Genomic DNA, 50076 nt, shown 5'->3' on the forward strand with positions numbered 1-50076 from the left:
CTCTCCACCGAACCGGTCGAAAACTTTGAATCACATCCAGAAATCGCTTGGAATCGCTTTCGGGCATCCCGTAGCCCGCAAGGGGGAGGGTCGCCTCACGAGGAGCGAAGCGAAACGTGAGGCGGGGCGGGGTGATCTCTCCACGAGCACTGGTATCCGTGGCTTCACCCCACCCCGCTCGCCCGCTTCGCGCGCGAGCGACCCTCCCCCTCCAGGGGAGGGTGGGCGTCGTGCCCCACACTCCGTGATCGCGAGGCGCCCTCGCGCCGACGCTCGTGGCATATTTCAGCTGATGATTTCGAACGGCATCTGCGGATACACCTCCGCAATCTCGCGGCGCGTTTCGCGTCCGAGCTTTGCGATATCATCACCCTCGATAGAGAGAGGACCCGTAGGGCGGATTAGCGAAGCGTAATCCGCCACCCCTCGGCACGAAGACAACTTGAACGGCTTAACGCTCCCCGAACGTTCCGCTCACAGCGACATCACCGGCCCAGTCTGCGGGAAACACTCCTGCCTGCACATCCCGATGAAACGAAGAATGCTGCCAGTCCGCCACGCGACTCATGAGGCGATGCTTCACCGGATTGATGTAACAATACTCTACGTGACGCGAATAGTCGTCTTCATCACGGATCAGGTGCTCCGAGAACCGACGCTGCCAGATCCCGCGTTCCTGCCGCGCGACACGAGTGGGGCTGAGATTCTCTGTCCTTGGAAGCGCCCGCGCGAAGCGGCTCTTGATCAGACGCCAGCGCATCGAGAAGTCGGCGTCATCGGGCGGCAAGGTCCAGATCGCATGAAGATCCGGCATGACGACGAAGGCATCGATCTCGAAAGGAAATCGTCGTTTCGCGGCAGCGACCGCGGAGCGCAGTAGGTCGACGTGATCGATCAGCAAAGTCTGACGCCGATCGAGCAAATTCACCGTGAAGAACCAACACCCGCCCGGAACGAATGCGCGTCGATAGTTGGGCATCGATTGAGTCTCGAGTCGAGACGATCAACGTAAGCCTACTCTCGGCGGATGTATGAGTTCAAGATCTGCGGCGGATTACGGCTTCGCCTAATCCGCCCTACGCTCAAACCCGCACAGCGGATTAGCGCAGCGTAATCCGCCAATCAGCCCTACGCCTTGCACGACCCGTCCGCTTCGGCCAACATCCCCCAAGACACCAAGGACAACAACAAGAACCCCGCCCGAGCCCTGCCCTCCATGCTCAACGCCATCGAACGCCCCGCCGGACCGCCGCCCGGCCTCGGCCAGATCACCAGCGATTTGGGCCCACTCTACGCCTCACACGGCTTCATCGGCTGGCTGTTCGCGATCACCGGGCCGGTCGCGATCATCCTGTCGGTCGGTGCCAATGGCGCGCTGTCGCAAGGCGAGATCGCGTCGTGGATCTTCGGCGTGTTCTTCATCAACGGCCTGATCACGCTTGCGCTGTCGTGGCGCTATCGCGAGCCGTTGGTGCTGTTCTGGACCATTCCGGGCACCGTCCTGGTCGGCCAGTCGCTGACGCATCTCAGCTTTCCGCAGGTGGTCGGTGCATTCTACGGCACCGCGCTGTTGATGCTGGTGCTCGGGCTCACCGGCTGGGTCAAGCGCGCGATGCAACTGGTGCCGATGCCGATCGTGATGGGCATGGTCGCCGGCGTATTCCTGCGCTTCGGCCTCGATCTCGTCCGCGCCGTGTTCGCCGACTTCGCCATCGCCGGGCCGATGGTCGTCGCCTGGCTCTTGCTGACCGCGCTGCCAGCGCTCGGCCGGCGCTGCCCGCCGATCATCGGCGCGCTCGTCATTGGCACGCTCGCAGCCATCCTGTTCGGCAAATACGACCAGAGCGCGTCGCTGCAGATCGCGCTGATCCGGCCCGTGATCCAGACGCCGTCCTGGTCGCTGGCGGCCATGATCGAGCTGATCGTGCCGCTCGCGGTCACCGTGCTGGTGGTACAGAACGGCCAAGGCTTTGCGGTGCTGACCGCCGCCGGCCACACGCCCCCGGTCAATGTGGTGACCGTGGCCTGCGGCATCGGCTCGGCGCTCGCGGCTGTCGTGGGCGGCGTGTCGACCTGCCTGACCGGACCGACCAACGCCATCGTCGTCTCCGGCGGCGAGCGCAAACGTCACTATTCCGCGGCGATGGTCGTGGGCGTGCTTGCGCTCGGCTTCGGCCTGCTGGCGCCGACCTTCACCACGCTGCTGCTGATCGCGCCCAAATCATTGATCACCGCGCTGGCCGGCCTCGCCATGCTGCGCGTGCTGCAGACGGCGTTCGTGACCGCGTTCAGAACGAACTTCTCCCTCGGCGCCCTGATCGCCTTCCTCGTCACCGTCGCCGACGTGCCACTGCTCAACATCGGCGCCGCATTCTGGGGGCTCGTCGCTGGCTTTGCACTGTCGTGGCTGCTGGAGCGGGCGGATTTCACAGCCGCATCGGGCGCATAACGGATTGCCGCATCGCACCACGCGCTGTCGTCGCATCCCCAGTCGAACGGGCACCATGCTGTTGCAGCGCCGCTGGATCGCGCTACACTTCACGACCAAACAAGAAGTCTTCTGGGAGGATACCAATGACCGCGATCACGCGTCGCAACATGCTTGCGGGCACGGCAGCAGCGGGCGCGCTGGCGCTCACCGGCCAGCCGGCCTGGTCTGAGCCGCAGTGGAAGAAATATGCCGGTACCAAGCTCGAGGTGATCCTCGCCAAGGGGCCGCGCGGCGACAATCTGCAGAAGAACATCAAGGAATTCACCGCGCTGACCGGCATCGAGGTGGAATCCGAGCAGATCCCGGAGCAGCAGCAGCGACAGAAGGTCGTGATCGAACTGTCGTCGGGCAAGCCGAGCTTCGACGTCGTCCATCTCAGCTATCACGTGCAGAAGCGGCAGTTCGAGAAGGCCGGCTGGCTCGCCGACATCACCGACTTCATGAAGGATCCGAACCTCACGGCGCCGGACCTCGTGCAGAGCGATTTCTCCGCCGCCGGGCTGACTTACGCCAGCAACGACAAGGGCCGGATGTTCTCGCTGCCATGGTCGGTGGACTACTTCATCCTCTACTACAACAAGGAGCTGTTCGCGAAGAAGGGCGTCGAAGTGCCGAAGACGCTCGACGAGATGGTCACGGCGGCGCAGAAGCTGACCGATGCCAAGGACGGCACGTTCGGCTTCGTCGGCCGCGGCCTGCGCAACGCCAACATGACCCTGTGGACGAACTTCTTCCTCAACTATGGCGGCGAGTTCCTGGACGCCAAGGGCAACATCCTGACCGACGGCCCCGAAGCGATCGAGGCCACCAAGCTGTATCAGAAGCTGCTGACCACCTGCGCGCCGCCCGGCGTGGCCGGCTTCAACTGGATGGAGTCGATGGCCTCGTTCACGCAAGGCCGCTCGGCGATGTGGATCGACGGCGTCGGCTGGGCGCCGCCGCTGGAGGACGCCAATGCCTCGCGCGTGGTCGGCAAGGTCGGCTACACCGTGGTGCCCGCCGGACCGAAGGGACAGTACTCGGCGACCTATGGCGACGGCATCGGCATTGCGGCTGCGAGCAAGAACAAGGAAGCCGCCTGGCTGCTGTGCCAGTGGCTTGTGTCGAAGCCGCAAGGCGCCCGCCTGGTGCAAGCCGGCGGCGGCGTGCCGTTCCGCAACTCGGTGCTCAACGATCCCGGAGTCCAGGGCGGCGTGAAGATGCCGAAGGAGTGGCTGCAGTCGGCGATCGACTCCGGCAAGATCTCTAAGCTCGGCCTGCCCGTGATCATCCCGGTCGCCGAATTCCGCGATCTCGTCGGTGCTGCGTTGACCGCCACGCTGTCGGGCGCCGATCCCGCGACTGAGCTGAAGAAGGCGCACGAGCAGTTCCGCCCGATCCTGGAGCGCAGCGAGAAAGCGTGAGCACGATCGTCGAACAGGCCGGCGCGGCAGCGGACGCCGCTGCGCCGGAACGTGCGTTGCGGCCGCCGTCGTACTGGCCGTTCGTGGTGCCGGCGCTGGTCACCGTGCTCGCGGTGATCATCTTTCCCTGGCTGTTCACGATCTGGATGAGCTTCCAGGAGTGGAAGGTCGGCTCACCCACGACCTTCGTCGGGCTGTCGAACTACCTGCGGCTGCCGGCAGATCCACGCTTTGTCGAGTCGGTCGGACACACGCTGTCCTACACCGCGCTGTCGGTGCTGCTGCCGCTGGTGCTCGGCACCTTCGCCGCGGTCGTCTTCCACGCCCGCTTTCCCGGGCGCGGGCTGCTGCGCGCCCTCTTCATCATGCCGATGATGGCGACGCCCGTCGCGATCGCGCTGGTGTGGACCATGATGTTCCACCCGCAGCTCGGCATCCTGAACTATCTTCTGTCGCTGGTGGGCCTGCCGCCACAGCTCTGGGTGTTTCATCCGGGCACGGTGATCCCCTCGCTGGTGCTGGTCGAGACCTGGCAGTGGACGCCGCTGGTCATGCTGATCGTGCTCGGCGGCATCGCCTCGCTGCCGACCGAACCGTATGAGAGCGCGCAGATCGACGGCGCCAGCACCTGGCAGATGTTCCGCTACATCACGCTGCCCTTGATCATGCCGTTCCTGTTCATCGCCGCGATGATCCGCGCCATCGACGCCATCAAGAGCTTCGACATCATCTTCGCGATCACCCAGGGCGGGCCGGGCTCGGCGTCGGAGACCATCAACCTCTATCTCTACAGCGTCGCCTTCGTCTATTACGACCTCGGCTATGCCTCGGCGATCGCGGTGGTGTTCTTCGCGCTGATCATCGCGCTGACTGCGCTCTTGCTGGTGCTGCGCCGGCGAGCACAGTGGAATGCGCTGGGGAGCGACACATGAGCGCGCAGACCATCCTCGGCCGGCTCGGCCTCGCGCTCGGCGTCTTCCTCATCGTCTCCCCGGCGATCCTGTTCTTCCTCTGGATGATCTCGCTGTCGGTGAAGTTCGAGGTCGACAACGCCGCGTATCCGCCGGTGTTCTGGCCGGAGCATTTCGCCTGGAAGAACTACGGCGACGTGCTGTCGTCCAACCGCTTCTTCACCTATTTCAAGAACAGCCTGCTGGTGACCGGCGGCGCGACTTTTCTCGCCATGCTGGTCGGCGTGCCCGCCGGCTACGGTATCGCACGGATGGCCGCGCATAAATCGGCGATCGTGATCCTGATCGCGCGCATCACGCCCGGCCTGTCGTACCTCATTCCGCTGTTCCTCTTGTTTCAGTGGCTCGGCCTGCTCGGCACGCTGTGGCCGCAGATCATCATCCATCTCGTCGTCACCGTGCCGATCGTGATCTGGATCATGATCGGCTATTTCGAGACCACGCCGATCGAACTCGAGGAAGCCGCGCGCATCGACGGCGCAACGCGCTGGCAGGTTTTCCGCCACGTGGCATTGCCGGTGGCGAAGCCCGGCCTCGCGGTCGCCTTCATCCTCGCGGTGATCTTCTCCTGGAATAATTTCGTGTTCGGCATCGTGCTGGCCGGACGCGAGACCCGCACCTTGCCGGTCGCGGTCTACAACATGATCTCGTTCGATCAGCTCTCGTGGGGGCCGCTCGCGGCGGCGGCGCTGATCGTGACCCTGCCGGTGCTGCTGCTGACCGTGTTCGCACAGCGGCAGATCGTGGCCGGCCTGACGGCGGGTGCGGTCAAGGGGGGCTGACGGGTATAATGCATACCAAAGAGAACCTGCGGCGGAATGCCGAACTTGCCTTGGTCAGGCCATAGTCTACCACTTGGTTACCTGCGTGGAACCGGGATTCGCCCCGCCCCTGAAGCGCGGCGATGGCCGCGTTGATGGCTTCATCTCGTCTCTGCGCCGGCTTCGTTCCAGCCGAATACCACTGCGCCGCACGATCGACCGGCTCCGGATTTGCGCTCCGTCCGGTCCGTCTTGCAACCTGTCACCGGCTGAACGCCCGACCGACGAAAGCTGCATGACGTCCGATCGCGACGCCTCCGCGCCAGACCGATTGACTTCCCTGTTGCAGACCGAGCTGCTCGACTCGCCGCCGGAGCCGGGCTTCGACCGCGTCACGCGCCTGACCACGCGGCTGTTGCAGGCCCCAGCGGCGATCATCGCGCTGGTCGATCGCGACCGGCAGTTCTTCAAGAGCTCGGTCGGCCTGTGCGAGCCATGGGCGTCGCTGCGCGAGACGCCGCTCAGCCACTCCTTCTGCCAGCACGTCGTGACCTCGGCGCAGCCGCTGGTGATCAGCGACGCCAACGAGCATCCGCTGGTGAAGGACAATCTCGCGGTACCAGTTCTCGGCGTGATCGCCTATCTCGGCGTTCCCCTGCGGCTGCCGAGCGGCGAGGTGATCGGCGCGCTCTGCGCCATCGATCACGAGCCGCGGCCGTGGAGCGACGACGACATCGCCCAGCTCACCGAGCTCAGCGAGATCGTGATGGACGAGATCGCACTGCGCACCGAGAATGCGCGGCGGCGCACGGTCGAGCAGCACCATCGCGTGCTCGTCCATGAGCTCAATCACCGTGTCAAGAACACGCTGGCGCTGGTCGACAGCGTCATCGCGCTGAGCATCCGCGCCGATTCGGCGCTGGCCGAGTTCGGCGAGGTGCTGCGCGGGCGCATAGCGGCGCTGACGCGCAGCCACGCGCTGGCGCTGGATCGCGGCCGCGAAGCGATCGCGCTCAATGAGCTGGTGTGCGCCGAGCTGGCGCCGTTGCAGTCCGACCGGATCGCCGTCGACGGCCCCGCCCTGCAGCTCGCGCCGGGCATCGCGCTGTATCTGTCGATGGGCTTGCACGAGCTCGTCACCAACGCGGTGAAGTATGGCGCGCTGTCGAACGATGCGGGGCGGGTGACGCTGGGCTGGACCCATGCCGACGGACGGCTCAAGCTGTTCTGGCAGGAGAACGGCGGGCCGGATGTCTCCCCGCCCGCACGCAACGGCTTCGGTTCGCTGCTGTTCGAGCGCATTCTCGGCGCCGCGCTGAAGGGCGAGGTCACGCGCGACTTCGCGCCGGACGGGCTCAGGGTCTCGTTCGACCTGCCGCTCGCGCCGTGACGGAATTCAGCCGCGCTGGCCGCGACGCCGCACCTGAGTGACCTCGGCCAGAATCGACATCGCGATCTCCTCCGGCGTGATGGCGCCGAGATCGAGGCCCGCCGGGGCCTTGACCTTGTCGAGCAGCGCGGCGTCGATGCCGTCCTTGATCAGCTTGTCGCGCAGGCTGTCCATCTTGCGGCGGCTGCCGACGAAGGCGTGGTAGGCCGCATCGCAGGCGAGTGCGGCGCGCAAGGCCGCCTCGTCGCCCTTGCCTTGCGTCGACACCACGACGAAGCGGCTGCTCCCGGCCGGTTGATCCAGCGCGAAGCCATCGATCAGCACATCGGCCTCTGGTGTCGTGACGAGATCGGACGCCGGCGCCGCCAGCGTCACGTGATAGCCGAGCGGCCGCGCCTGCGCGGCGAGCGACAGCGCCACCGGGCTCGCGCCTAAGATCACCAGCGAGGGATACGGCAGCACCGGCTCGACGAAGATGTCCATCGTACCCTTGCTCGGGCACATGTTGGAAGCGAAGCGCACGCCCTCTTTCATCTCACCCGGCTTGACGCCGAGCTCGGCGAGCAGGTCGTCCGGCTGCACCGACACCATGCGCGGAATGCCGTCGGCGAGCGCCTCGCGCGCCGCCTTGAGCACCGCGCCGCGGGCGCAGCCGCCGCCGATCCAGCCCGCGACGATGGCGCCATCCGGTCGGATGATCGCCTTGGCACCGGCCTTTGCCGCGGTCACCGACACCGTGCGCACGACGGTGGCGAGCACGAAGCTTTCGTCGGCAGCTTTCAATTGGGCGGCGAGATCGAGCAGTTCGGAGGAGGTGGTCATGGGTGCCCCCTCTGACGCACGTTCGAGGCAATCTGCAGCAGCACTGAAGGTCTGTTCCCTCCCCCCTCGTGGGGGAAGGAGCCGACCGCCGATGCCGAGGCAGTCTGCGTCAACAACACTTCAGAGCGGCTCACCCTCGTCATCTCACAACCTCGCCAGATACGGCTCGAGCGCCGCGAGCGAGCCCAGCGTATGCGCGGGCGCGTAGAGATCGACATGCGGCAGCGCCGCCTTGATGCCGCGGGCTTCCGGCGCGTAGCCGTGCCAGCCGAGCATCGGATTGAGCCAGACGATACGGCGGCAACGGCGTCGCAGTTGCGCCATCTCGCGGCCGAGCAAGGCTGGATCACCGGTGTCGTAGCCGTCGGAGACGATCATCACGCAGGTGCGCGAATGGATGACGCGCGGCGCGTGCCAGCGATTGAAGGTCGCTAGGCTTTCGCCGATCCTGGTGCCGCCGCCGGCGCCCTGCGCCATCATCGACAGCCGATCCAGCGCCCGCGCGGCATCCCTCTCCTTCATCGCATCGGAGACGTGAGCCAGCCGGGTGTGAAACAGGAACGCTTCGGCCTCGCGGAAGGCGTCGAGCACGCCGTGGATGAAGCGAACAAACACCGACGTATAGGGGCTCATCGAGCCGGAGGCGTCGAGCAGCACCACCAGCCGGAGCGGCTTGGGCTTGCGGCGGCGATGCACCAGCGCGATCGGCACGCCGCCATGGCTGATGTTGCGGTGGATGGTGCGGCGCAGGTCGAGCCGCTCGCCCTTGCGCCGCAACTGATCGCGGCGCGTCAGCCGTGTCCGCATCGCCTGGGCGAGCCGCGCCGCCGCCTCATGCGCCAGCGCGACCTGGTCGGGATCTGCGAGCTTGCGGAAGTCGGTATCGCTGATGGACTCCACGCGCGAGGCACCTTCGCGGACGCCCTCGCCGCCCGCCTCGCGTGGGGTTTCGTCAGAGGGAATCTGATCGGTCGGGCCGTGATGCCCCTGCCGAGCAGCATTCGCATCCTGCAGACTCTTCAGGGACGGGCTGTTCGCCGATTGCGGCGACCCTGCCGTCAGAACGCGCGAGCGCACGCGCTTGCCGAGCCAGAACGCGTCGAACAGGCCGTCGAAGCGATCCCACTCGCTCTTGCGCGCCGAAAACAGGTGCTTGAAGGCGGAGCGCAACAGGCCGGGCCTGTCGGCATAGCCTGCGGTCATCACGGCCGCCGCATCCTGCCCCTCCGACAGGCCGACCGCAAAGCCGTTGTCGCGCAGCGTCTTGAGAAATGCGCTGAGGCGTCCCGCGACCAGCCGCGCCACCGCGTCCATGTCCTCATGATCAGGCGTGGCGCCACAGCAGCTCATGCGACCTTCCCCAACAATCGCGCGGCGACCTCGCGGGTAATGCGGGAGCGGTCCTCATGCGTCTTGAGCAGACACATCAAGGTGTCATGCACGACCTCCGGCTGGTCCTCGAGGTCGCGCACATCGAGCCCGACCAGTGCGGCTGCCCAGTCCAGCGTCTCGGCCACACCCGGCACCTTGCGCAGCTCTTCTTTTCGCAGGCCCTCGACCAGGCGCGCGATCTGCAGCGCAAGCGACGCCGACGCGCCATCGATCCGCGCCAGGATGATGCGGGCCTCGCGATCGACATCGGGATAGTCGACGTAGTGATACAGACAGCGCCGGCGCAGCGCGTCCGACAGCTCGCGGGTGCCGTTCGAGGTCAGCACCACGTGCGGGATGCTGATGGCTTTGATGGTGCCGAGCTCGGGAATCGATATCTGGAAGTCCGACAGGAGCTCCAGCAGGAACGCCTCGAATTCGTCGTCGGCGCGGTCGATCTCGTCGATCAGCAGCACCGGCGGCGTGGCGCGGCGGATCGCCGCAAGCAGTGGCCGCTCCAGCAGATACTTCTCGGAGAAGATCTGGTCCTCGATGGTCTCCGGCTGGCCGCGATGCGCCTCGATCGCGAACAGCTGGCGCTGGTAGTTCCACTCGTACAGCGCGGAGCTCTGGTCAAGACCCTCATAGCATTGCAGCCGGATCAGCTCGGTGCCGTGCACGCAGGCGAGCGCCTTGGCGACCTCGGTCTTGCCGACCCCGGCCTCGCCTTCCAGCAGCAACGGCCGCTTGAGCAACTGCATCAGTGAGAGCGCCGTCGCCAACTCGCCATCGGCGATGTAGCCGCAGGCGGCGAGGGATTGGGCGATGTGGTCGCGGGTCTTCATGTCAAGTTCGACTGCTGCGTCATCGGAGGTGAACTCCCCTCCCCCTTGTGGGGAGGGGTTGGGGGTGGGGGTCTCCACGCACACTGCCCGTGGGGTACCCCCCTCCCTAGCCCTCCCCCACAAGGGGGGAGGGAACGCGCGCGCGCGGCGAACGCCAACGCCTTCAATATTACGACCCCAATACGCCCAGGTTCTTCGCCGCCTGCCAGTTGCGCCAATAGTCATGCGGCATCTGGATGTGCGTCGAGCCTAAGAACGAGAACGCGTCATTGACCGCGTTGGAGAACGCCGGCACGCCGCCGACATTGGGGCTTTCGCCGACGCCCTTGGCGCCGATCGGGTGATGCGGCGAGGGCGTCACCGTGAAGTCGGTCTCCCAATGCGGCGTCTCGACCGCGGTCGGCATGAAGAAGTCCATGAACGAGCCGGTCACGACATTGCCCTCGGAATCGTAGCGGATCTCCTGGCCCATCGCGATCGCGAAGGCTTCGGTGAGGCCGCCATGAATCTGGCCCTCGATGATCATCGGGTTGATGCGGGTGCCGCAATCATCCAGCGCATAGAAGCGCCGGACCTTGTACACGCCGGTGTCGACGTCGATGTCCATCACGCAGAGATAGGCGCCGAACGGATAGGTCATGTTGGGTGGATCGTAGTAGCTCACCGCCTCCAGCCCCGGCTCCATGCCGGGCGGCACTGAGTTGTAGGCCGCCCAGCAGATGTCCTTCATCGACATCACCTTCTCGGGCAGGCCCTTGACCCGGAAGCCGTCGATGTCCCATTCGAGATCGTCCTCGTGCACCTCGAGCTTGTAGGCCGCGATCATCTGCGCCTTGGCCTTGATCTTGCGCGCGGCCATGGCGATGGCTGCCCCTGCGACGGGCGTCGAGCGCGAGCCGTAGGTGCCGAGACCATAGGGCGCCGTGTCGGTGTTGCCCTCCTCGACCATGATGTTGTCGGCGGGAATGCCGATCTCGCTGGCGATGATCTGGGCCCAGGTGGTCTCGTGCCCCTGGCCCTGGCTCTTGGTGCCCATCCGCGCGATGCCGGCGCCGGTCGGATGCAGCCGGATCTCGCAGGAATCGAACATCGCGATCCCCAGGATGTCGCAGTTCTTCGACGGTCCGGCGCCGACGATCTCGGTGAAGAAGGAGACGCCGATGCCCATGATCTCGCGGGTCTCGCCGAGCTGGAAGGCGGCGCGCTTCTCGGCCTGCTCCTTGCGCAAGGCCGCGTAGTCCACGGCCTCCATCATCTTGCGCATGGCGGTGTGGTAGTCGCCGGAGTCATATTCCCAACCGAGCGCCGAGTGATAAGGAAACTGCTCCGGCCTGACGAAGTTCTTCAGGCGCAGCTCGGCCGGATCCATGCCGAGTTTCTGCGCCAGAATGTCCATCGCGCGCTCGATGCAATAGGCCGCCTCGGTGACGCGGAACGAGCAGCGATAGGCGACGCCGCCCGGCGCCTTGTTGGTGTAGACGCCGTCGACGACGCAATGCGCGACCGGGAAGTCATAGGAGCCGGTGACGATGTTGAAGAAGCCGGCCGGCCATTTCGACGGGTCGGCGCAGGCATCGAAGCCGCCATGGTCGGCCAGCACGTGGACGCGCAGGCCGGTGACCTTGCCATCCTTGGTCGCCGCGATCTCAGTGGTCATGTGGTAGTCGCGCGCGAACGCGGTCGCGGTCAGGTTCTCGATGCGGTCCTCGACCCATTTGACCGGCTTGCCGGTGACGATGGAGGCCACCGCGGCGCAGATGTAGCCAGGATAGGCGCCGACCTTGTTGCCGAAGCCGCCGCCGATGTCGGGCGCGATGACATGGATCTTCTGCTCCGGGATCTTCGCGATCAGCGACACCACGGTGCGGATGACATGCGGCGCCTGGAAGGTGCCCCAGATCGTCAGCTCGCCCTTGATCTTGTCGAACGAGCAGACGCACTGGCAGGTCTCCAGCGGCGATGGATGGGTGCGGTGATAGGAGATCATCTCCTTGATCGTGACGTCGGCCTTCTTGAACGCGGCGTCGGTGAGCTCCTTGTCGCCGACGCTCCACTCGAAGATGTGGTTGTGGTGCTTGCGCGGGCCGTGCGCGCCCGAGGTCTTGCCGACGAGGTCCTCGCGCAGCACGGGCGCATCTGAATCCATCGCCTTGAACGGATCGACCAGCACCGGCAGCGCCTCGTACTCGACCACGACCTTGTTGACGCCGTCATCGGCGGCGTAGCGGTCGGTGGCGACGACAAAGGCGACCTCTTGGTTCTGGAACAGAACCTTGCCGTCGGCGAGCACCATCTGCACGTCGCCGGCCAAGGTCGGCATCCAGGCGAGGTTGACGGTCTTCAAGGTCTCGGCGGTGATGACCGCGAGCACGCCGGGCACTTTCAGCGCCTCCTCGGTGTGGATCGCCTTCACCCGCGCATGCGCATGCGGCGAGCGCACGAAGTCGCCGTGCAGCATGCCCGGCAGCTTGACGTCATCGACGTAGTTGCCCTTGCCTTGGGTAAAGCGGATGTCCTCGACGCGCTTGCGCCGGCAGCCCATGCCTTCGAGCGCGGCTTCGCGTTGTTCCCGCGTGGGAGTCATGTCGTTCATTCCGCGGCCTCCTGGAATTCAACGCCGTTGATCTTGGCGGCGGCGTATTGGATCGCCTTGACGATGTTCTGATAGCCGGTGCAGCGGCAGATGTTGCCGGAGATGCCGGCGCGGATCTCGGTCTCCGTCGGCGACGGATTTTCCTTCAGCAGCCGATGCGCGCGGATGATCATGCCGGGCGTGCAAAAGCCGCATTGCAGGCCGTGCATCATGCGAAAGCCTTCCTGCAGCGCCGACAGCGATCCGTCGGCGTTGGCCATGCCTTCGATCGTGGTGATCTCGGAGCCGTTGGCCTGCACCGCGAGCATGGTGCAGCTCTTCACGCTCATGCCGTCGATGTCGATGGTGCAGGCGCCGCAATGGCTGGTCTCGCAGCCGATATGGGTGCCGGTGAGCTGCGCCTGCTCGCGCAGGAAATGAACCAGCAGCGTGCGCGGCTCGGCGAGGCCTTCGACCTCGCTGCCGTTCACCTTCATCGTGATATGGGTTTTGGGCATTCGTTGCTCCCTGGGAAATCGCAAAGCTTGGGCACCACTTGAGCCGCAGTGTCAGTGCGCTCCCCTCCCCCTTGCGGGGAGGGGTCGGGGGTGGGGGTCCTCAGCAGCAGTGTCGCTTGGGGCTTCCCCGGCCCTCCCCCACAAGGGGGGAGGAGAAGAGAGAGTTCGCCGAGTGGCGATGTGCGTTCAGGTTGCCCGCCTCGCAGCGCGCTGCAGCGCGCGCATCACCATGATGCCGCCGACATGCGTGCGGTACTCGGCAGGTCCCCGCGCGTCGGAGGCCGGCTGCATGATCGCGCGCGCGGCGCTCGCCGCCGCCTTCAGCGCGGCATCGTCGAGCGTGGTGCCGATCACTGCAGTCGCCGCGTCGGTCGCCAGCAACGGCGTCTCGTGCAGATTGGTCAGTGCGATCACGCACGTCGCCACCTTGCCGCCCGCCATCGTCAGCACCACGGCGGCTGCCGCCGTCGCATAGTCGCCGACCTTGCGCTTCAGCTTCTCGTAGGCGTAGCCGTGCCTCGCAGCCGGAAGCGGGATGCTGATGCCAGTCAGGATCTCGCCGGGCTCGAGCGCTGTGAAATAAGCGCCCTGGTAGAACTCGCGCGCCGCGATCTCGCGAACGCCGTTCGGCCCTTCGAGCCGATAGGACGCGTCCAGCGCCAGCATCAAGGCCGGCATGTCGTTGCCGGGGTCGCCATTGGCGACATTGCCGCCGAGCGTGCCGCGGTAGCGCACCTGCGGATCGGCGATCAAGAGCGCGGTCTCGTGCAGGATCGGCAGCGCCTCACCGATGTCGGCAGACGCCAGCAGCTCGGCCTGCGTGGTCATCGCGCCGATGACGATGCGGTCGCCATCGCGGCGGATGCCCTTGAGCCCGGCGATGCCGTGCAGATCGATCAGATGCGCCGGGGTCGCCAGTCGCAGCTTCATCATCGGCAGCAGGCTGTGGCCGCCGGCGAGCGGTCGCGCGTCATCGCCGAGGTCGGCGAGCAGCTTGATCGCATCGCTGACGCTCGCCGGCAGGTGATAGTCGAACGGGCCAGGAATCATGACGTTTCCTCTCCTGTGCTGGCCTGCTTTATCGGCAAGGCCGTCGCGTTGTTGCGGCGGGCGTTCGTGCTGCGAGAGCGAAGTGCGAACGCGGACGCATCGCGGATTGGCGCGGAGCGTCGATCGGGATCGCTGGCCGCGCAACGAAGCCGGCACGGAGAGCGGCGAAATCGCACGAAATGCGGCTGGTCGCGCACGAATTGCGTCAGCGAGGGCGACCCAATCGCGCGAGTGACGGCGTGAGCGGCCGGGCAAGACGCGCGCGCGGTGTTGCATGCGTTGGGGAGAATGGCGGCGCTCTGTTGCGGCAGCGAAACGAACGCTGAACTCAGGCCGGCCGCCGCAGCCCGAGCCGCGCCTTGACCTCGGCGACCTTGGCGCGGCTCACCGGCACGCGCGGCTTCGAGGGGCCATCGAGCTCGATGATCGCGCCCTCGCCTTCCCGACCGACGTAGATCACATGCTCGATCGCCACGATGTGACTGCGGTGCACGCGGATGAAGCGGCCGGGATCGAGCTGCGCCTCAGCCTCGGAGATCGACCATGGGCACATCCGCTCCCGGGTGCCGTCGTGAATCCGTGTGTAGTGTGCATCGGCGCGCACACTGCGCACGTCCCCGGCATCGATGAAATGGGTGCCGTTGGCGCCCTCCAGCGGCAGCCGCGCCGCGGTCGCGCGCGGCGGCTGGCCGATGCCCCCCAACGGCGCCGCCGTCGCCCGGCTCGGAGCGGCGACCTCGACAACCGGCTCGGCCGCCGTCGCGGCCGGCTCCGGGGCCAATTGCGGCGCAGCCTCGGCAACGGCCGGCATCGGCTGCGATTGACGGCGCGGGTCCGGCACCAGCGACAGCAAAAATCCGGCGGCGATGACGAAGCACAGCACGGCGACGACGATCGCGAGCGCTTGCGGCGACGCAGCAAGTCCTGGTGCGGCGTGATGGTGTCCCTCGCCGATCGGCACGACATGCATTCCCAGCATCGCCGTGTAATGCATGCCGGACACGGCGATGCCGAACGCAACCGCGCTGATGGCGAGCCGTAGCCCGTCCTGCCGCGCCAGGAAGATGCGCAGGCCGCCATAGGCGGCGACGATTGCAATCGCCACCGACAGCGCCACCAGCGCCGGATCATGCGTCAGCCCGAACGAGCCGGACAGGCCGTGCATGCCGACATAATGCATGCTGGCGATGCCGGCGCCGAGCAGCAGTGCGGAAGGGACGACGCGCCGGGGGGAGGGATCGCCGATGCTGACGAAGAACAGCGAGATGCCGATCACGAGCGCGCAGATCAGGAACGAGATGATGGTCGGCAGCACCAGATAAACGGCATCGGCCGGCAGTGGCGCCGCCATCATGCCCACGAAATGCATGGTCCAGATGCCCACCGCCAGAATGCCGGCGGCGCCGGACAGCAGCACGCGCGCATTCTCTCCCGGACCGCTGCGGATGCGCGCGGTGAGACTGAAACCGGTATAGCCACCCAGGCTCGCGATCACGACCGAGAGCGCGACGAGATAAGGATCGTATCCTTCGATCATCCTTGTCGGCCGCCCGTCGCCACGGGCAAGCCTCCTCCCAGGAGAGATTTTACAGGGGTGGCGAGGAAATTGACAACACAAGGCGGGGAGCGTGAGGGGGCGTGGTGTCGCTGGGGGTGGGGCAGACGACACGATGACTGATCGGCGCGGAGCAAGAGGCTGAATTCGAGCTCGAGCCGCGAGACGGTGAGCCCCCTCCCCCTCGCGGGGAGGGAGCGGGGGTGGTCCACGAGTCGTGCTCTCGATGATGATCACTCGTATTCGAGAGGATGACGGCGATGACACACGCCATCGCATTCGTCTTGTTCGGCAAAACCGAAGATGCACATGACGAAGTTCGGCGCCCGGAGACCCCCACCCCCACAACCCCTCCCCGCAAGGGGGAGGGGAGTTCACTGCCGTTGCCGTGAGATCTCGATCCCGGCGTTTCGATAGCGGGCGTGTGGCTAGCCTGAAGCCAGCCACACGACATCACCGCCTCAGATGATCCCCGCGGCCACCTGCCCCCGCAACCGCTCCAGGCTCAGCAGCGTCTCGGCGCAGGCGGTCGCCACCTCGATGCCCTTGGTCGCAAAATGCTTGCGGAAGAACTCGAAATGCGCCTGCGTCTCGTGGAATTGCTGCGGCGTCAGCACCGCGGAGAACACCGGCACCTCGGTGCGCAATTGCACGTCCATCAGCGCCTTGATGACGGTGTCGGCGACGAACTCGTGGCGGTAGATGCCGCCGTCGACAACGAGGCCGGCCGCGACGATGGCGGTGTAGCGCCGCGTCTTGGCCAGGAGCTGCGCATGCAGCGGGATCTCGAACGAGCCTGGCACCTCGAAGATGTCGACCCGATCGCGCGGGATGTGGCGCGCCTCGATCTCGTCGAGGAAGGCCAGACGGCATTCGGCGACGACGTCGCGATGCCAGGCCGATTGCACGAAGGCGACGCGCTGCGGCTTGCTGAAGCGCGGATGCGACGGCGCCGGTGGCGACTCGTCGAGCGGTGACGCGACCGGCGTATCCGCCGGCGGCGACGTTCCTGCGGTGATGGTGTCGGTGGGCGTATCAGTAGGCGCGTCTTGCAACATCTGATTCATGGTTGTCCTCGTCAGAGACCAGAATCAGGGCACACGGAACAACGACGCCCCCACGCTGGATTGCGCGGGGTGCCGGGACCCGTTCTCTTTCATCCGGACTGTGACCGTCGGCTTCGGAGTCGCACCGAATCTGCTGACCCTTCTCTGCGCGACGCGTTCCGGAGAACAGAATTCTCCAGACCGAGCCTTGCCGAGAAGGCGCTCGCGGGCTCGCGCTCGACCGAGAACGCTTACCGCCGGTGGGGAATTTCGCCCCGCCCTGAGAACATCGGCCGCCCGGATGGACGGCCTGAACGAACTATGCAGGCGGTCGGCGGCTGCGGCAAGGCCTCACGCCCGCGGTCCACGACGGGCGGCCATGCAACCGCTCGCGGCCGTTCCCGCGGCCAAATCGGCTCGGACGGGGCGGTTGCGGCGAATCCGATTCCGTTTTGTTCTCATTCGGCCATGATTCCACAGGCCGGACAGGAGTTGTGGACGAAGCGGTGTTTGGCTGTGGACGGACTCGCCCCCCCGTTGCGCAGATTCCGCAAATCACATCAGTTTGTCCTCGCACGCCCGGGGTACCTCCGGGACTGCAAGCCGGGTCTCGAAGCGCCGAGAGGGCGTGGGCCGGGTCGCCGCGTATGTACCAACGAGATCAAGAAGACGAGGTCGAGACGGCATGTCCCTGCTCGAAAGCACTATCGATTCCACCGACCACCCGCTGAGCGTGGTCGAGACCATTGCGGCCGACAACAACTGGATGTTCGAGCGCTCCGGCGAGGACGAGATCACGATCGCCTCCAAGGGGCAGTGGACCGACTATCAGCTCTCTTTCACCTGGATGGCGGAGATCGAGGCCCTGCATCTGGCCTGCGCCTTCGACATGAAGATTCCGGAAGCGCGCCGCGCCGAGGTGCAGCGGCTGATCGCCGCGATCAACGAGCAGCTCTGGCTCGGCCATTTCGACATCTGGACGCACACCGGCATGGTGATGCACCGCCAGGCCCTGGTGCTGCCCGGCGGGATCACCGCGTCGGGACTGCAATGCGAGAGCATGCTGGCCGGCGCCATCCACGCCTGCGAGCGCTATTTCCCGGCCTTCCAGTTCGTTGTCTGGGCCGGCAAGTCGACCCAAGAGGCCATGGCGGCCGCGCTGTTCGATACGGAAGGCGAGGCGTAAGCCGCCGCCGCTTCCTCACACGCGGTGTCGTCCCTGCGCACGCAGGGACCCATACCGCGTGATGTCCGTCTGGCGCGCGACGCTTGTCGCTCTGCCCCTGCTCCACTAGAACCGCCGGTGGTTATGGGTCCCTGCTTTCGCAGGGACGACAGCGGAGTGCGTCGTGACATCAGCGGACAACAACCTGCTTCATCAGCTCACCGGCACCATCGTGCTGGCCGGCGCCGGCAAGATGGGCGGCGCGATGCTGACCGGGTGGCTGGCCGGCGGGCTCGATCCCGCGCGCGTGGTGGTGATCGAGCCGATGCCATCGGCGGAGATCACGGCGCTGGTTGCCAGGGGCGTCCGCCTCAATCCGACGGCGGCTGCGCCGGCCGAGGTCGTCATCGTCGCCGTCAAGCCGCAGATGTTCCCGGACGCCGGCCCCGCCTTGAAGCCGTGGGTCGGCGACGCGACGCTGGTGCTGTCGATCATGGCGGGGACGACGATCGCCGGCCTGCAGCAAACGATCGGCGGCGCGGTCGTGCGCGCGATGCCGAACACGCCCGCCGCGATCGGCCGCGGCATCACCGTGGCGGTGCCCGCCGCCAACGTCAGCGCCACGCAACGGGCGCTGACCGACGCGCTGCTGCGCGCCACCGGCGCGGTGGAATGGGTCGACGAGGAGGCGCTGATGGACGCGGTGACCGCGGTGTCCGGCTCGGGTCCTGCCTACGTATTTCTGCTCGCCGAGGAGCTCGCCCGCGCCGGCGTCGCCGCCGGCCTGCCCGAGTCCCTGGCGACGAAGCTCGCGCGCGACACCGTGTCGGGCGCCGGCGAATTGCTGCGCCAATCGGACCTGCCGTCCGCCACGCTGCGCCAGAACGTCACCTCGCCGGGCGGCACTACCGCTGCGGCGCTGTCGGTGCTGATGGGAGCCGACGGCTTCCAGCCGCTGCTGACCAGGGCGGTCGCCGCGGCCACGGCGCGCTCGAAAGAGCTCGCGAAGTAGACAACAACGAGCTGACAGCTCAGCGCGACGGCGTCGGCGGCCCGCCATGCTGCTGGCGCCATTGCAGGAACTGGCGGAACAGGGAGCTGCGCTCAGCCGGATCGTTGGACAGCTGTCCCCCGCTCTGGCGCACGAAGCTCTCGAACTGGGTCTGGCGCACGTCGGCAACCTGCGGCCGCGGCACCATGTTGCGCGCCAGCAGCCACTCGTCCGCCGCCTTGAACCGCTTCCAGTTCGGAATGGCGGCGACGATGCTCGACTCCCGCCATTTCGGATGCCGCGGCGGCTTCATGAACTCGTCGTAGTTGGCGAAGAACGCCTCGACGAAGCGCGCCACCTTTCGGTAGCGCTCGGTATTCTCCGGCCAATTGTAGCTGACGAGCAGCATGCCGATCGCCACCGTCTCGATCGTCTCGCCGGGGTTGAGCAGGTTCGGATATTCCTCCGAGGACAATGTCGTGGGCAGATAGAGGTCCTGCAGCCGGCGGTCGTAGGGGATCGTCACCAGGTGCAGCGCGCGGTTGTCGTTCCTGATGCTGCGGGCGAGCTGGAACACCTTGCCGGTGGAGACGATGTAGGCGTCTGCGTCGCCATCGATCAGCTTCTGGATCGATCTCGCATCATCGGTCGCGTAGTCGAACGACGCCGTCAGGCCGAGCCGGTTGAAGATCACGCGCGCGGAATAGAAGCCGACATCGGTCGGCGCGATGATGCGCTTGCCGTTGAGGTCGAAGATCGAGCGGATCGAGGAGCGCGCGATGACATGGATCTCGTTGTGATAGAGCCGCGCGATGTAGCGGAGCTGCGAGGTGATGTCGGGGATGCCGTATTGCAGGCGGTAGAATTCGGGCACGTCGGCTGCGACCGCGCCCATGTCGATGCTCTTCAGAAACAGAATGTCGGAGACGTTGCGCACCGGTCCCTTGCCGAGCACCGGCAGCACGCGGACGTTGGTCTGATCATCGAGCACGCGCGCCATGTCCGAGCCGAACACGGAGGTGGCGCCGCCGGCCGGCGCGGTGATGATGGTGACGGTGCCGTCGTTGACGTCGGTCGGGTTGGGCAGCCGCCATACGTCCGGCCCGCTGCCGGGCGCGGGCGACAGCGACGCCGGCAGGCCGGCGGGACGTGGCGGCGCGGGGATCACGGGCGCGCCGTTCGGCCGGGCGGCCGGGGCGACAGGCACGATGATGGAGCGGGTCGCTGCCGGGCGCGGCGGCTGCGGCGGTTGTTGTTGCAGCTGCGGCCACGCCTGCGCCGATGCCTGGCTCAGCATGAGTCCGGCTGCGAGCGCGGCGAGCACGACTTGCGAAGCTGCCTTCGTGACGATGGACATAGCGCAACGGCCTCCTGCACCATCGCGATGCCGCCGCAGCGTTCTCGACCAGTCCGGAGCATTCACCTCGAGGCCTGCCTGCGTCAGGCAAGCGACGGGCGACCGCGGCCTCGGCTGAGACCTCGCGACAACCAACCTCGCGATGCGGAGCACGCACGAGGCCAAATGGCCACGATCGGCTCCGATCGAGTTCCACAGTTGGGTGAGGTGATTCGATGAATTTGCGGCAGCCGCCGGGATTTTGTATGACGACGTGCATATAAACCGGATATTGGACTCCGGCTGTGGCTCCGGTGCAACGCCTCTTGTTTCAGGCCGCCAGCCGGTGTTGCCGTCGTGCCAGGATCAGCAGCGTCACGACGATGCCGAGGTTCAGGCCATTCCATGCGATGCCATTCGCGAAGGCCGCCGAATAGGACCCCGTGGCGTCGAAGATGACGCCCGAGACCCAGCCGCCGAACGACATGCCGAACACCGAGGCGAAGATGATGATTCCGACCCGGGTGGCGGCCTCGCGTGCCGGCATCGCCTCACGCACGATGATCGCATAGCTCGGCACGATGCCGCCCTGGAACAGGCCGAACATGCCCGAGATCAAATAGAGCGACGTCAAGCCATCGAAGAACAGATAGAACAGAAGCGCAAAACCCTGCGCCAGCGAGCCGATCAGCAACGTCCGCATGCCGCCGACACGGTCGGCGAGAAAGCCGGAGCCGATCCGGCTGACGATGCCGAGCGCCATCATCAAGGACAGCATCTGCGCGCCGACGGCGACGCCATAGCCGAGGTCGCCGCAATAGGCGACGATGTGCACCTGCGGCATCGCCATCGCCACGCAGCAGGCGATCGCGGCGATGCTGAGCAGCACGGTCAGCGCGTTGGTGGAGATCGGCAGCTCCAGTTGCGGCGGCGCCGCGCCGGCATGGTCCTGCGCGCCGGCACCGTCCATGCGCGCGCGCAGCACCAGGAGCAGCGCGCTCATCGTCACCGCGCAGAAGACACCGAGCGCGACATGGCTGGCGCGCCAGCCGATCTGCTGCACGCCCCAATTCACCAGCGGCGGCCACACCGTGCCGGCGACGTAGTTGCCCGAGGCGACGATGGTGACGGCGAGGCCGCGGTAGCGCACGAACCAGTGCGATGCCTCGGCCATCAGCGGCGCGAAGGTGACGGACGAACCGATCCCGATCAGGAAATACACCGCCTGAAACTGCCACAGCGTCACCGACGCGCCGGCGAGCAGATAGGCGGCCGCGGTGCAGGTGATGCTGAGGGCCATCGCGGTGACGATGCCGAAGCGGTCGGTGATGCGGCCGACGATGACGCCGCCGAGGCCGAAGCCGAACATCGTCAGCGTATAGGCCAGCGACACCGCGCCGCGGCTGGCGGCGAACTCGGCCTGCACGACCGGCAGAACGACGACGACGGTCCACATCCCGGCGCCGCCGATGGAACCGATGACGAGCGCAAGCGCCAGCCGCGCCCAGGCCTGGCGCGAGTCCGGAATGAAGTGAGGCGCTTCCTCGAATCTTGGCTTCGGTGCGTGCACGATATGCGCAACTTCGTTGCCGCACCGCATCAGGTCAAGCCACATTGCTGCGGCATTGGGCATGCAGAAGCAGCGCAACAGGAGGGATCTGCACGATCACGGTCCGGCCCTCTTGGCGGCGCCGCGCTTTATCATTAGGTTGCGCGGCGGATCGGAGTGATTGGGCGCGCATGTCGTTGGGACTGACACGGAAGATGCTGATGGTGGCGGGACGGCTGCTCGTCCTCGCTTACCTCGTCTGCGTGCTCAGCCCGGGCGTGGCGCTCGCGCTGGGCGATGGGGTGGCGCCCTGCTTCGACGAGACCGTCGTTGCCGTTGCGGCCACTCATCATGACGCGGCTCATCACGAGATGATCTTGGCGGCGATGCCGCAGGTAGAGACCGCGCACGCCCATCATCATGATCACCCTGTTGCAGACGCTGGGATGCAGGCGCCAGCTCCCGCGCCGTCGCACCACGACCACAGCAAGATGCCGGGCCCCTGTTGCGCCATGATGTGCGCGGTGGGCCTCGCTGCCGCGCTGCCGGCGGTCACCCTTCCCGCTTCGTTCGCCGCCACCAGCGTGACCCCGCGCGACGAAGGCCTGCCCGGTCGCACGCCGCCGCGCCTGTATCGGCCCCCCATCGTCCTGGTCTGAGCGAACGACGCCGGCTTCGTGCGCGTGTCGCGCGCGGCTGCTCGCGATTCATCGATAGACCAAGGATACCTCATGTTGTCGCAATCCAAGGCGACGCCCGCTGCCGCATCTCCGGCGCGGCGCAGCCTGCCATTCTCCGTTGCCGCTTGCGCATTGACGCTGCTTGCCGCGGCGAGCCTCGGCGCCTGCCAGCCGCGCACGATCGCATTGGCCGGGGCTGATCCGGCCGATCCGGCGGCGAACGTTGCGCCCGTGCGCATGTCGGGGATCGTCGGGCCCTACACGCCGCTGCGCCCGGTCGCGCCGGCCGCCTGGGGCCAGCGCACCGACCCCGGCGCACCGCGCCCTGAGCCGAGCCGCTAAGGAGCGCCACATGCAGGGGATCATCAGGCTCGCGGCGCTCGCCGCAGCACTTGCGCTCGCAGGCTGTGCCTCGTTCTCGCCGGACGGCGGCATGAGCGCCGTCGCGGACATCACCGGCCACACCACCGGCAAGGAGGTCGCCTCCGTGAGAGGCAATGACGACGCCGAACGCGTCCGCGCTGCAACGCGCCGCCTGCTCGCCCGGCCCTTGTCGGCCGATGCCGCCGTGCAGGTCGCGCTGTTCAACAACAAGGGCCTGCAGGCGGCCTACAACGCGCTCGCGCTCAGCGAGGCGGACATGGTCGAGGCCAGCCTGCCGCCGAACCCGACCTTCTCCCTGATGCGCATCAGCGGCGACGGCGCGCTGGAGGCCGAGCGCCAGGTCGCCGGCGACATCCTGGCGCTCGCCACCTTGCCGCTGCGCTCGGAGATCGCGCGCGAGCGGTTTCGCCAGGCCCAATTGAAGGCCGCGCTGGCGACGTTGCGGCTCGCCGCGGAGGTGCGCCGCGCGCATGTGCGCGCCGTCGCCGCCAACGAGCTGGTGGCCCTGCTGGTCGAGGCGCAATCGGCCGCGGAGGCGACCGCGAAGCTCGCCTCGAAGCTCGGCGAGACCGGCGCGCTCAACCGGCTCGACCAGGCGCGCGAGCAGGTGTTCTATGCCGAGACCACGGCCGAGCTCGCCACCGCCCGCCGTGCCGCAGGAAGCGCCCGCGAGCGGCTGATCCGGCTGATGGGCCTGTGGGGCGACGATCTGAATTTCCGCCTGCCCGACCGGCTGCCGGCACTGCCGCGCCGCCCGCTGAGCCAGCCCTTCGTCGAGGCCGATGCCGTCGGCCATCGCATCGATCTGCAGATCGCCCGCCTCGAGCTCACGGCGCTCGCCACATCGCTGCAGCTCAGCGAGGCGACGCGCTTCGTCACCCTGCTCGATCTCGCCGGCCTCGATCGCAAGACCGTCGAGCCCGACGGCCGCGTCATCCGCGAACGCGGTTACGACGTGCAGTTCCAGATCCCGATCTTCGACGGCGGCGAGGTCCGCGTGCGGCGGGCCGCCGAGACCTACAACATCGCCTTCAACCGCCTCACCGAGCGCGCTGTCACCGTCCGCTCCGAGGCGCGCGACGCCTATCGCAGCTACCGCGCGGCCTTCGACATCGCCGGCCACTACGCCCGCGAGGTGCTGCCGCTGCGCCGGATCATCAGCGAGGAGATGCAGCTGCGCTATTCCAGCATGCAGGTCGACATCTTCGCGCTGCTGCTCGAGGCGCGGCAGCGCCTGGCGTCACGCCGCGCCGCGATCGACGCCGTCAGAGACTTCTTCCTCGCCGAGGCCGAGCTGTCGGCTGCGGTCAATGGCGGAGTCGCGAGCAGCGAGGACAGCGCACCGCAGACCGCGAGCGCGCTCGCGCCAAGCAACGACTGACAGGAGAGCACGCATGTTTTCACGCCGCACACTGCTCGGCTCCGCGGCGCTGGCCGGCGCCTCCGCCGTCTCCGGCCGGGTCCAGGCCGCCGCCATTCCCGAAGCGCCGGTGATGGACAAGGCGGTGATGCAGCCCCCGCTGCATCCCAGCGCCGGCCCGGACTATCAGCCCGTGGTCACGCTCAACGGCTGGTCGCTGCCGTTCCGCATGAACGGCGACTGGAAGGAATTCCATCTCGTCGCCGAGCCGGTCACCCGCGAGTTTGCGCCCGGCATGACCACGCATCTGTGGGGCTATAACGGCCAGTCGCCGGGCCCGACCATCGAGGCGGTCGAGGGCGACAAGGTCAGGATCTTCGTCACCAACAGGCTGCCGGAATACACCACCGTCCACTGGCACGGCGTGATCCTGCCCTGCGGCATGGACGGCGTCGGCGGCCTGACGCAGCCGCACATCAAGCCGGGCAAGACCTTCGTCTACGAGTTCGAGATGAGGCACGCCGGCACCTTCATGTATCACCCGCATGCCGACGAGATGGTGCAGATGGCGATGGGCATGATGGGCATGATCGTCGTGCATCCGCGCGGGCCGCAGCCGCCGCCGCCGCCGGTCGACCGCGACTTCGTGTTCGTGATGTCGACCTATCGCATCGAGCCCGGCAGCTACCTGCCGAAGGTCACCGAGATGACCGACTTCAACATGTGGACCTGGAACGCGCGGGTGTTTCCCGGCATCGATCCCCTGCCGGTGCGGCTCGGCGATCGCGTCCGCATCCGCATCGGCAATCTCACCATGACCAACCATCCGATCCACCTCCACGGCCACAAGTTCAAGGTGATCGGCACCGATGGCGGCTGGCTTCCCGAAACGGCGCAATTGCCGGAGACGACGACCGACGTGCCGGTCGGCGCGGTGCGCGTGCTCGACTTCACCGCCGACAATCCCGGCGACTGGGCGTTCCACTGCCACAAGTCGCATCACACGATGAATGCGATGGGCCACGACATGCGAAACCTGGTCGGCGTGCCGCGCAAGGAGCTGGCCGCCGCCGTCGGCAAGCTCGCGCCCGACGGCATGGTGATGGGCAACACCGGCATGGCGATGGGCAGCATGGAGATGCCGGCGCCCGACAACACCCTGCCGATGATGACCGGCAGCGGCCAGTTCGGGCCGATCGAGATGGGCGGCATGTTCACGACCGTGAAGGTGCGCGAGGGCCTCGCCCGCGACGACTACCGCGATCCCGGCCCTTATCAGTTCCCGCAGGGCAGCGTGGCCTATGAGGTCGCAAGCGCACCGGAGCCGGTGCGGCGAAGCGACGGCCCACCGACGCAGGTCCGCACCCAGCGCTGAATTCACCAAGCACCGCATCAACCGACGACCACCATCAGGAGATCTCCATGAAGACTGCATTCGCGATCAGCGCAGTGGCGGCGGCCGCTCTGATCGTCGCACCGGCCCGTGGCCATGAGCAGCACGGATCGCGCGGCTATTCCGCCGGCGAGCCGGGCGATCCCAAACAGCCGTCACGCACCATCGAGGTGCTCCTGAGCGAGATGGAGTTCACGCCGGCGCGCATCGAGGTCAAGCGCGGCGAGCAGATCCGCTTCGTGCTGCGCAACACCGGCAAGGAGGATCACGAGTTCCTGCTCGCCACCAAGGCCGAGAACCTGAAGCACGCCGCGGTCATGAAGAAGCACCCGCATATGGAGCACGACGAGCCGAACGGCACCCGGCTCGCGCCGAACAAGACCGCCGAGCTGCTGTGGCGGTTCACCAAGCCCGGCACGTTCGAATATTCCTGCCTGATCCCAGATCATCGCGAGTTCGGCATGACCGGCCACGTTGCCGTGAAGTGACGGATGAAGCCGTCTTGACAAGGCGTAGGGCGGATCAGCGCAGCGTCATCCGCCCTACGCCTCGCTATGAGTTCACCAGTAGAAGGAAACACATCATGAAGACGTTCTCTCAGCTCACGACCGCCGCCGCGTTGGTTCTCGCTCTCGCGACCCCTGCCCTCGCCGCCGAGGCGATCAGCGGCGACGTCAAGAAGGTCGATGAGGCCAACGCCAAGATCACGCTCCACCACGGCCCGGCCAAGAGTCTTGGCATGGACGAGGCCATGACCATGGTCTACCGCGTCAAGGACGCCGCGCTGCTGAAAGGCCTCAAGGCCGGCGACAAGGTGAAGTTCGAGGCGGTCGAGGACGCCTCCGGCTACACGGTGACGAAGATCGAGAAGGGCAAGTAGCAACGGGCATCCGGCTGCTTTGCCCAACCGCTACAGCCTCGCCCGGGCGAATATCCCCGTGATCCAGTCGAGGAACACGCGCAGCCGCAGCGTCATCTGCCGGTTCTGCGGATACAGCGCGTGCAGCGGCGTCGGTGATGGCGGCGTGTCGGCGAGGATCTCGACCAGGCTGCCATCCGCCAGATCCGGCGCGAAGCGATAGCGCGGCGCCTGCACCAGGCCGAGGCCGAGCCGGGCGAGGTCCATCATCGTGTCGGAATTGTTGACCGTGACGCGGCTCGGCAGAACCAGATGGCGCAGCGTGCCGCCGCAGGTGAATTCGAGCGGCAGCACCTCGCCGGTACGCGACGAGATGAAGCCGACCATGCGGTGGCCGTCGAGATCATCAGGTCCAGCCGGCGTTCCGTGCTCGCGCAGATAGGCCGGGCTGGCGACGGTGATCTCCTCGATCGTGCCGAGTCGGCTCTGGATCATGCCGCTCGCCTCCGGCTCGCCGGAGCGGATCACGCAATCGACACCCTCACGCACGAGATCGACCAGGCGGTCGCCCTGGCCGATGCGCAGATCGAGCTGCGGATGCGCGGCGAGAAACGCGGGCAGATGCGGCAGCACGAACGTCCGCGTCAGCAGCGGGTGCGCGTCGATGCGCAGCAGGCCACGCGGGCGCGAGTCGCGCAGTGCAGTCTCGGCCTCCTCGATGTCGGCGAGGATGCCGACGCAGCGCCGGTAGTACTCCTCGCCATCCAATGTCGGGGTGACGTGGCGCGTGGTGCGCTCGATCAGCCGGATGCCGAGCCGCGCCTCGAGCTCCTTCAGCACCTCGCTCGCCGTCGAGCGCGGCAGGCCGAGATCGGCGGCAGCGGCGGTGAAGCTGCGGCGCTCGACGACGCGAATGAACAGACGCATGGCATCCAGGCGATCCATAGCGATTGTTCGCCCAGACCGACATCTGATGTCAAGCCAAGGCCGATTATACGGACGAGGCGATCAGCTATGTCCGCTCGCATTGAAAAGAGGGAGACTGACCATGCCCAATTCTTCATCCCAGGTCGCGATCATCACCGGCGGCTCGCGCGGGATCGGCGCGGCCATCGCCGAACGCCTCGCCGCTGATGGCGTCGCGGTCGTCATCAACTATGCCCGGGCCGAGCAGGCCGCGGCGCACATGGTGCAACAGATCGAGGCGACCGGCGGCCGCGCGCGCGCCGTGCAGGCCGACGTTGCCGATCCCGCCAGCGCGGCGGCGCTGTTTGATGCCGCCGAGCAGGCCTTCGGCGGCGTCGACATCCTGGTCAATAATGCCGGCACGATGGCGCTCGGCGCCTTCGCGGAGCTGAGCGACGCAGATGTCGCGCGCCAATTCGAGGTGAATGTCGCGGGCGTGTTCCGAACCCTGCGCGAAGCGGCGCGGCGGCTCCGCGACGGCGGCCGCATCGTCAATTTCTCGTCCAGCGTGGTCGGGCTGTATCAGCCGCGCTACGGCGCCTACGCCGCCACGAAGGCCGCGGTGGAAGCCATGACGCATGTGCTCGCCAGGGAGCTGGCGCGGCGGAGCATCACGGTCAACGCGGTGGCGCCCGGCCCCACCGAGACCGAGATGTTCCTCAACGGCAAGACCGACGAGCAGCTGCGCGCGATGGCCGCAGCGAACCCGTTCGGCCGGTTCGGACAGCCGCGCGAGATTGCCGATGTCGTGGCCTTCCTGACGAGCCCGGAGGCCGGCTGGGTCAACGGCCAGGTTGTGCGCGTCAATGGCGGCGTGATCTGACGCCGCGCTGCTGTCACCCGCCGGCCGATGCCGGCCCAACACCAAAGGAGTTCCCATGCCGTTCGCCAACATCAAGGTGCCGCAGGCCGCGCTGACCAAGGCGCAGAAGGAGGAGATCGTGCATCGCGTGACCGCGATGTTCGTCGACTATTTCAGCGAGGCCGCGCGACCGCACACGATGGTGCTGATCGAAGAGGTGCCCGACGGCGGCTACGGCCGCGCCGACGAGGTGTTCGTGATCCCGCAAGCCTATCGCGCGACGACGTGAGCCGCGGGCCGCGGCCGCTCGCGCAACGGTCGCCGAACGGGCAGGCATGGGCGGATGAGCAGCAGTATCATCCGCCCTCCCCCGCGAATGCATCGGAAGCGCACGTCGACGGAACGCGCACCGATCTGTCGGCCGCTTATGGCTGCGCCGATGTTCCGATCGTATGATCCACCGCGTCGCGCGGAGCCCGCCATGAAGGCCTATCTCGTCCTCGATCTCGCCATTCACGACCACGCCTCGTTCAAGGCCTATATCGATGCGATCCCCGCCTTCATCGCGAGGCATGGCGGCCGCTACATCGTCCAAGGCGCGGTGCCCACGCCGGTCGAAGGCAGCTGGACGCCCGAGCGGATGGTGATCCTGGAATTCCCGTCGCGCCAGACCGCCACCGACTTTCTCGTCGATCCCGAGATCCAGCACCTGTTCGCCATCCGGCACCGCACCACGACGAGTCGGCTGGTGCTGGTCGACGGGTGCGCGGAGTGAACGCGCATTGCACGCCTGCCCCTCGCACTTGATCCATATGAGAGCGCGTGCAACGGATGGCTCCTCCGTCGCAGGGCGAGACCAGCCACCGCGTGCACCAAATATCTCAGATGCAACTTGCTTCTTTTCGGACGCTCGCTGTGCTGGGGCTCGGCGTAACCGCCGCACTGCCTACGTTCATGCCCCGTGCCGCGATCGCGGGCGCTGGCTTCTTCGACGTGCGCACGCTGTGCCAGCCGCTCGAGATCCGAAACGGAGCGCCGGAGGAGAGCGCCTGTCTGAAGGAGCAGCCGGCCATCGCCCGGCGTGACGGCCGCAAGCTGACGCTGGCGCTCACCAACGGCAAGACCAAGGTCATCACCGACGCCAAGGAGTGCGAGCCCGAGGGGCCTGAAGCCGCCTGCATCAGCTACCGGCTTGTCGGCCACGTCGGCGGCCGGCACTACATCGTGCTGGTCATGCCCTACGAGTGCTCCTACGTCATGCTGGTCAACCGGCGCACCGGGGCCGAACTCAACATCGGCAGCGGCCCCTTCCTGTCGCCAAACGGCCAGCGCTTCATCACCATCGATCCGCGCGACGACGGCAATTGCGGCATAGACTATCGCATCGGCATGTTTTCATACGGCGACAGCCCCAAACTGGAGTGGAGCTACAAGCCGGAGGGCCTCGAGCAATACGAGATCGACACGTGGATCGGCGACAATCGCGCGCGCCTGCAGGCATCAGACGATACCCGCAAGGAGGCATCGACCGATCTGACGCGCACGGCGCTGGGCTGGCAGCTCAAACGCCCCAATGGCGAGATCAGCATGGGCTCGGTGCCGGCGCCACAGGCTTCACCGCCCCGAGCGAGTCTAGCCCCAGGCTCGTTGGGCAGCCGCTGAGCTGCTGGTGCCTGTCGACCATTTCCATCGCGTCCCGGGGCATTCGCGGACACAACAAGCTCCTTCCGTCATCCCGTTAACCATTTGCTAACCACGACGCGGGCAAGCTTTGCCGCGTCGCGCTGCGCGTGGCCGGCGACCGGACAACCACAGGACATCCTGGGCTTTGCTGCCGCCGGGCATGGCGGCGCCCCGGTTGCCGGCCGCAGCGCATCGCTGCGGCGTCCGACGCCATGCCGTCCTGTCTGTCCGGAGACCCAAGTCCTTGAGCACCGTCGGTTCGCGCGCCTTCCAGAAGGCACGACAGGAAAAGAAACAGAAGAAGCTCGTCGAGGGGCAGTTGGCGGTGGCGTTCAAGGCCTTCCAGGCCGGACGCCAGGCGGAGACGCAGGCGCTGTGCGCGAAGCTGCTGCAGGAGGTCCCCGGCTGCTTCGATGCCATGCATCTGCTCGGCGTGTCCCTGGTGTCGTCGGCACGCTTCGCCGAGGCCACCGCCTTCCTGGCGCAGGCCGTCGCGATGGAGCCGAATTCCGCCGACGCGCAGTCCAATCTCGGCTGGGCGCTGATCAATTGCGAGCGCTACGAGGAGGCGCGCGCCGCGCTGGAGCGATCGCTGGCGCTGCGCCCGAATGCGCCGATCACCTTGCGCAACCTCGCGATCGCGCTGCTGCGGCTCGGACAGGGCGAGGCCTCGCTCGCGGCCGCGACCCGCGCCCTCGAGCTCAAGCCCGACGACGTCGATGCCTGGTGCAATCGCAGCGTCGCCGAGCTGATGCTGCGGCGCTGGGACGCCGCTGCCGCCAGCGCCGAGCGCGCGCTGGCCTTCAACCCGAACCATTTCGAGGCCACGGTCAACAAGGGTCTCGCGCATCTCGAGCTGCACCATTTCGAGCTGGCGGAAGCGACCTTCAACGCGGCGCTGGCCGCACGCCCGTCCCATGCCGAGCTGCGGGCGCATCGCGGCCGGCTCTACATGATCTCGGGACGCACGGCGGACGCCGAAGCCGATTTCGACGCCGCCGTGACGCTCGATCCCCATCTGCAATTGGGATGGCAGGGCAAGGCGCAGATCTGCATCCTCAACGGCAACGTCGCGCAGGCGATGGCCGCCTGCAAGCGCGTGCTCGACACCAATCCGAAGGCGCAGGTCGCGCTCACTTTGCTCGGCGCCTGCCGCGGCCGGCTCGGCGACGTCGCAGGCGCCATCGCCCAGTTCGACCAGGCGCTCGCGGTGCAGCCGGACTACGACGAGGCGATCACCAAGAAGATCTTCTATCTCGACTTCCTGCCCGGCGCCGACTTCGCGGTCCAGCAGGCGGCGCGGCAGTATTGGTGGATGGCGGTCGGCTCGAGATTCCCGCGCCGCAAGCTTGCGCCGCGCTCGCTCGATCCCGACCGGCGCATCGTCGTCGGCTACGTCTCGGCCGACTTCCGCATGCATTCGGCGGCCTTCGCCTTCCTGCCCGTGCTGCGCGGCCACGACAAGACGCAGGTCCAGGTCAACTGCTACTCGACCTCGCCGCGGCACGATTCCTACACCGCGACGTTCCAGTCGATTGCCGACCTCTGGGTCGAGGCCTCGAGCCTGTCCGACGACGAGCTCGCCGACCGCATCCAGGCCGACGGCGTCGACATCCTGGTCGATCTCTCCGGCTACACCACGGGCACGCGCATGCCGGTATTCGCGCGCAAGCCGGCGCCGATCCAGGTCACGGCCTGGGGCAGCGGCACCGGCACGGGCCTTGCCACCATGGACTACTTCTTCGCCGATCCGGTCACGGTGCCCAAGAGCGTCCGGCCGCTGTTCGCCGAGCACGTCCACGACCTGCCGTCGGTGATCACGATCGATCCGGTGCTCGACGTTCCGCCGGCACCGCTGCCGATGCTCACCAACGGCCACGTCACCTTCGGCGTCTACAACCGCATCGACAAGATCTCCGACGCGGCGATCGCGCTGTGGGCGCGGCTGCTCGCCGAGATCCCCGACGCGAAGCTCGTCGTCAAGCATCTCGCGCTCAACGATCCCGCGGTGCGCGACGGGCTGCTCGCCCGCTTCGTTGCGCAGGGCGTGCCCGAGGCGCGCATCCTCTGCCTCGGCGCCAGCGAGCGCGTCGAGCATCTCAAGTCCTACGAGCGCATCGACATCTCGCTCGATCCATTCCCGCAGAACGGCGGCATCTCGACGTTCGAATCGCTCTACATGGGCGCGCCGGTCGTCGCCAAGCTCGGCGCCGGCGCGGCCTCGCGCGCCGCCGGCGGCATCCTGACCGCGGCCGGCCTCGCCGACTGGGTCGCCGGCGATGATGACGGCTACATCCGGATCGCCAAGAGCTTTGCCGCGCAGCCCGAGCTGCTGGCGAGGCTGCGGCCCGGGCTGCCCAGCATGGTCGCACGCTCGCCGGCCGGCGACGTCGCCAACTACACGCGCTGCGTCGAGGCCGGCTATCGGCAGTTCTGGCGCGACCATTGCGCCAAGGCAAGCAAGGCCGGCGCCTGATCGCGCCGGCATCGCCGAGGTCAGCATCACGTAACAGGCCTAGAGGCCCGATCGCAAGAACGTCCGGCGCGCGCACGAGCCGCGCTCACGACGGTCCGGCTTCGACCGCTCCTTGCAACCGCAAGCTGCACCGATTTCCAGCGAGCCATTGTGGCCGCGTGCGATGAGGCGACGACTCTCGGACTGATATCGCGGCGTTTCTCCGTCCAGACCGAGGCGCAATCAAGCCTATGGCTTTTTGGTGGCGAGGATGCGCTTCGCAGCAGCCCCGGCTGCGCCCAACCGGCGAGTAGTAGACCTCTTTCCTCAACCAAGGAGATAATGCGCGAAAATCGGCCGCGCCTCACGATCGCCGTGCGGCCGGCAACGGAGGAATTTGGGGCATGCGGGTCGCGTTGTTGAGTTGCGTCGTTGCGGCGGGATTGAGTCTGGTGGCACCGTTGCTGCCGGCCATGGCACAGACGGCGCGGACCGGAAGGCCGGCGGCGGCAACGGCCGCCGCGGCCGGCGAAGGCGGCAAGCTGCAGGAGTCCAACGAATGGACGGTCGGCGTCGCCGGCGGCCTGCTCGAAGGCACCAACATCCGTTTTGCGGCCGAGATGGCCAAGGTGCTCGACGACCGCCCGAACCTGCGCGTGCTGCCGATGGTGACCTACGGCGCGCTCGGCAACATCGAGGACCTGCTGTATCTGCGCGGCGTCGACGTCACCATCACTTCGGCCGACGTGCTCGATGAGTTCGTCCGCAACGGCACGCTCGCCAACATCAAGAACCGGATCCGCTACATCTGCTCGTTCTACATCAACGAGATGCACGTCTACGTCCGCCCGGAGATCAGGACGCTCGAGGATCTCGCCGGCAAGAAGGTCTCCTTCAACACCGTGGGCAGCGCCGCCAACCTCACCGGCGGCATCGTGTTCGACCGGCTCAAGATCGGCGCGGAGAAGGTGTTCATCAACAATTCGGTGGCGCTGGAGAGGATGCGCAGCGGCGAGATCGCCGGCGTCGTCCACGTCACCGGCAAGCCGACCGATCTGTTCGCCAAGTTCAAGCCCGAGCCCGGCTTCCACTTCCTGCCGATTCCGTTCGCGCGCAGCCTGCAGGACTACTACGTGCCGACCAAGCTGACGTCGCAGGACTATCCCAATCTGCTCAAGCCCGGCGAGAGCGTCGAGACCATCGGCGTGCCGCAGGTGCTGGCGGTCTACAACTGGCCGCCGGAGACCGAGCGCTACCGCCGCGTCGCGCGCTTCGTCGACTATCTGTTCAAGCGGTTCGACCAGTTCAAGCGGCCGCCGTTCCACCCCAAATGGAACGAGATCAGCCTCTCCTCCTCGCTGCCCGGCTGGACCCGCTTCCGCGCCGCGGAGGAGCTTTTGGCCAGCACGCGCGCGCCGCAGGCCGACGGCGCCGCCATCAAGCAGCAGTTCGACGAGTGGATGAGCGCAAGGGCGCCGACCGGCGGCCGGCGAATGAGCGAGGACGAAACAAGGGTGCTGTTCGAGCAGTTCCGCGACTGGATGAAGCGCGACGGCGGCCAGCCGGCGCGGTAGCGCCGATGGTTCTGGCGTAGAGCATGATCCGGAAAGGTGGAAACCGGTTTTCCCTCGCGACAAACGCCGAAGGCGTTTGTGCGGAGATCATGCTCAACAAAGAGATGAGGCTACGGCGCAGCCGGCTTGGCGCGCAGCGCCGGCGGCGTGTCCGGCTGCGCCAGCGGATGGGCGGACGCGAAGGCCGGCAGCGCCATCGCGGCCTCGACGACGCGCTGCACCGTCGGCGTCGCGGCGAGGTCGAGGCCTTTATTGCGCGCGTAGACGGCGTGGCCGGCGAGGCAGATGTCGGCCATCGTCGGCGCATCGCCATGGCAGAACCGGCCGGTCGCGACATGGCCCGCAAGCTGGGCCTCGATCGCGACCAGCATCTCCGCCGTCCAGTGCCTGAGCCAGGCCGCGCGTGCCGCGTCGTCCACGTGCAGCACCTCGGTGAGATAGCGCTGCACCCGCGGCGTCGTCAGCGGATGCGCATCGCAGGCGATCATCGCCGCCAGCGCCCTCACCCGCGCGCGCCCCTTGGCATCACCAGGCAACAGCGCCGCGCCGGAACAGGCCTCGTCGAGATACTCGAGGATCGCCAGCGACTGCGTCAGCACGGTGCCGTCGTCGAGCACCAGCGCCGGCAGCGCCATCTGCGGATTGAGCGCGGCATAGTCACCCTCACGCTGCTGCTGCCGATCGAGATCGACTGCAACCAGCTCGTAGGCGATTCCCTTGAGGTTGAGCGCGATCCGCACCCGAAAGCTCGCGAGCGACTGCCAGAACGAATAGAGCTTCATGCGGGTCCCCCTTCACCTCAATATCGCATTTCAGCAACCAATATCGTTTCGATGAAGGCGCCCGCCGCTTCCGAATCGTCTTGCCCGAGGCTCGTCCCGTCACTCCGTGCCCGGCGTGAAGTCCTGGTCGGCAACGCCGGCGGTCTGCGGCACCTTGATGACCACGGCGGCGCGATTGAGCGCCTGGTGGCAGGAATTGCAGGCGGCCGTGAGGTCGGCATAGGAGCGCTCGAAGCGGCCGATGTCCTTCTGCTTGATGGCCTGCGCCAGCTCGTCGAACGGCTGCTGCGTCACGGCCGTCGTCATGTCGGCGAACGAATTGCCCTCGACCAGCGGCTGCGCCCGGCTGACACGGTTGAACGCGCCCTTGAGATTGCCGAGCTCATAGGCGCTGAACGTCCAATTGCCGCTATGGCCGGCGATCCAGAGCCTGAGATGGCGCGGCTGGATGGTCGCGATCATCAGGTCGCTGACGGTCGGCAGATAGGCCGGTGCTGGTGCGGGCGTCGGCGTCTCCGCCCTTGGCGCGGCGATCGCGATCAGCGATGCAAGCCCGGCAAGGCCAGCGGCCGTCACTATCAGCCGCAGACCATGGCGGAGCTTCGGTCGATGCATCTTCGGGTCTCCTGAGAAAGATTTAGAAGCCTTCTAAAGAGCAACATCCCGCATCGCCAATCGCAATCGCTGATCGCAGCGATCAGAAAAACTTGAAGCGTCACGCAGCGCGACGCGCATGATCCGGCCACATTGCCTGGTGCCGTGGGCACCATCGGCCCGAGCCCCCTCCAGGTCCAACTGGAATCGCCTGCAACCTCCGCGAATGGAAGAGGCGGATCACCCTGCTGATCCGCGCCAAGGCGCGATGAGACAGAGTTGATCGAGCCTGAGCAAAACCGCGAGAGCTCCTCCAGGTCTCCCTGCAATTCTTGATTGATCGAAACAATCTGCTTTCTGTTTTTCCAAGTTGCTCGAGCATCCCTGCGTCGGCGAGCGGTCAATGCGATGCGCCGCTTGCGGAGCGCGTCGCCGCGGTGCCTTGCGGGCCATGGCGGCAACTCCCGGACGCCGACCGCCGCGGCCTGGTGATGACGCGTCGATGCCGTCCGGCCGTCGACAGAGAACTCAGTCCACGCTCGACAGGAAGCCGGCCAGGATTGTCCGGCTCTGGCTCAGCGTCTCGATCCGTTGATCGATCAGGCCAACCTGCTCGGCCAAGATGCGTCGCAGATTGTCGCATGGCGTAAAAGCCGGCTGGTCGCTCTTCACGCAGGGGAGCAATTGCTGGATCGTCTCCAGCGTCATCCCGGCCGCGCCGAGCAATTTGATCCGGCGCACGGTTTCCTCCTCCGCCGGGCCATAGTCGCGATAGCCGGAACCGGTCCGTCGCGGCGCCAGCAATCCCTGGTCTTCGTAGTAGCGCAGCATCCGGACGCTGACCCGCGTCCTCCGGGAGAGCTCGCCAATCTTCACCTGAAAACCTCTTGACCCTGACAGCACTGTCAGACCTTACAGAGTCTGCTCATCCAGGTGAATGCCCTTGGAAAGGAGCAACCATGAAAGCCTATCATGTGAATGGCCATGCCGGCGCCGGTCGCCTCGTGCGGGTAGACGTCCACAAGCCCGAACCCGGCAATGGCGAGGTCCGCATCCGCGTCGAGGCGGCGAGCCTCAACTACCGTGACCTCATCATCCTCGACCGCGCGGGCCAAGACGGGCTGGATGGCCGCATTCCGCTGTCCGACGGCGCCGGCGTCGTCGATGCCATGGGCCCCGATGTCGTCCAATGGCAGGTCGGCGACCGGGTCGCCGCGTCGTTCTTTCGTGATTGGGTCTCGGGTCCGTTCAAGACCGACTACGTCGCGTCGGCGCTGGGCGGCAGCACGATGGATGGAATGCTGGCGGAGCATGTCGTGCTGCCGGCCACGGCGGTCGTCGCCGTGCCGGAGCACCTCACGTCGATCGAGGCCGCGACCCTGCCCTGCGCCGCCGTCACGGCCTGGCATGGCCTCGTCACGCGCGGCGGGATGGGCCAAGGCGACACGCTGCTGGTGCAGGGCACCGGCGGCGTCGCGCTGTTCGGCCTCCAGTTCGCCACTGCGCTCGGCGCGCGCGCGATCGTGATCTCGTCCTCGGATGAGAAACTCGCCCGTGCCAAGGCGCTCGACGCTGCGATCCTGATCAACTACCGCAAAACGCCTGACTGGGATGTGGCCCTGATGACGGCGACCGACGGCCGAGGCGCCAGTCATATCCTCGAACTCGGCGGCCCCGGCACCTATGACCGATCGATGCGATCGGTCGCCTCCGGTGGCAAGATCATTCAGATCGGCGTCTTGACCGGATTCGGCCCAAAACCCGACCTCGCGCGGCTGCAGTGGGAAAATGCCGACATCATCGGCGTCACCGTCGGATCGGTCGACCATTTCACCGCGATGAATCGCTTCCTGACCGACCACGCGATCCACCCGATCGTCGATCGGGTCTATGGCTTCGACGACGCCCCCGACGCGTATGCCCATCTCCGGTCCGGCTCGCATTTCGGCAAGGTGGTCGTGAAATTGTAGGCGTGGCGGCCAATCGCGGGGATCGTCATATCGAAACTGCAAATGCATGACGTGCCGGACTCCGGAAATGGATGCTGCGAAAGCCGCCCCGATCATCCTGTTGCCGGGGATGGACGGACCGGGGCAATGATTGAACTGGCTGGCGGACCGGCGCTCGGTCCGTCGCCCGGTCCGGCTGTTGTCCTGTCCGCGCGATCGGCCGCTCGACTACGCCGATCTCGTCACCTACGTCCTGGAACGTCTGCCCGATGGTCCCTGCGTGCTCCCCGGCGAATCCTTTTCCGGACCGATCGCGATCGAGATTGCAGCGTCTGCCGGCGGAGAGGAGCGGACATCAACCGGCCGACGGTCCCTGCTGAGTCACCCAAGGCAGACCTTTGCGACCGAGTTACCGACGTACGCATTCAGCCCGGAACGGACGTTGGCGGCTACAGGCATTACGACCGAAGCGGGCGCCCCTCGTGCCCGGCGTGTCCCCAGCCGCGACCGTTGGGGCGGATATCCTGGCCCGACAGCTTCGTGCCAGAGGAGACAATTCAATCAGCTGGCCTGACGGTCGTTTTGAGCGATAGCTTCCAAACGCGAAAATTTTTGCCGCTCTGCTGCAAAACGCCCCGCTGTAAACCACACCTAAAAGGTGATATTTTGCGAGCGTTTCACCTCAGCGGACCGTTCATGCCCGACAAAGCCAAGGAAAAGCCAACCGCATTCACCTTGCTCCGTCAAGCGATAGTCCGCTTTCTCAAAGACCCAATGCCCGAGGTGCTTTGCATACGAGGCAAATGGGGCGTCGGAAAAACCTACACATGGGAGACCTTGCTCAAAGAGGTGGGCAAAGATGCTGCCCTGCCGTCTTATTCCTACGTCTCGTTATTCGGGATCGATACCCTCGACCGCTTCAAGCTCTCCATTTTCGAGAATGTCATTCCCATGGCGAGCATCGCCACAGGCCCGACGATGGAAACGTTAGGCGAAAATCTCAAATCTATAAGTACGAAAGCTCTCGGTGTCATCAAACCGGGCCTGACTACCATTGTGGAGCAGGCCGCCTTCTTGTCAGTGCGGAACTATACCATCTGCATCGATGATATTGAGCGGAAGGGCGAAAAGCTTCGGGTCATAGACATTCTTGGGCTCGTGTCTCTTCTCAAGGAACGGCGCAAATGCAAGATCGTCCTCATCCTGAATGAAGATGAGCTTGACAAAACCGGAGACCGTCCCGCCTTTGATAAATACAGCGAGAAGGTCATAGATACCTCCCTACTGTTTGAACCGACGTCCGCCGAGGCTTGCCAGATTTCCTTGAAAGGAACAGAAGCGGCCGACGATTCTATGCGGGAGAATTGCCAAAAGCTTGAAATAGCCAATATCCGCATAATTAAAAAAATAGAACGACTCGTCCATGAGATCTGCGCTCACCTAAAGGAGTTTGATCCTCGCGTAACAAATCAAGCGGTTTCGACGCTGGTCCTCCTCGGATGGTGCGTCTACGCGAAACAAGATGCCCTCCTCGAATACACTCTAGATGAGCGTTATAAGTCCCATTACGCAATTCGCGACCGCAAGCTCACCGACGAACAGAAGAAGTTCGACGACTTATTGGAGGCCTACTCGTTCGGCCTTGTCGATGCGTTCGACAAGGTTCTGCTCGAGGCCATTCAGAAGGGATTCGTCGATACCGACAAGCTCACCAAAGAAGGCAAGAAACTAAACGAGAACTATTGCAATGAACAAATGCGAAAGGCGGTACAGGGCCCGCGGGACGCCTATCGGGACTCGTTTGATGACAACTTGGAGGAGATATGCAAGGGATTGGCTGAGGCGGTTAAGAACTATCCCGATCATACGCCGGTCAACTACGTCGATGGCGCAATCATGTTCTTAAAGCAGATGGGCAAGGCGGACGATGCAAAGCAAATGCTATGCGACTGGCTAGAGGCCTACAAGGATGCCCCCCGGAATCTCTACGATATGGAGAGCGCCGGCTTCACCATTCATGACCCCGATCTTCAGAAGGCTATCGCCGACCGGTTCAACTCTTTCGACGATGATCGAGACCCTGCCGACGTGCTGTTTCAAATCGCCAAAGATCACGGTTGGCACGAGGAGGACATTGTTCTGCTATCCAAGGTCACCGCTGAAGACTATTACGCGATGTTCAAGCGCCTTAGGGGGCTCAAATTGCGATCAGTGATTACCAAGGCGCTGGAAATCGGCAGGCAAAGGCCGGGAGACTCGGTCTACGAGGCTGTTGGGAATAATGTTCTTGGGGCGCTTACCAAGCTTAGAGCTGAATCAGCCATAAATGAGCGGCGCGCAAAGGGCATCTACAAAGTTCCCTAAACGCCGGCAGCGACGTTGATGAGCCTGGCGGCAATCGGCGCGACAATGGCCGCAGTTATCAGGAGCAAACGTCATCTTGTCTTTAGTGCTAACGCCAGTGCACTAACGCCGACAGCGTCGCTTGGGAATTCATTGCGCCGATTTCGAGCGGACAAATGCCCACTTTGGGTCGTTCACAACTTGATCGGGCTGCCTTACCGTGTCCGGAATTCGCCCTTAAGGGACATTCCCGGACTCTGATGAGCGGTGCGTTGTTGACCGTTCGCGACATACCCGCGCCACCGCGCGAGCGTATTGCTAACGGGGCAACGCGGACGTAGCGCTCGTAACGTCACGCCAACGGGTCTATGAATACGCGGCCTAGTTTCGGTGTTTACGAATTCTGTTGTCAGCGCATCGGTCGACCCCGGGCTAGTTGCCATCAATCGAGCCAACCCCGGCAGCTTCAAGCGCACGGCGTATGACAGCCAGATTGTTGATGGATCGGACCCGGCGACCCTTTTCGAAATCGCGGATGGTGCTCTCGCTCAGGTTTTGACCGAGCAGCTAATTGGGCTTCAGTATCGCGCCGCGCGCCGACGAACCTAAACGTTGCGTTGGCCAATTCAATCTCGGGCGCAAAATTCCTCGTTCTTTTTTCCGAAATTATGCTTATCTCTTCGTTCTGCTTCGGAGCTTTTTGCAGCTTTCCCACAGGGGGAAGGGACGTAGACCGCCGCTACTCCTCGCCTACAACAACGTGATAGCGGGGCATTGCCATGGATCCGAAAAGATGGACAGTAACGAAATACAGCTTTCGACCTTTGAATTCCGCATGCCTAAACCGAAGCTGATGGAAGTACGGCTCCGGCATCTGAGGATCGAGATCACCTCCGATATAGTAGGGGTAGATATCCGATTTACCGAGTATGATCTCTGGGAGAAAAAATCTTAGACTTAAGCCAATAACCTCACTTTCAGCCACTGCGTGGGCGTGCGCGATTTTGGCTAACATTCTTGCAAATTCTGCTTGATTGATTGTTCCTAGTTTGACTTTCCGATTTTCGGCTCTGTTGAGCAATTCCTTCAGAGCACCGTCTTCTTTAACTACGAGATCGCCTTCGAACTGGCTGGTTGGCGCCTCTCCAAGCATCAGACCAGCAGATTTCCACTTGAAGCCTAAGCCTATCAAGGGATATTTTTCGGGCGCTGTTTCGATGATTTCCTGAGCGCCGTCCGGCCCAACCAGCACGGTACTGATCATTTTCGGGCGCTCTTTCTTGCGTCTAGTTTGCAGTTGAAGACGGATTCGCAACGGCCCCATCATGGGTCGCATGCAGAAACCCTCAAATCTTTTTGTGATATCGGAACAAGCATCACAGCTCGATTTAGGCAGGACAATAGTGCCGCCCAGCGCGAATGGAATTACGTGTTCATCAGTCAACCGGCCTTGGGTAGTGCTGCAGTATAAACACCTGCCCAGAGGCTGATATTTCTTGGAGGGATGAGTCTTAGCGAATGATCGTTCTGACATGCGCGTCTCGAATCTCCCTCTTGAGCAGGAGGCGGATTGGCGTGGGGAGGAGGACCTGGACGGCACGATTTTGGTGTCAGGATTGACGGGTCGACCTTCCTCGAACGATCCACAAAACGTCGGGCGCCAGCTGCATACTTCAAAATCAGGCTGAACATCTATAGCAAGGTCTTCCAGGTAAGTGTCCGACAAACACTACGGACCTGCCTCAGAAATTTCATCCAGCAGCATTTCGAGTCCGGCTGGGTTGTACGCTGATTGGCGGGTGGGCAGTTCGAGTGAGGACTAAGCAGACTGGCCGGAATTTGTCGGCCTTCCAAAATTCTTCTTTCATTTTTTCCGAAATCATGTATATCTCTCCCGTCCTGCTTCCGCCGGAGGGGCGTGTCGCGACCGTCACGAGACGTGGGAGGTGGGATGCGATGGGCGCAGGGAATCGCAGCGTGGCTTCGTGCCGCGCGGACGAACGGTTCGTTGCGCACGGCGAAATCGTGCGGTCCTGACACCCCGACGCTGGTGTCCAGCGCAATGCGCGCAAGCGCATTGTCGCCATGGTGGCCAACAAGCCCGGCGCACCAGGGAGACCACGTATAAGCCGTTCCAACCGTTGCGCAGGGGAGGCCGGGCGTTCTCGGCCAGACCTGTGGTACCTGCCGCCTGCATTTTTTTCGCAGGCGGGCCACGGGCGCGGCCAGCGCCCGGCCTTCCCTGCGCCCTCCATCCGATCGAGGGCGGACCTGACGCACAACTCGGGCGCGCGGCGCCGCGAGACCGCGGGCGCACGCCAACCACCCCGATGAAGGAGGCTCACCGATGCAGACCAGCGCCTGGCGCGCCGAGTGCCCCGCTCTCCTGCCCCCGCAACCCTTTGTTAACCGGCATTAACCGAACGCTAACCAACCACCGGGCAAAAATTGCCGGGTGGAATGTGCGTGTCGTGGTTGGGTGCAGTTGACGGAGGAGACCTTCCGTGGACGCCGGCGCGGTACCTCAGTTTCGGAACGGCGGCCCTGCGGCCGTCGCGCAGTCGTTTGGGGCCGGCACACGCGGCCGGCGGGAAGGGGCGAAAGCCATGGTCGACGTCACGGCGGGTCAGGGGGTCGGATCTCCGGCCGGCGGGTTCTCATTCGCTGACCTCAAGACAGCAGTCCTGCGCGGCGACATCGCGCTGGCGCTCGGCATCCTCACCATCCTGGTGGTGCTGATCCTGCCGCTGCCCTCGCTGGTGCTCGATCTGTTCCTGGCGATCTCGATCACCCTGTCGATCCTGATCCTGATGACCGCCTTGTTCATCCAGGCGCCGCTGGAATTCTCCTCCTTCCCGACCATCCTCCTGATCTCGACGATGCTGCGGCTGTCGCTCAACCTGGCCTCGACCCGCCTGATCCTGTCGCGCGGCCACGAGGGCACCGATGCGGCCGGCCACGTCATCGAGGCGTTCGGCAACTTCGTGATGAGCGGCAATTTCGTCATCGGCATCATCGTGTTCGCGATCCTGGTGACGGTGAACTTCGTCGTCATCACCAAGGGTTCGGGCCGCATCGCCGAGGTCGCGGCGCGCTTCCATCTGGACTCCATGCCCGGCAAGCAGATGGCGATCGACGCCGACCTCTCCGCCGGCCTGATCGACGAGAAGGTCGCCAAGATCAGGCGCAAGGAGCTGGAGGACGAAAGCGGCTTCTTCGGCGCCATGGACGGTGCCTCGAAATTCGTCCGCGGCGACGCCGTCGCCGGCCTGCTCGTCGTCTTCATCAACATCATCGGCGGCATCATCATCGGCGTCGCCCAGCAGGGTCTCGGCTTTGCCGAGGCCGCCCGCACCTACACCACGCTGACCGTCGGCGACGGCCTCGTGACCCAGGTGCCGGCGCTGATCGTCTCGACCGCCGCGGGCCTCCTGGTCTCCAAGGCCGGCGTCAGCGGTGCCGCCGACAAGGCGCTGATCAAGCAGTTCTCGGGCTATCCGCAGGCGCTCGGCATGTCGGCCGCCGTGATGCTGGTGCTGGCGCTGCTGCCGGGCATCCCGACCCTTCCGTTCCTGGCGCTCGGCGGCGGCGCCGCCGCGCTCGCCCTCAAGGCGCGCAAGCAGAAGGAAGTCGCGAAGGCCGAGGAGGTCGCCGCGGCTGCAGCGCCGGCGGCGGCTGCCACCGCCGCGGCCGCCGAGGAGCCGATCTCGGCCGCGCTCAAGATCGACGACCTCAAGATCGAGCTCGGCTATGCGCTGCTGCCGCTCGTGAACGCGCCCGACGGCACCGACCGCCTGACCGACCAGATCAAGGCGCTGCGCCGGTCGCTGGCGATCGAGATGGGTTTCGTGATGCCGTCGGTGCGCATCCTCGACAACGTGCAGCTCGAGGCCAACACCTACATCATCAAGATCAAGGAGGTCGACGCCGGCTCCGGCAAGATCTGGCCGAGCCAGTTCATGGTCATGGACCCCGGCGGCAACCAGGTCGCGGTGCCCGGCATCCACACGACGGAGCCGACCTTCGGCCTGCCCGCCACCTGGGTCGACGCCGGCCTGAAGGAAGAGGCGACGCTCAAGGGCTACACGGTCGTCGACGCGGCGACCGTGCTGTCGACGCACCTGACCGAGCTGCTCAAGGCCAATATGAGCGACCTGCTGTCCTACGGCGAGGTGCAGAAGCTCCTGAAGGAGCTGCCGAAGGAGCAGAGCGAGCTGGTCAAGGACATCGTGCCGACGCAGATCACGATTTCCGGCATCCAGCGCGTGCTGCAGCTGCTGTTGTCGGAGCGCATCTCGATCCGCGACCTCTCGACCATCCTCGAAGGCATCGCCGACGCGCTCGCGTTCTCGCGCAACCCGGCCACGATCGTCGAGCACGTGCGCGCCCGCCTCGCCCGCCAGATCTGCGCCCAGAACACCTCGCCGATGGGCTACCTGCCGCTGATCGCGCTGTCGGCGAGGTGGGAGCAGGCGTTTGCGGAATCGCTGATCGGCCAGGGCGAGGAGCGCAGCCTGGCGATGCAGCCGTCGAAGCTGTCGGAGTTCATGACCGCGACGCGCGATGCCTTCGAGCGCGCCGCACGCGAAGGCGAATCGCCGGTGCTGGTGACGTCGGCGGCGATCCGGCCGTTCGTCCGCTCGCTGGTCGAGCGCTTCCGGGCCCAGACCACGGTGCTGTCGCAGGCCGAAATCCATCCGCGGGCGCGGCTGAAGACGGTGGGGAGCGTGTGACGGCTGGCGTTGCGGAACCGCGGAATCCCGAGCGCGTTTGATCAGCGGGGCCGGCGCGAGGCGCCGGCTTTTGCCGTTTTTACCGGCAGACCACCCCTTGCTTTACCGCCACAGGCAAACGAATTCTTAAATTTGCGTTAGGTGGCTGAAATTTCATCCGCACACCGAACAACAAGTTAAGTTATTGATATAGCTATGTAAATGTATATTTCATCGACTTTCGATCGCGAAGCATCACGCCTTATCACACACTTGTGATGTGGTCTACGAAACGGAATTGAGGTTTCCTACGTTAGTTCACGCGAGACGATGAACCGGAAAGCCCCCGGCTCACACGAATCAGCGAAGGACGGAAGACGGCAGGAGGCTTCCATGAACCACTCGATTTACAGCGCGGATCGGACCACCCACCTCAAGATCGTGGTGGTGGCGCTCGTGGCTGGCATCGCAGTGGCCGGCTTCGGCATCTCCGCCCGTCTCAACGCGGAGCCGAACTACGCGCAGACGGCAAAGGTCCTCAAGGCCGGCAAGCCGGTCGTGGTGACGAGTTCGGAGACGTCGCTGGTTCGCTGACAGGAATTTCCCGAATTCACGCGGTTCTCACAGCCCCCCAACTGGCCGCGTGGATATGTAGTAGACCCAACCCCAAGTCGACTACTGAAAACGCCCGCTCCCCACGGGCGTTTTCTTTTTTGGGCCCTGAATCACCGCGCCGGCGGCACCGTCTCGATCAGCTTGCCGGTAAACACGATCGGCCCGGTCGCCTGCCCGGTCGGCGACCCGCCCTCGGGCTCGACCGTGACGGCGTAGGTCGCACGACTCACGGTGTCGGCGTCGTAGGACGAGAGAACGGGACGGCTGGTGAAGTCGCTGCCGCCGATCACGCCGAGCGAGCGCGGCTTCTGCAGCTTGTCGGATACGAGCCACAGCTCGAAGCTCTTGCCCGGCTCCGGCGCAGCGCCGACCCGGCGCACGGTGTAGCTTTTGCTGGCAGCATCGACGGTCAAGATGAACGCCGGCGACGCCGCGTCCTTCTGCAGGAGAGCAACGAACTGGGCGGAGGGTTGCGCGACCGGCACCTTGACCTCCACAGTCTGGATCCGCGGCTTCGGCCGCAATGGCTGCGGCAAGAGATCGGGGCGGTAAACCTGGACACCGACCAGCGCGAGCAGCACTGCCGCGAGCGCGGTCATGATGTTGGCGACCGCGCGCAACTGCCGGACCTTGGACGAGAGCCGCACCACATTCGCATCATCGTTCGCGATCTCATGCGCTGCAGACGCGCTGCGCGTCGCGGCGACGGCCGCGACCTCAGGCTCGGGCGCCTCGACCGGGGCCGCTTCGATCGGCAGGGCTTCCGCCGCGACAGGCGAACCCTCGGGAGGCGCAGGGTCACGATGAACAGCAATGACTGGAGCCTCGGCCACCGCCACTGGTTCAGCCGGCGGCGCGCTCTCGGCGAACGCGCGCAACCGCGCGATCTCGGCCTTGATGCGCTCCCACAGCTCGGGGCGCGGCTCGACCAGCCCGACCATCTGGTTGAGCGGACCGAGACGAAATTCCCACGCCTGGACCAGCGTCGCAAATTCCATGTCGACGGCCATCATGGTCTCGACCTGCGCCCGTTCGGCGGCGTCGAGCGTCCCGAGCGCATATTCCGCCGCCAGCGCGATATGGTCTTCGCTATACGCCATCACAGGTCCAGGTCACGTCCTACAAGGTCTCTCGCCGGCTCGAACGGCACCTCATCCGAGACCGAGGCATTGGCGGATGTCCATCATGCTCCGCCGCAACCAGGTCTTCACCGTGTTCACCGGCGCCTCGAACTTGGTCGCCAATTGCTCGCGGCTCCAGCCGTTATAGTAGGCAAGCAGCACGAGCTTCTGGCGGTCGGGCTCGAGCTGGCCGACGCATTCCAAAAGACGCTTGAGCTCCTCCGACATCTCGCGGCGCGCCAGCGGATCCGGCGTCTCGGCCGCAACCTCCAGCGCGGAGGGCTCATCCTCCAAAGACAACTCACCGCGCTTGCGCACCAGGTCGATGGCGCGGTTGCGGGCGATGGCGGCCATCCAGGTGATCGGGGAAGAAACGGCCGGGTTGAACTGTGCGGCGTTGTTCCAGACCTTCACATAGGTTTCCTGGACGACCTCCTCGGCGAGGTCCTGTCGGTGCAAGATACGGAGCACGACGCCATAGAGTTTCGCACGCGTCGCCGCGTAGAGGCGCTCGAAGGCGGCCTCGTCCCCCTTGGCAACAGCGGCAAGCAACCAGACCAGCTCTGCCGGCGTCAGCATTTGGCGTCCCCGAAAATCGCCCCACTCCCTCGTTCGAGCCTACGTCCTCCCGTAGCACAAGTCCTGGGCAACTCTCCACCGGGGCGGGCGCGGCGAAAAACCCGGACCTCGCGGCCCGGGTTTTCGAAAGCGACAGCGCGACGGCGACAGGCTCAGGCGATGACGCCGAGCCGGGCGCGCATCAGACCGATGCTGTCCATGTCGGCCTGCTCGCGGGCGCTCTCCTCGGCCTTTTCTCGGGCCTGGTCACGCTCGTCGAGCAGCTCGACCTTCTTCATCTCCTCGAACGCCTCGGACAACGCGGCCTTGGCGTCCTCGAGCTGGGTGCGCAGCTCGTCGGCCGAGCGCGTCAGGTTTTCCCGGCGCTGGATCGCGGCCTTGGCGTAGGTCGGATAGGCAAAATGGGTCGGGTCGTTGATGCCGGCCCGCTCCTGCTCGGTCTGGATCTCCCGCTCGAGCTCGGCCGACATGCGCTGGAAGTCAGCGATCATGCCCTCGATCTGCGTCACCCGGCGGCGTTTCTCATCCACCTGAAACTTCTTCAGACGGATCAGCGTTTCGCGCGACTTCATCGACTCATACTCCCCAGAAGTCCCGTGTACGGCGCGGGACAGGGCCGGCCGCCCTCCCTGGGCTCGCCGACTAGGCTCGTTACATGGAGGGGATGATTACCCGACAAAGTTAGCTTTCCGTTTCCAAGCGCCCCAGGATCTGTTCCAGTTCCCGATACCCGCTTTGCAACGTCGAGACCTCGTCCTTGCGCTGGCGCAGGAACGCCTCCAACGGCTCGTGCAGCCGGATCGCCTCGTCGACCTCCGGACTGGAACCGGCGCGGTAGGCGCCGAGCCGGATCAGCTCCTCCATGTCGGCGTAGGTCGCCATCACTTGGCGCGCCCGCATGATGGTCGGCAAGAATACGGGGTCGGCCGATTTCGGCATCGTCCGCGACACGGATTTGAGGACGTTGATCGCCGGATAGCGGCCGCGTTCGGCGATCGAACGCTGCATCACGACGTGGCCGTCGAGAATGCCGCGCACCGCATCCGCCACCGGCTCGTTGTGATCGTCGCCATCGACCAGCACCGTGAAAATCCCGGTGATGGTGCCGTCGCCGCTGCCCGGACCCGCCCTCTCCAGCAGTTTCGGCAGCTCGGTGAACACGGTGGGCGTGTAGCCCTTGGCAGTCGGCGGCTCGCCAGCCGACAGCCCGATCTCGCGCTGCGCCATCGCAAAGCGCGTCACAGAGTCCATTAGACAAAGGACATCCTTGCCCTCGTCGCGGAAATATTCGGAGATCGCGAGCGTCAGATACGCCGCCTGCCTTCGCATCAGCGCCGGCTCGTCGGAGGTCGCGACCACGACGACCGAGCGCGCGAGACCCTCATCGCCGAGATCGTCCTGCAGGAACTCCTGCACCTCGCGGCCGCGCTCGCCGATCAGTCCGATCACCGACACCGCCGCATCGACGTTGCGCGCCAGCATCGACAGTAGCACGGATTTGCCGACGCCCGAGCCGGCGAAGATGCCGAGCCGCTGGCCGCGGCAACAGGTGAGAAAGGTGTTCAATGCGCGGACGCCGAGATCGAGCGGCGAGCCGACGCGCCTGCGCGAATGCGCCGGCGGCGGATTGTTCCGATAAGGAACTGGCGAGGCGCCCTGCGGCAGCGGCCCCTTGCCGTCGATCGGCTCGCCCATCGCATTGATGACGCGGCCGAGCCAGGCCGGCGACGGCCGCACCTGGTTGGCCGCATTGGCGATCACGGCGCGGCAGCCGCGGCGCACGCCCTCCAGCCCGGCGAACGGCATCACCACGGCATTCTTGCCGGAGAAACCGATTACTTCGGCAGGGATGTAATTATTGCCGGTCTCGATCACGATGCGCGCGCCGACCGACATCGCATGAATCGGCCCGGCGATCTCCACCATGAGTCCCTTCACGCCGACGACACGCCCATAGGTGTTCACGGCGTCGATGTCGCTGATCTGCTCGGCCAGGGCCTTCATTGCCAAAGCACCTTCATCGCGAGAGAAAGTTCATTGCGCCAGAGCCTTCATTGCGAAAACCTTAAGTAGGGGCAGATTCGCGTCGTCGGCTTAACTCTGTGTTTACTCGCATCATTAATCATTACGTCATGGTCTGGAGTGACTGACGTGCTTCGCTTTGCCGCCTTCAAAAAGCGGTGAGATCTGAGAGTCGGTTAGGTCCATCTCTTAACATGGAGCTTGAACGAGGACGGCTAAGAAAAACTGCCTTATCGCAACACCTTACGGCGATTCGATAAAAATTGCACGGATAGAGCTTGCGGAGGGGAATCAGGATTTGTTAACCATCTCTCGTCAGGATCCGAATCAGTTGTTCAAAGGCGTTTTGAGTGCCGCGATGGCGGCCGACCTGACGCCCGGAGCGGCGACTATGGGGAACTGGCATGCGCGTTTTGCTGATTGAGGATGACAGCGCCGTCGCGCAGTCGATCGAGCTGATGTTGAAGTCTGAGAGCTTCAACGTCTACACGACTGACCTTGGCGAAGAAGGCGTCGACCTCGGCAAGTTGTACGATTACGACATCATCCTTCTCGACCTCAATCTGCCCGACATGTCCGGTTACGACGTGCTCAAGCAGCTGCGCGTCTCGAAGATCAAGACGCCGATCCTGATCCTCTCCGGCCTCGCCGGGATCGAGGACAAGGTCAAGGGTCTCGGCTTCGGCGCCGACGACTACATGACCAAGCCGTTCCACAAGGACGAGCTGATCGCCCGCATCCACGCGATCGTCCGCCGTTCCAAGGGCCACGCCCAGTCGGTCATCCAGACCGGCGACCTCGTCGTCAACCTGGACACCAAGACGGTGGAGGTCGGCGGCCAGCGCGTGCACCTGACCGGCAAGGAATACCAGATGCTGGAGCTGCTCTCGCTCCGCAAGGGCACCACGCTCACCAAGGAGATGTTCCTCAACCATCTCTACGGCGGCATGGACGAGCCCGAGCTGAAGATCATCGACGTCTTCATCTGCAAGCTGCGCAAGAAGCTCGCCAACGCCTCCGAAGGCCGCAACTTCATCGAGACCGTCTGGGGCCGCGGCTACGTGCTGCGCGAGCCGCACGACATGGACGAGCGCATCCCCGCCTGATCTTTCACTGGGTACTCCGGCAGGCCTCACCGGCTTGCTCCTCCCAGACTGGGCCCCGCCGCAAATGGCGGGGTTTTTGTTTGTGGGGGGTGTGATTGCTGTGGGGCCGGTGCTTGTTTGCTCGGAGCCTTGGGGGCGCTCGACCCAAACTCTCGCGACCCGATCGGTGCGCTCCCCTCCCCCTTGCGGGGAGGGGTCGGGGGTGGGGGTCCACGAGGGTATGAACCGGGCTGAGTCCTGACAATTCAGACCGGGTTGATT

Annotated in this window: 44 protein-coding genes and 1 riboswitch; of the genes, 24 read left to right on the forward strand and 20 right to left on the reverse strand. The window is 65.5% G+C overall.

Going from position 1 to position 50076, the window contains the following annotated elements; translation table 11 throughout:
• Positions 1-451 precede the first annotated feature (451 nt).
• Positions 452-979 (reverse strand): REP-associated tyrosine transposase, encoded by a 528-nt coding sequence (locus QX132_RS32015; protein ID WP_316163759.1) that lies wholly within the window; start codon positions 977-979, stop codon positions 452-454.
• Positions 980-1216: 237 nt separating this feature from the next.
• On the opposite strand from QX132_RS32015, the gene QX132_RS32020 reads away from it, so the two are divergent.
• The 5 genes from QX132_RS32020 (at position 1217) to QX132_RS32040 (ending at position 7016) form a co-directional block, all read left to right on the forward strand.
• The gene (locus tag QX132_RS32020) at positions 1217-2449 is read left to right on the forward strand and encodes a benzoate/H(+) symporter BenE family transporter (RefSeq protein WP_316163760.1); all 1233 of its coding nucleotides are present in this window, start codon (positions 1217-1219) and stop codon (positions 2447-2449) included.
• 125 nt (positions 2450-2574) lie between these two features.
• A complete protein-coding gene (locus tag QX132_RS32025; RefSeq protein WP_315733987.1) occupies positions 2575-3894 on the forward strand; it encodes a sugar ABC transporter substrate-binding protein in 1320 nt (439 codons plus the stop codon).
• Positions 3891-4826, forward strand: a complete 936-nt coding sequence (locus QX132_RS32030) for a sugar ABC transporter permease (protein WP_316163761.1) — start codon at positions 3891-3893, stop codon at positions 4824-4826. Before QX132_RS32025 ends, QX132_RS32030 begins: the two co-directional genes overlap by 4 nt.
• Positions 4823-5647 carry a carbohydrate ABC transporter permease gene (locus QX132_RS32035; RefSeq protein ID WP_315784066.1) on the forward strand — a complete coding sequence of 275 codons (825 nt, stop codon included), beginning with the start codon at positions 4823-4825 and terminating at the stop codon, positions 5645-5647. Before QX132_RS32030 ends, QX132_RS32035 begins: the two co-directional genes overlap by 4 nt.
• Positions 5648-5921: 274 nt before the next feature.
• The gene (locus QX132_RS32040; protein WP_315733993.1) at positions 5922-7016 is read left to right on the forward strand and encodes an HWE histidine kinase domain-containing protein; all 1095 of its coding nucleotides are present in this window, start codon (positions 5922-5924) and stop codon (positions 7014-7016) included.
• 6 nt (positions 7017-7022) lie between these two features.
• Here the strand turns inward: QX132_RS32040 and QX132_RS32045 are convergent, their stop codons facing one another.
• From QX132_RS32045 to QX132_RS32080, 8 genes are all read right to left on the reverse strand, one after another.
• Positions 7023-7838, reverse strand: a complete 816-nt coding sequence (locus QX132_RS32045) for an XdhC/CoxI family protein (RefSeq protein ID WP_316163762.1) — start codon at positions 7836-7838, stop codon at positions 7023-7025.
• 144 nt (positions 7839-7982) lie between these two features.
• Positions 7983-9188 carry a VWA domain-containing protein gene (locus tag QX132_RS32050; RefSeq protein WP_316163763.1) on the reverse strand — a complete coding sequence of 402 codons (1206 nt, stop codon included), beginning with the start codon at positions 9186-9188 and terminating at the stop codon, positions 7983-7985.
• Entirely contained in the window at positions 9185-10054 is an 870-nt protein-coding gene (locus tag QX132_RS32055) for a MoxR family ATPase (protein WP_316163764.1), read from the reverse strand. The genes QX132_RS32050 and QX132_RS32055 overlap by 4 nt, the downstream gene beginning before the upstream one ends.
• Before the next feature lie 169 nt (positions 10055-10223).
• Positions 10224-12647 (reverse strand): aerobic carbon-monoxide dehydrogenase large subunit, encoded by a 2424-nt coding sequence (locus QX132_RS32060; RefSeq protein ID WP_316163765.1) that lies wholly within the window; start codon positions 12645-12647, stop codon positions 10224-10226.
• Positions 12644-13144, reverse strand: a complete 501-nt coding sequence (locus tag QX132_RS32065) for a (2Fe-2S)-binding protein (RefSeq protein ID WP_316163766.1) — start codon at positions 13142-13144, stop codon at positions 12644-12646. The genes QX132_RS32060 and QX132_RS32065 overlap by 4 nt, the downstream gene beginning before the upstream one ends.
• 186 nt (positions 13145-13330) lie before the next feature.
• Positions 13331-14194, reverse strand: a complete 864-nt coding sequence (locus QX132_RS32070; RefSeq protein ID WP_315813372.1) for a xanthine dehydrogenase family protein subunit M — start codon at positions 14192-14194, stop codon at positions 13331-13333.
• 328 nt (positions 14195-14522) lie between these two features.
• Positions 14523-15731: an MHYT domain-containing protein gene (locus QX132_RS32075; RefSeq protein WP_316163767.1), complete on the reverse strand. Its 1209-nt coding sequence runs from the start codon at positions 15729-15731 to the stop codon at positions 14523-14525.
• Positions 15732-16210: 479 nt separating this feature from the next.
• The gene (locus QX132_RS32080; RefSeq protein ID WP_316163768.1) at positions 16211-16816 is read right to left on the reverse strand and encodes a 6,7-dimethyl-8-ribityllumazine synthase; all 606 of its coding nucleotides are present in this window, start codon (positions 16814-16816) and stop codon (positions 16211-16213) included.
• Positions 16817-16893: 77 nt separating this feature from the next.
• Positions 16894-17087, reverse strand: a riboswitch (FMN riboswitch).
• 393 nt (positions 17088-17480) lie between these two features.
• On the opposite strand from QX132_RS32080, the gene QX132_RS32085 reads away from it, so the two are divergent.
• Together QX132_RS32085 and proC are read left to right on the forward strand one after the other, a co-directional pair.
• Positions 17481-17981 carry a YbjN domain-containing protein gene (locus QX132_RS32085; RefSeq protein ID WP_315734012.1) on the forward strand — a complete coding sequence of 167 codons (501 nt, stop codon included), beginning with the start codon at positions 17481-17483 and terminating at the stop codon, positions 17979-17981.
• Positions 17982-18144: 163 nt separating this feature from the next.
• Positions 18145-18972 carry a pyrroline-5-carboxylate reductase gene (gene proC / locus QX132_RS32090; protein ID WP_316163769.1) on the forward strand — a complete coding sequence of 276 codons (828 nt, stop codon included), beginning with the start codon at positions 18145-18147 and terminating at the stop codon, positions 18970-18972.
• A 19-nt stretch (positions 18973-18991) separates the two neighbouring features.
• Here proC and QX132_RS32095 read toward each other — a convergent pair whose 3' ends face one another.
• Together QX132_RS32095 and QX132_RS32100 are read right to left on the reverse strand one after the other, a co-directional pair.
• The gene (locus QX132_RS32095; protein WP_315771833.1) at positions 18992-20308 is read right to left on the reverse strand and encodes a TAXI family TRAP transporter solute-binding subunit; all 1317 of its coding nucleotides are present in this window, start codon (positions 20306-20308) and stop codon (positions 18992-18994) included.
• 310 nt (positions 20309-20618) lie between these two features.
• On the reverse strand, positions 20619-21857 hold the full coding sequence (locus tag QX132_RS32100; RefSeq protein WP_316163770.1) for an MFS transporter: 1239 nt from the start codon (positions 21855-21857) through the stop codon (positions 20619-20621).
• A gap of 170 nt (positions 21858-22027) precedes the next feature.
• Between QX132_RS32100 and QX132_RS32105 the strand changes: the two genes are divergently transcribed.
• From QX132_RS32105 to QX132_RS32130, 6 genes are all read left to right on the forward strand, one after another.
• Positions 22028-22495: a hypothetical protein gene (locus tag QX132_RS32105; protein WP_316163771.1), complete on the forward strand. Its 468-nt coding sequence runs from the start codon at positions 22028-22030 to the stop codon at positions 22493-22495.
• A 72-nt stretch (positions 22496-22567) separates the two neighbouring features.
• Positions 22568-22858 (forward strand): hypothetical protein, encoded by a 291-nt coding sequence (locus QX132_RS32110; RefSeq protein WP_315775323.1) that lies wholly within the window; start codon positions 22568-22570, stop codon positions 22856-22858.
• Between the two features lie 10 nt (positions 22859-22868).
• Complete coding sequence (locus QX132_RS32115; protein ID WP_316163772.1) at positions 22869-24281, forward strand: TolC family protein; 1413 nt, start codon at positions 22869-22871, stop codon at positions 24279-24281.
• Between the two features lie 13 nt (positions 24282-24294).
• Positions 24295-25635 (forward strand): copper oxidase, encoded by a 1341-nt coding sequence (locus QX132_RS32120; RefSeq protein WP_315796947.1) that lies wholly within the window; start codon positions 24295-24297, stop codon positions 25633-25635.
• 47 nt (positions 25636-25682) lie between these two features.
• Positions 25683-26141 carry a cupredoxin family protein gene (locus QX132_RS32125; protein ID WP_315771825.1) on the forward strand — a complete coding sequence of 153 codons (459 nt, stop codon included), beginning with the start codon at positions 25683-25685 and terminating at the stop codon, positions 26139-26141.
• A 95-nt stretch (positions 26142-26236) separates the two neighbouring features.
• Positions 26237-26533 (forward strand): copper-binding protein, encoded by a 297-nt coding sequence (locus tag QX132_RS32130; protein WP_315734032.1) that lies wholly within the window; start codon positions 26237-26239, stop codon positions 26531-26533.
• 30 nt (positions 26534-26563) lie between these two features.
• On the opposite strand, the gene QX132_RS32135 is transcribed toward QX132_RS32130, so the two are convergent.
• A complete protein-coding gene (locus QX132_RS32135) occupies positions 26564-27457 on the reverse strand; it encodes a LysR family transcriptional regulator (protein WP_316163773.1) in 894 nt (297 codons plus the stop codon).
• 103 nt (positions 27458-27560) lie between these two features.
• On the opposite strand from QX132_RS32135, the gene QX132_RS32140 reads away from it, so the two are divergent.
• The 6 genes from QX132_RS32140 (at position 27561) to QX132_RS32165 (ending at position 33992) form a co-directional block, all read left to right on the forward strand.
• Positions 27561-28301 carry a glucose 1-dehydrogenase gene (locus QX132_RS32140; RefSeq protein ID WP_316163774.1) on the forward strand — a complete coding sequence of 247 codons (741 nt, stop codon included), beginning with the start codon at positions 27561-27563 and terminating at the stop codon, positions 28299-28301.
• 55 nt (positions 28302-28356) lie between these two features.
• Complete coding sequence (locus QX132_RS32145) at positions 28357-28569, forward strand: 4-oxalocrotonate tautomerase family protein (RefSeq protein WP_315734040.1); 213 nt, start codon at positions 28357-28359, stop codon at positions 28567-28569.
• Positions 28570-28761: 192 nt separating this feature from the next.
• On the forward strand, positions 28762-29055 hold the full coding sequence (locus QX132_RS32150; RefSeq protein ID WP_315734042.1) for a DUF1330 domain-containing protein: 294 nt from the start codon (positions 28762-28764) through the stop codon (positions 29053-29055).
• A gap of 110 nt (positions 29056-29165) precedes the next feature.
• Positions 29166-29942 carry a hypothetical protein gene (locus QX132_RS32155; RefSeq protein ID WP_315771819.1) on the forward strand — a complete coding sequence of 259 codons (777 nt, stop codon included), beginning with the start codon at positions 29166-29168 and terminating at the stop codon, positions 29940-29942.
• Positions 29943-30207: 265 nt separating this feature from the next.
• On the forward strand, positions 30208-32439 hold the full coding sequence (locus QX132_RS32160; RefSeq protein WP_316163775.1) for a tetratricopeptide repeat protein: 2232 nt from the start codon (positions 30208-30210) through the stop codon (positions 32437-32439).
• A gap of 383 nt (positions 32440-32822) precedes the next feature.
• Positions 32823-33992, forward strand: coding sequence for a TAXI family TRAP transporter solute-binding subunit (locus tag QX132_RS32165; RefSeq protein ID WP_316163776.1), 1170 nt, complete (start codon positions 32823-32825; stop codon positions 33990-33992).
• A gap of 110 nt (positions 33993-34102) precedes the next feature.
• On the opposite strand, the gene maiA is transcribed toward QX132_RS32165, so the two are convergent.
• From maiA to QX132_RS32180, 3 genes are all read right to left on the reverse strand, one after another.
• Positions 34103-34774, reverse strand: a complete 672-nt coding sequence (gene maiA, locus QX132_RS32170) for a maleylacetoacetate isomerase (RefSeq protein WP_316163777.1) — start codon at positions 34772-34774, stop codon at positions 34103-34105.
• 99 nt (positions 34775-34873) lie between these two features.
• Positions 34874-35389: a cytochrome family protein gene (locus QX132_RS32175; RefSeq protein ID WP_316163778.1), complete on the reverse strand. Its 516-nt coding sequence runs from the start codon at positions 35387-35389 to the stop codon at positions 34874-34876.
• A gap of 507 nt (positions 35390-35896) precedes the next feature.
• Positions 35897-36244 (reverse strand): MerR family transcriptional regulator, encoded by a 348-nt coding sequence (locus QX132_RS32180; protein WP_316163779.1) that lies wholly within the window; start codon positions 36242-36244, stop codon positions 35897-35899.
• A gap of 83 nt (positions 36245-36327) precedes the next feature.
• Between QX132_RS32180 and QX132_RS32185 the strand changes: the two genes are divergently transcribed.
• Positions 36328-37338 carry an NAD(P)-dependent alcohol dehydrogenase gene (locus QX132_RS32185; protein WP_316163780.1) on the forward strand — a complete coding sequence of 337 codons (1011 nt, stop codon included), beginning with the start codon at positions 36328-36330 and terminating at the stop codon, positions 37336-37338.
• A gap of 675 nt (positions 37339-38013) precedes the next feature.
• Positions 38014-39681, forward strand: coding sequence for a hypothetical protein (locus QX132_RS32190; RefSeq protein ID WP_316163781.1), 1668 nt, complete (start codon positions 38014-38016; stop codon positions 39679-39681).
• Positions 39682-40399: 718 nt separating this feature from the next.
• On the opposite strand, the gene QX132_RS32195 is transcribed toward QX132_RS32190, so the two are convergent.
• Positions 40400-40924, reverse strand: coding sequence for a hypothetical protein (locus tag QX132_RS32195; protein ID WP_315775339.1), 525 nt, complete (start codon positions 40922-40924; stop codon positions 40400-40402).
• 1342 nt (positions 40925-42266) lie between these two features.
• Between QX132_RS32195 and flhA the strand changes: the two genes are divergently transcribed.
• Both flhA and QX132_RS32205 read left to right on the forward strand, forming a co-directional pair.
• On the forward strand, positions 42267-44393 hold the full coding sequence (gene flhA / locus QX132_RS32200; protein WP_315714040.1) for a flagellar biosynthesis protein FlhA: 2127 nt from the start codon (positions 42267-42269) through the stop codon (positions 44391-44393).
• 372 nt (positions 44394-44765) lie between these two features.
• Positions 44766-44966 (forward strand): hypothetical protein, encoded by a 201-nt coding sequence (locus tag QX132_RS32205; RefSeq protein WP_315734069.1) that lies wholly within the window; start codon positions 44766-44768, stop codon positions 44964-44966.
• Between the two features lie 131 nt (positions 44967-45097).
• Here the strand turns inward: QX132_RS32205 and QX132_RS32210 are convergent, their stop codons facing one another.
• The 4 genes from QX132_RS32210 to fliI all read right to left on the reverse strand — a co-directional run bounded on the left by QX132_RS32210 (position 45098) and on the right by fliI (position 48691).
• The gene (locus QX132_RS32210) at positions 45098-46087 is read right to left on the reverse strand and encodes an anti-sigma factor domain-containing protein (protein WP_316163782.1); all 990 of its coding nucleotides are present in this window, start codon (positions 46085-46087) and stop codon (positions 45098-45100) included.
• Between the two features lie 51 nt (positions 46088-46138).
• A complete protein-coding gene (locus QX132_RS32215; protein ID WP_315714037.1) occupies positions 46139-46687 on the reverse strand; it encodes a sigma-70 family RNA polymerase sigma factor in 549 nt (182 codons plus the stop codon).
• A 152-nt stretch (positions 46688-46839) separates the two neighbouring features.
• Positions 46840-47259, reverse strand: coding sequence for a flagellar export protein FliJ (fliJ, locus tag QX132_RS32220; protein WP_315714036.1), 420 nt, complete (start codon positions 47257-47259; stop codon positions 46840-46842).
• 109 nt (positions 47260-47368) lie between these two features.
• Positions 47369-48691, reverse strand: a complete 1323-nt coding sequence (fliI, locus tag QX132_RS32225) for a flagellar protein export ATPase FliI (RefSeq protein ID WP_315734073.1) — start codon at positions 48689-48691, stop codon at positions 47369-47371.
• Positions 48692-49113: 422 nt separating this feature from the next.
• Between fliI and ctrA the strand changes: the two genes are divergently transcribed.
• Entirely contained in the window at positions 49114-49815 is a 702-nt protein-coding gene (ctrA, locus tag QX132_RS32230) for a response regulator transcription factor CtrA (RefSeq protein WP_012046382.1), read from the forward strand.
• Positions 49816-50076: the final 261 nt, after the last annotated feature.

Source organism: Bradyrhizobium sp. SZCCHNRI20481, assembly GCF_032485055.1.
Taxonomy (GTDB): domain Bacteria; phylum Pseudomonadota; class Alphaproteobacteria; order Rhizobiales; family Xanthobacteraceae; genus Bradyrhizobium.

What these genes read in the sequence shown, in the direction of transcription:
- QX132_RS32015 (WP_316163759.1), bottom strand. Translation starts at nt 979, where the DNA reads ATGCCCAACTATCGACGCGCATTCGTTCCGGGCGGGTGTTGGTTCTTC.
- QX132_RS32020 (WP_316163760.1), top strand. Translation starts at nt 1,217, where the DNA reads ATGCTCAACGCCATCGAACGCCCCGCCGGACCGCCGCCCGGCCTCGGC.
- QX132_RS32025 (WP_315733987.1), top strand. Translation starts at nt 2,575, where the DNA reads ATGACCGCGATCACGCGTCGCAACATGCTTGCGGGCACGGCAGCAGCG.
- QX132_RS32035 (WP_315784066.1), top strand. Translation starts at nt 4,823, where the DNA reads ATGAGCGCGCAGACCATCCTCGGCCGGCTCGGCCTCGCGCTCGGCGTC.
- QX132_RS32040 (WP_315733993.1), top strand. Translation starts at nt 5,922, where the DNA reads ATGACGTCCGATCGCGACGCCTCCGCGCCAGACCGATTGACTTCCCTG.
- QX132_RS32045 (WP_316163762.1), bottom strand. Translation starts at nt 7,838, where the DNA reads ATGACCACCTCCTCCGAACTGCTCGATCTCGCCGCCCAATTGAAAGCT.
- QX132_RS32050 (WP_316163763.1), bottom strand. Translation starts at nt 9,188, where the DNA reads ATGAGCTGCTGTGGCGCCACGCCTGATCATGAGGACATGGACGCGGTG.
- QX132_RS32055 (WP_316163764.1), bottom strand. Translation starts at nt 10,054, where the DNA reads ATGAAGACCCGCGACCACATCGCCCAATCCCTCGCCGCCTGCGGCTAC.
- QX132_RS32060 (WP_316163765.1), bottom strand. Translation starts at nt 12,647, where the DNA reads ATGAACGACATGACTCCCACGCGGGAACAACGCGAAGCCGCGCTCGAA.
- QX132_RS32065 (WP_316163766.1), bottom strand. Translation starts at nt 13,144, where the DNA reads ATGCCCAAAACCCATATCACGATGAAGGTGAACGGCAGCGAGGTCGAA.
- QX132_RS32070 (WP_315813372.1), bottom strand. Translation starts at nt 14,194, where the DNA reads ATGATTCCTGGCCCGTTCGACTATCACCTGCCGGCGAGCGTCAGCGAT.
- QX132_RS32075 (WP_316163767.1), bottom strand. Translation starts at nt 15,731, where the DNA reads ATGATCGAAGGATACGATCCTTATCTCGTCGCGCTCTCGGTCGTGATC.
- QX132_RS32080 (WP_316163768.1), bottom strand. Translation starts at nt 16,816, where the DNA reads ATGAATCAGATGTTGCAAGACGCGCCTACTGATACGCCCACCGACACC.
- QX132_RS32085 (WP_315734012.1), top strand. Translation starts at nt 17,481, where the DNA reads ATGTCCCTGCTCGAAAGCACTATCGATTCCACCGACCACCCGCTGAGC.
- QX132_RS32095 (WP_315771833.1), bottom strand. Translation starts at nt 20,308, where the DNA reads ATGTCCATCGTCACGAAGGCAGCTTCGCAAGTCGTGCTCGCCGCGCTC.
- QX132_RS32105 (WP_316163771.1), top strand. Translation starts at nt 22,028, where the DNA reads ATGTCGTTGGGACTGACACGGAAGATGCTGATGGTGGCGGGACGGCTG.
- QX132_RS32110 (WP_315775323.1), top strand. Translation starts at nt 22,568, where the DNA reads ATGTTGTCGCAATCCAAGGCGACGCCCGCTGCCGCATCTCCGGCGCGG.
- QX132_RS32115 (WP_316163772.1), top strand. Translation starts at nt 22,869, where the DNA reads ATGCAGGGGATCATCAGGCTCGCGGCGCTCGCCGCAGCACTTGCGCTC.
- QX132_RS32120 (WP_315796947.1), top strand. Translation starts at nt 24,295, where the DNA reads ATGTTTTCACGCCGCACACTGCTCGGCTCCGCGGCGCTGGCCGGCGCC.
- QX132_RS32125 (WP_315771825.1), top strand. Translation starts at nt 25,683, where the DNA reads ATGAAGACTGCATTCGCGATCAGCGCAGTGGCGGCGGCCGCTCTGATC.
- QX132_RS32130 (WP_315734032.1), top strand. Translation starts at nt 26,237, where the DNA reads ATGAAGACGTTCTCTCAGCTCACGACCGCCGCCGCGTTGGTTCTCGCT.
- QX132_RS32135 (WP_316163773.1), bottom strand. Translation starts at nt 27,457, where the DNA reads ATGGATCGCCTGGATGCCATGCGTCTGTTCATTCGCGTCGTCGAGCGC.
- QX132_RS32140 (WP_316163774.1), top strand. Translation starts at nt 27,561, where the DNA reads ATGCCCAATTCTTCATCCCAGGTCGCGATCATCACCGGCGGCTCGCGC.
- QX132_RS32145 (WP_315734040.1), top strand. Translation starts at nt 28,357, where the DNA reads ATGCCGTTCGCCAACATCAAGGTGCCGCAGGCCGCGCTGACCAAGGCG.
- QX132_RS32150 (WP_315734042.1), top strand. Translation starts at nt 28,762, where the DNA reads ATGAAGGCCTATCTCGTCCTCGATCTCGCCATTCACGACCACGCCTCG.
- QX132_RS32155 (WP_315771819.1), top strand. Translation starts at nt 29,166, where the DNA reads ATGCAACTTGCTTCTTTTCGGACGCTCGCTGTGCTGGGGCTCGGCGTA.
- QX132_RS32165 (WP_316163776.1), top strand. Translation starts at nt 32,823, where the DNA reads ATGCGGGTCGCGTTGTTGAGTTGCGTCGTTGCGGCGGGATTGAGTCTG.
- maiA (WP_316163777.1), bottom strand. Translation starts at nt 34,774, where the DNA reads ATGAAGCTCTATTCGTTCTGGCAGTCGCTCGCGAGCTTTCGGGTGCGG.
- QX132_RS32175 (WP_316163778.1), bottom strand. Translation starts at nt 35,389, where the DNA reads ATGCATCGACCGAAGCTCCGCCATGGTCTGCGGCTGATAGTGACGGCC.
- QX132_RS32185 (WP_316163780.1), top strand. Translation starts at nt 36,328, where the DNA reads ATGAAAGCCTATCATGTGAATGGCCATGCCGGCGCCGGTCGCCTCGTG.
- QX132_RS32190 (WP_316163781.1), top strand. Translation starts at nt 38,014, where the DNA reads ATGCCCGACAAAGCCAAGGAAAAGCCAACCGCATTCACCTTGCTCCGT.
- QX132_RS32195 (WP_315775339.1), bottom strand. Translation starts at nt 40,924, where the DNA reads ATGATCAGTACCGTGCTGGTTGGGCCGGACGGCGCTCAGGAAATCATC.
- flhA (WP_315714040.1), top strand. Translation starts at nt 42,267, where the DNA reads ATGGTCGACGTCACGGCGGGTCAGGGGGTCGGATCTCCGGCCGGCGGG.
- QX132_RS32205 (WP_315734069.1), top strand. Translation starts at nt 44,766, where the DNA reads ATGAACCACTCGATTTACAGCGCGGATCGGACCACCCACCTCAAGATC.
- QX132_RS32210 (WP_316163782.1), bottom strand. Translation starts at nt 46,087, where the DNA reads ATGGCGTATAGCGAAGACCATATCGCGCTGGCGGCGGAATATGCGCTC.
- QX132_RS32215 (WP_315714037.1), bottom strand. Translation starts at nt 46,687, where the DNA reads ATGCTGACGCCGGCAGAGCTGGTCTGGTTGCTTGCCGCTGTTGCCAAG.
- fliJ (WP_315714036.1), bottom strand. Translation starts at nt 47,259, where the DNA reads ATGAAGTCGCGCGAAACGCTGATCCGTCTGAAGAAGTTTCAGGTGGAT.
- fliI (WP_315734073.1), bottom strand. Translation starts at nt 48,691, where the DNA reads ATGAAGGCCCTGGCCGAGCAGATCAGCGACATCGACGCCGTGAACACC.
- ctrA (WP_012046382.1), top strand. Translation starts at nt 49,114, where the DNA reads ATGCGCGTTTTGCTGATTGAGGATGACAGCGCCGTCGCGCAGTCGATC.